This window comes from Parabacteroides sp. HGS0025 (assembly GCF_000969845.1).
Classification (GTDB): Bacteria; Bacteroidota; Bacteroidia; order Bacteroidales; family Tannerellaceae; genus Parabacteroides; species Parabacteroides gordonii.
In genome coordinates this window covers 3,732,084-3,789,754 of sequence record NZ_KQ033902.1, presented here as the reverse complement: position 1 = coordinate 3,789,754, position 57,671 = coordinate 3,732,084, and the positions used below count along the sequence as shown (strand labels likewise).

At 42.4% G+C, this 57,671-nt stretch carries 44 protein-coding genes (2 of these 44 cut by a window edge); 40 read left to right on the top strand and 4 right to left on the bottom strand.

Annotated features, from left to right (window positions below; translation table 11 throughout):
* From HMPREF1212_RS14790 to HMPREF1212_RS14760, 7 genes are all read left to right on the top strand, one after another.
* Positions 1-647, top strand: the 3' end of a protein-coding gene (locus tag HMPREF1212_RS14790) for a RagB/SusD family nutrient uptake outer membrane protein (RefSeq protein ID WP_028730501.1). Its footprint begins 946 nt before the window's first position; only the last 647 of its 1,593 coding nucleotides appear in the window; its start codon lies off the left edge, out of view; it ends in the stop codon at positions 645-647.
* A 312-nt stretch (positions 648-959) separates the two neighbouring features.
* A complete protein-coding gene (locus tag HMPREF1212_RS14785; protein ID WP_082099926.1) occupies positions 960-4,115 on the top strand; it encodes a SusC/RagA family TonB-linked outer membrane protein in 3,156 nt (1,051 codons plus the stop codon).
* 13 nt (positions 4,116-4,128) lie between these two features.
* Complete coding sequence (locus tag HMPREF1212_RS14780; RefSeq protein WP_232430106.1) at positions 4,129-5,820, top strand: RagB/SusD family nutrient uptake outer membrane protein; 1,692 nt, start codon at positions 4,129-4,131, stop codon at positions 5,818-5,820.
* Positions 5,821-5,840: 20 nt separating this feature from the next.
* Positions 5,841-7,202, top strand: a complete 1,362-nt coding sequence (locus HMPREF1212_RS14775; RefSeq protein ID WP_028730504.1) for a DUF6055 domain-containing protein — start codon at positions 5,841-5,843, stop codon at positions 7,200-7,202.
* Positions 7,203-7,306: 104 nt separating this feature from the next.
* Positions 7,307-9,292: a glycoside hydrolase family 97 protein gene (locus HMPREF1212_RS14770; protein ID WP_046149878.1), complete on the top strand. Its 1,986-nt coding sequence runs from the start codon at positions 7,307-7,309 to the stop codon at positions 9,290-9,292.
* Between the two features lie 143 nt (positions 9,293-9,435).
* Entirely contained in the window at positions 9,436-11,889 is a 2,454-nt protein-coding gene (locus HMPREF1212_RS14765) for a glycoside hydrolase family 127 protein (RefSeq protein ID WP_046149877.1), read from the top strand.
* A gap of 203 nt (positions 11,890-12,092) precedes the next feature.
* Positions 12,093-14,489: a glycoside hydrolase family 127 protein gene (locus HMPREF1212_RS14760; RefSeq protein WP_046149876.1), complete on the top strand. Its 2,397-nt coding sequence runs from the start codon at positions 12,093-12,095 to the stop codon at positions 14,487-14,489.
* A 61-nt stretch (positions 14,490-14,550) separates the two neighbouring features.
* On the opposite strand, the gene HMPREF1212_RS14755 is transcribed toward HMPREF1212_RS14760, so the two are convergent.
* Positions 14,551-15,621, bottom strand: a complete 1,071-nt coding sequence (locus HMPREF1212_RS14755) for an outer membrane beta-barrel protein (protein WP_046149875.1) — start codon at positions 15,619-15,621, stop codon at positions 14,551-14,553.
* Between the two features lie 12 nt (positions 15,622-15,633).
* The gene (locus tag HMPREF1212_RS26710; protein ID WP_082099891.1) at positions 15,634-19,977 is read right to left on the bottom strand and encodes a T9SS type A sorting domain-containing protein; all 4,344 of its coding nucleotides are present in this window, start codon (positions 19,975-19,977) and stop codon (positions 15,634-15,636) included.
* Positions 19,978-20,364: 387 nt separating this feature from the next.
* Between HMPREF1212_RS26710 and HMPREF1212_RS14745 the strand changes: the two genes are divergently transcribed.
* From HMPREF1212_RS14745 to HMPREF1212_RS26355, 6 genes are all read left to right on the top strand, one after another.
* The gene (locus tag HMPREF1212_RS14745; protein ID WP_028727945.1) at positions 20,365-20,853 is read left to right on the top strand and encodes a Dps family protein; all 489 of its coding nucleotides are present in this window, start codon (positions 20,365-20,367) and stop codon (positions 20,851-20,853) included.
* Positions 20,854-21,009: 156 nt separating this feature from the next.
* Positions 21,010-21,963 (top strand): site-specific integrase, encoded by a 954-nt coding sequence (locus tag HMPREF1212_RS14740; protein WP_046149874.1) that lies wholly within the window; start codon positions 21,010-21,012, stop codon positions 21,961-21,963.
* Positions 21,964-22,595: 632 nt separating this feature from the next.
* Positions 22,596-23,771 (top strand): glycosyltransferase family 4 protein, encoded by a 1,176-nt coding sequence (locus tag HMPREF1212_RS14730; protein ID WP_046149872.1) that lies wholly within the window; start codon positions 22,596-22,598, stop codon positions 23,769-23,771.
* Between the two features lie 310 nt (positions 23,772-24,081).
* Entirely contained in the window at positions 24,082-24,969 is an 888-nt protein-coding gene (locus HMPREF1212_RS14725) for an O-antigen ligase family protein (protein ID WP_157317026.1), read from the top strand.
* A complete protein-coding gene (locus tag HMPREF1212_RS14720; protein WP_046149870.1) occupies positions 24,966-26,693 on the top strand; it encodes an ABC transporter ATP-binding protein in 1,728 nt (575 codons plus the stop codon). Before HMPREF1212_RS14725 ends, HMPREF1212_RS14720 begins: the two co-directional genes overlap by 4 nt.
* A gap of 4 nt (positions 26,694-26,697) precedes the next feature.
* Positions 26,698-27,474 (top strand): glycosyltransferase family 25 protein, encoded by a 777-nt coding sequence (locus HMPREF1212_RS26355; RefSeq protein ID WP_028727950.1) that lies wholly within the window; start codon positions 26,698-26,700, stop codon positions 27,472-27,474.
* A gap of 330 nt (positions 27,475-27,804) precedes the next feature.
* Here HMPREF1212_RS26355 and HMPREF1212_RS14710 read toward each other — a convergent pair whose 3' ends face one another.
* Together HMPREF1212_RS14710 and HMPREF1212_RS14705 are read right to left on the bottom strand one after the other, a co-directional pair.
* Complete coding sequence (locus HMPREF1212_RS14710) at positions 27,805-28,266, bottom strand: glucosaminidase domain-containing protein (protein ID WP_046149869.1); 462 nt, start codon at positions 28,264-28,266, stop codon at positions 27,805-27,807.
* 8 nt (positions 28,267-28,274) lie between these two features.
* On the bottom strand, positions 28,275-28,724 hold the full coding sequence (locus HMPREF1212_RS14705; RefSeq protein ID WP_046149868.1) for an HU family DNA-binding protein: 450 nt from the start codon (positions 28,722-28,724) through the stop codon (positions 28,275-28,277).
* 224 nt (positions 28,725-28,948) lie between these two features.
* On the opposite strand from HMPREF1212_RS14705, the gene HMPREF1212_RS14700 reads away from it, so the two are divergent.
* The 27 genes from HMPREF1212_RS14700 to HMPREF1212_RS14570 all read left to right on the top strand — a co-directional run.
* Complete coding sequence (locus tag HMPREF1212_RS14700; RefSeq protein ID WP_028727953.1) at positions 28,949-29,191, top strand: DUF4248 domain-containing protein; 243 nt, start codon at positions 28,949-28,951, stop codon at positions 29,189-29,191.
* A gap of 107 nt (positions 29,192-29,298) precedes the next feature.
* The gene (locus HMPREF1212_RS14695; protein ID WP_046150412.1) at positions 29,299-31,041 is read left to right on the top strand and encodes an ATP-binding protein; all 1,743 of its coding nucleotides are present in this window, start codon (positions 29,299-29,301) and stop codon (positions 31,039-31,041) included.
* Positions 31,042-31,610: 569 nt separating this feature from the next.
* Positions 31,611-32,294, top strand: a complete 684-nt coding sequence (locus tag HMPREF1212_RS14690; protein WP_028727955.1) for an acylneuraminate cytidylyltransferase family protein — start codon at positions 31,611-31,613, stop codon at positions 32,292-32,294.
* 5 nt (positions 32,295-32,299) lie between these two features.
* Entirely contained in the window at positions 32,300-33,286 is a 987-nt protein-coding gene (locus HMPREF1212_RS14685; protein ID WP_052725009.1) for a glycosyltransferase family 52, read from the top strand.
* A 78-nt stretch (positions 33,287-33,364) separates the two neighbouring features.
* Positions 33,365-34,834: a sialate O-acetylesterase gene (locus tag HMPREF1212_RS14680; protein ID WP_198293269.1), complete on the top strand. Its 1,470-nt coding sequence runs from the start codon at positions 33,365-33,367 to the stop codon at positions 34,832-34,834.
* Between the two features lie 171 nt (positions 34,835-35,005).
* A complete protein-coding gene (locus HMPREF1212_RS14675; protein ID WP_157317022.1) occupies positions 35,006-35,794 on the top strand; it encodes an SGNH/GDSL hydrolase family protein in 789 nt (262 codons plus the stop codon).
* Positions 35,795-35,860: 66 nt separating this feature from the next.
* Complete coding sequence (locus HMPREF1212_RS14670; RefSeq protein ID WP_046149866.1) at positions 35,861-36,904, top strand: N-acetylneuraminate synthase family protein; 1,044 nt, start codon at positions 35,861-35,863, stop codon at positions 36,902-36,904.
* A 6-nt stretch (positions 36,905-36,910) separates the two neighbouring features.
* Positions 36,911-38,038, top strand: a complete 1,128-nt coding sequence (neuC, locus tag HMPREF1212_RS14665) for a UDP-N-acetylglucosamine 2-epimerase (protein ID WP_046149865.1) — start codon at positions 36,911-36,913, stop codon at positions 38,036-38,038.
* Positions 38,039-38,056: 18 nt separating this feature from the next.
* A complete protein-coding gene (locus HMPREF1212_RS14660) occupies positions 38,057-39,208 on the top strand; it encodes a hypothetical protein (protein ID WP_052349838.1) in 1,152 nt (383 codons plus the stop codon).
* 10 nt (positions 39,209-39,218) lie between these two features.
* Entirely contained in the window at positions 39,219-40,376 is a 1,158-nt protein-coding gene (locus HMPREF1212_RS14655; RefSeq protein ID WP_046149864.1) for a tetratricopeptide repeat protein, read from the top strand.
* A 10-nt stretch (positions 40,377-40,386) separates the two neighbouring features.
* Complete coding sequence (locus HMPREF1212_RS14650) at positions 40,387-41,337, top strand: hypothetical protein (protein ID WP_046149863.1); 951 nt, start codon at positions 40,387-40,389, stop codon at positions 41,335-41,337.
* 1 nt (position 41,338) lies between these two features.
* The gene (locus HMPREF1212_RS14645; protein WP_028727960.1) at positions 41,339-42,808 is read left to right on the top strand and encodes an MBOAT family O-acyltransferase; all 1,470 of its coding nucleotides are present in this window, start codon (positions 41,339-41,341) and stop codon (positions 42,806-42,808) included.
* 58 nt (positions 42,809-42,866) lie between these two features.
* On the top strand, positions 42,867-43,814 hold the full coding sequence (locus HMPREF1212_RS14640) for a glycosyltransferase family 10 domain-containing protein (RefSeq protein ID WP_046149862.1): 948 nt from the start codon (positions 42,867-42,869) through the stop codon (positions 43,812-43,814).
* A 143-nt stretch (positions 43,815-43,957) separates the two neighbouring features.
* Positions 43,958-44,407 (top strand): hypothetical protein, encoded by a 450-nt coding sequence (locus HMPREF1212_RS14635; RefSeq protein ID WP_046149861.1) that lies wholly within the window; start codon positions 43,958-43,960, stop codon positions 44,405-44,407.
* A gap of 317 nt (positions 44,408-44,724) precedes the next feature.
* Positions 44,725-45,219, top strand: a complete 495-nt coding sequence (locus HMPREF1212_RS14630) for a hypothetical protein (protein WP_028727962.1) — start codon at positions 44,725-44,727, stop codon at positions 45,217-45,219.
* Positions 45,219-46,607 carry a replicative DNA helicase gene (locus HMPREF1212_RS14625; protein WP_046149860.1) on the top strand — a complete coding sequence of 463 codons (1,389 nt, stop codon included), beginning with the start codon at positions 45,219-45,221 and terminating at the stop codon, positions 46,605-46,607. The genes HMPREF1212_RS14630 and HMPREF1212_RS14625 overlap by 1 nt, the downstream gene beginning before the upstream one ends.
* Positions 46,608-46,645: 38 nt before the next feature.
* Positions 46,646-47,860 (top strand): DNA primase, encoded by a 1,215-nt coding sequence (locus tag HMPREF1212_RS14620; RefSeq protein WP_046149859.1) that lies wholly within the window; start codon positions 46,646-46,648, stop codon positions 47,858-47,860.
* Between the two features lie 32 nt (positions 47,861-47,892).
* The gene (locus HMPREF1212_RS14615) at positions 47,893-48,633 is read left to right on the top strand and encodes a sulfotransferase family 2 domain-containing protein (protein ID WP_046149858.1); all 741 of its coding nucleotides are present in this window, start codon (positions 47,893-47,895) and stop codon (positions 48,631-48,633) included.
* Between the two features lie 8 nt (positions 48,634-48,641).
* A complete protein-coding gene (locus HMPREF1212_RS14610; protein WP_028727965.1) occupies positions 48,642-49,772 on the top strand; it encodes a glycosyltransferase in 1,131 nt (376 codons plus the stop codon).
* Between the two features lie 18 nt (positions 49,773-49,790).
* The gene (locus HMPREF1212_RS14605; RefSeq protein WP_028727966.1) at positions 49,791-50,069 is read left to right on the top strand and encodes an HU family DNA-binding protein; all 279 of its coding nucleotides are present in this window, start codon (positions 49,791-49,793) and stop codon (positions 50,067-50,069) included.
* A gap of 6 nt (positions 50,070-50,075) precedes the next feature.
* Positions 50,076-50,855, top strand: a complete 780-nt coding sequence (locus HMPREF1212_RS14600) for a polysaccharide biosynthesis/export family protein (protein WP_044192269.1) — start codon at positions 50,076-50,078, stop codon at positions 50,853-50,855.
* 6 nt (positions 50,856-50,861) lie between these two features.
* Entirely contained in the window at positions 50,862-53,192 is a 2,331-nt protein-coding gene (locus HMPREF1212_RS14595; RefSeq protein ID WP_046149857.1) for a GumC family protein, read from the top strand.
* The gene (locus HMPREF1212_RS14590) at positions 53,131-53,967 is read left to right on the top strand and encodes a glycosyltransferase family 25 protein (RefSeq protein WP_052349839.1); all 837 of its coding nucleotides are present in this window, start codon (positions 53,131-53,133) and stop codon (positions 53,965-53,967) included. The genes HMPREF1212_RS14595 and HMPREF1212_RS14590 overlap by 62 nt, the downstream gene beginning before the upstream one ends.
* Positions 53,968-53,982: 15 nt before the next feature.
* Positions 53,983-55,131, top strand: coding sequence for a glycosyltransferase family protein (locus HMPREF1212_RS14585; protein ID WP_046149856.1), 1,149 nt, complete (start codon positions 53,983-53,985; stop codon positions 55,129-55,131).
* The gene (locus HMPREF1212_RS14580; protein ID WP_046149855.1) at positions 55,128-56,063 is read left to right on the top strand and encodes a hypothetical protein; all 936 of its coding nucleotides are present in this window, start codon (positions 55,128-55,130) and stop codon (positions 56,061-56,063) included. Before HMPREF1212_RS14585 ends, HMPREF1212_RS14580 begins: the two co-directional genes overlap by 4 nt.
* A gap of 11 nt (positions 56,064-56,074) precedes the next feature.
* Positions 56,075-57,202: a glycosyltransferase family 4 protein gene (locus HMPREF1212_RS14575; protein ID WP_046149854.1), complete on the top strand. Its 1,128-nt coding sequence runs from the start codon at positions 56,075-56,077 to the stop codon at positions 57,200-57,202.
* A protein-coding gene (locus HMPREF1212_RS14570) for a DapH/DapD/GlmU-related protein (protein WP_052725007.1) crosses the window boundary here: on the top strand, positions 57,195-57,671 show its 5' portion. 90 nt of this gene lie beyond the right edge of the window; the window shows 477 of its 567 coding nt (coding positions 1-477); its start codon is at positions 57,195-57,197; its stop codon lies beyond the right edge, outside the window. The genes HMPREF1212_RS14575 and HMPREF1212_RS14570 overlap by 8 nt, the downstream gene beginning before the upstream one ends.

Here is a 57,671-nt window from a genome sequence, read left to right as displayed (position 1 = left end):
CCAACCCTCAGTTCATTAATAGTTATGATCCTGACGACCAGCGTATGCAGGATACCTGGTTACAAGGGCCGCAGAAAAATTCAGCCGGTGAAACCATCTTTGAATATACCAATAAACTACCTAGTTTATATAAATCGGAAGCATACGATGGTTATCGTGTAGGGAAGTATGAGATTGCCTATGGCGCTAAGTCTGCTCTGAGTAATGACTTTCCTTACTTCCGCTATGCAGAAGTCTTATTAATGAAAGCGGAATGTTTGCTTCGACTGGGACAGGACGAACAAGAGGCTGCCAATCTGGTCACTCAGATCCGTGAACGTAGTTTTAAGAATAATCCGGAGAAAGCCCGTGTAACAGTGGAAGAGCTGAAAGCAGATACGAAGATCCAATATGGTATCCTGGATGAAAACGGCAATATCACAGATCCGGGAGATCGTACTCCTGTCGAATTAGGCGGTTTGTACGATGAGTGGGGATGGGAGTTCGCCGCAGAAGCCAGACGTCGCACAGATATGATCCGCTTCGGTACATTCCAGACAAAGAGTTGGTTCAATCATAAACCGGTCGGTAATCATGCTATTTTGTTCCCGATCCACTTGGATGATCTGAATACAAATACGAATTTGAAACAGAATCCGGGGTATTAGAATCAATCATTTATTTAAGGGTCTTTGTGAAATGTAATTTTTATCCATATAAATAGAAAAATAATTCAAGTGTTGGTTTGAATCGTTTGATTATTAATGCTTGATGTCTTGCGAGTAAAGATGGCCGAATTGGACTATTTTGTGATCGTATTGTTTGATTCTTTTATAATAAATGTTACATATCCTTTTCCTTTGTATATAGCAAACGGATTATAAATCTAATAATCTATTAGTATGAAAAAAGTAAAAGAAAACAAATTGAAGAATTTGTATCCTGTGGAGAGCATTAATTGCTTAAGTAAGAACAGGACAATGTTGCTGGCAATAGGACTGTTAGGCCTATCTCCGGTATTTGTTGTAGCACGTGCTACAACATCAGATGTGTCACATCTGATGAATGATCGTATACCAGTTGTGGATATTGTACAACAAGACAGGAAGATAACCGGAACTGTCAACGATCAGCAAGGTATCTCAGTGCCGGGGGCAGCTGTACAGGTAAAGGGTACAACAATAGGTACGGTAACTGATATTGATGGTAAGTTCGAATTGGAAGTACCGTCGGGTGCCGTTTTGGTAGTTTCATATATAGGTATGCAACCACAGGAAATTACAGTTGGAAATAAAACCGTATTCAATGTGGTCTTATCAGAAAGTAATATAGGTTTGGATGAAGTGGTGGTAGTCGGATACGGAACACAAAAAAAGGCGACATTGACCGGTTCTATATCTTCTGTCGGCGGTGAAGAATTAAAGAAGGTGGCGGCTGTCAACTTGAGTAATACCCTGGCTGGTAAAACAGCTGGTGTAATTGCTAACACTCGTTCTGGTGAACCGGGAGAAGATGGAGCGACTATTCAGATCCGTGGTCAAGGAACATTTGGCAGTACCAGCCCACTGATTGTAGTTGACGGTATTGCCGATCGTAGTTTCAGCCGTTTGAATGCGGAAGATATCGAATCGATTTCTATTTTGAAAGATGCTTCTGCTGCTATTTATGGTTCACGTGCCGCGAACGGTGTTATCCTGGTTACAACCAAACGTGGTAAAGAAGGAAAGACCACTCTCTCTTATAGCGGACGTGTAGGTTTTTCACAGCCTACACGGGTTCCGGAAATGTTGAACTCTTATCAGTATATGACCTATGTTAATGAGTACCAGACAGGTCACGGACTGGAAACTACTTTCAAGGAAAATCAAATAAATTGGGCACAGAATGGCGAAAACCCCTATCAGTATCCGAGTACGAACTGGTGGGATACGGTATCTAAAAACTGGGCTACGCAAACGGAACACAGTGTGTCGGTGAACGGTGGTAATGATAAAATTTCTTTTTATACTTCTGCTCAGTATATGTGGCAGGATGCTATCTATAAGAAGGCTGCTCAGGATTACGGCCAGTATCAGTTAACTTCCAATATCGATGCAAAGGTCGGTAAATATATAAAAGTCGGATTAGATATTCAGGGGCGTCAGGAAAAACGTACACGCGGCGTGTTCTCGACAAACTACTTATTTGATTTCCTGATGAAGTGCAAGCCGATTTACGGAGCTTATTCTCCTGATGGTCAGTATCCGCTGGTCGGCATGGAATATGCATCGACAAACCCGGCTGTCATGGTAACGAAAGATCCGGGTGAAACTAAATATACATACAATTATCTGAATCTAAAGCCTATCATACGTGTCGATATGGATTTTATCACGAAGGGCTTGTATTTTGAAGGGTATGCAGCTATGGACTTTATGTTCCGTAATGGTAAGACACTTAACCATCCGTATGACGTGTACAAATATGTTTCTTCCGGACGGGAAAATGAAGGTGTATGGGGAGAATATGAAAATCAGCGTGATCAAACCGGAGCGATCAGTGTAAATCAATGGTCTGACAATTCTACCCGTATAACATTGAATGCCCGTTTAGGGTATAGCCGTACATTCAATGAGGATCATAAAGTAGATGCTTTTGTCGCTTACGAACAAAGTAAGTATGATTTTAGCAGTTTGGGGGCTTATCGTACGAACTACCTTTCGACAGAAATACCTGAAATCAATGCCGGTAGCGATGATCCGGAAGACCAGTCCAACAGCGGTTATTCCACAAAGACAGCCCGTCAGAATATTTTCGGACGTGTCAACTATGGCTATAAGGATAAATATCTGGCAGAAGTAACGCTGCGTTACGATGGCTCCATGAACTTTGCACCAGGGCATCGTTGGGGATTATTTCCCGGTTTCTCTGCGGGATGGGTCATGTCGGAAGAAGCCTTTTGGGAAAATTTAAAACCGACTGTCAATTTCTTCAAACTGAAAGGTTCCTGGGGTAAAATGGGTAATGATGATATTACGGCTTTCCAATATCTATCCCAGTATTTATTTAATGAAAGTAGTATACAGTTCGGTTCACAAAATAAAGGTCTGTATCTTTCCCGTACTGCGAACCCTCTGGTTACCTGGGAAACGGCACGTACTACTAACTTAGGTTTCTCTTCTCAATTCTTAAATGGTAAGTTTAGTTTGGATGTAGATTATTTCTTTTCTAAACGTAGTGATATTTTGATTACCCGTAATGCGTCTATCCCATTGTATTCCGGATTGAAATTGCCGGCTGAAAATATAGGTAAGATGAATAATAAAGGTATTGAGTTCATTGCTTCTTATCAGGATCGAAATGATGAATTTTCCTGGGGGGTAACCGGAAACTTTACATTTGCTAAAAATGAAGTGGTTTACTCCGATGAAGCAACAAATAAAGTCGAATGGCGGAGGGTGACAGGCCGTGCTTACGGAGGATTGGAGCTCTACAATGCATTGGGTATCTACCAGACACAGGAACAGATCGATAATTCCCCTCATTTGGCAGGAACTCAGGTTGGCGATTTGCAGTATGAAGATTTTAATAATGATGGTCAGATAACAGCAGATGATATGAGATATTATGATAATTATTCTGCTGTACCTAAAATTATTTATGGTTTCACTTTAAACGGAGGTTGGAAAGGACTGGATGTGAATGTCTTTTTCCAGGGACAAGCTATGGCTCATCAGTTGATTACACCGACCATGAATATGTTGACAGATTTTTATGAAGGACGTTGGATTGCAACCAATAGCGCAGAGGAAAATGCCGCAGCCCGCTGGCCACGTGCTTGTATCAATGACTCGGGTTATATGGATGATGTCAACGGAGTATCTTCTACCTGGTGGCTGAGGAATGCTGCATTCCTGCGTTTAAAATCAATTGAAATAGGATATACGTTACCTAAGACTCTTTTACAGAACGTAGGTATTGAACGGGCACGTGTTTATCTGAATGCAAATAATCTGTTTACATTAGATCACATTAAGGTTTCGGATCCGGAAGCGGCAAGTTATTATAACGACGATGGCTATTTGGTTTCTTCCGGTGGTATTTTGGGTTATCCGTTGCAACGGACAATCAATTTTGGAGTCAATGTAACCTTTTAATTAATTAGAGATTATGAAAATGAAAAAATATATATGCAGTGTCGCATTAATAACTGCGCTTTTCGGGATATCCTCTTGTGATGTATTGGATGTATCACCGACGGACTCATTTACGGATGAATCTGTATGGAACGATTTGGCATTAGCTGAAACATATATAAATAACAGCTATATTAAAATAGTGGCTGAAAACTCTTGTGGAAGCCGGTTTGCCAGTTTGACAGACGAGGTTCACCAGATGCATTCTTATTGGACGGAACATGCGTTGGATGGTACATTAGGAACTGACTACCCGTATTTTGCAATCGGTTATGATGCAAGTAAGTATCGGATGTGGGAATTTTATTACCTCGCAATTAAGGATGTGAACTATTTCATGGAGCATATTGATGATGTCCCTGCTGAAACGGAAGAAAATGAAGAATGGAAAGATCAGTTAAAGGGACAGGGATATTTTCTCCGTGCTTATTTCTATCATATGTTATATAGTTTATACGGACGTGTTGTTTTGATTAGTAATACGCATGAATTGAATTCGGAATTTACGGAGACACGTGCTGATCTGGATGATGTTGGTAACTATATTGTTTCACAATGCGATAGTGCAGCTATGTTATTACCTGCCATTTATAGTTCGGGAGATGACCTGGGACGTGCAACCAAAGGGGCTGCGTTGGCCTTGAAAGGACGCACTTTATTATATATGGCAAGTCCGTTGTTCGGAACTCCTTCTACAGATAAATGGCAAAAAGCGGCAGATGCCAATAAAGCTGTGATCGATCTGGGAGTATACAATCTGAAATCGGTTTCCGGATCGGATGATTATGCCGATTTGTTCCTGGATCAGAACAACCCTGAAGTAATTTTTGAAAAATTGTATGATACGCAGTCGAAAGTATCTGAAACTAATAATTCATTCCTGCATCAGTCACCTTGTGGTACGGGTAGTGGTTATGGTGGTTGGGGTACGATGCAACCGACATTGGAAATAGTCGATCGTTTCCAATGTGCTGATGGTACTGAATATAAAATTGAAGCAGAAGATGAATATCCGTGGGATAACCGGGATATTCGCTTGAAAGCAAATATTTTGGTTGATGGAGATGAATGGGGCTATGGTGCCGATAAGCGTGAAGTTGAGTATTTTATGCCTGGAGAGGATGGCGTTGTTGCCGGTCTGGACAGTCGTGGCGGCCCTTCTTACTGGAATGCTACAATAACAGGCTTTAGTATGCGTAAATTCTTGGATCCGAATTTTGATACGAGTGGAACATTATCGAATTCAACCCCCTGGTTTGTATTTCGTTTGGCTGAGGTTTATTTAAATTATGCGGAATGTCAGATTGAACTGGGTAATAATACGGAAGCTTTAAAGTATATCAATTTAGTCCGTGAGCGTGCTTTATTACCTCCAGCAACAGGTAAAGACATTCGTGCGGAATATGAATATGAACGTCAGATGGAGTTGCTTTTTGAAGGGCAGCGTTGGTTTGATCTGCGTCGCTGGAAAAAACTGGAGGAAGTGTATTCACATCCGCGATATAGCATGACAATTTATAAATATGCAAATGGTTCGAAGTTGTATGTGAGAAATCCTGACCCGATCCGCACTATGACTTTTAACGGAGAGAAGAATTATTGGATGCCGGTTATGCGCGAAGAATATGAAAAAGCTCCACTCATTGATCTGCTCCCGTATGAATAAATAGTATAAAGAAAATGAGAATGAAAACATATTTGAAATGCATTCCGGTTGCCGCCTTATTATTATTTGCCGCCTGTTCGTCGTGCAGTAAAGATAGCGAAGAAGGTGGTTCCGGTGAAACCGGGAAACTGCCTGAAGGTAAAGAACTCTATCGTCCCGAAGAATTTTCCGGGCAGAATTGGTGGTCGGATACTTGCGATTACAGTTATAACCGGATGGATTATACCGATAATCTGGTTATTTACTGGCAAAAAGGTTTTGGAGAAAACCTGGCGAACCCTCCGGAATTGGAAGGAAAGTCGATGAAAGTCGATCTTGACAACCTTAAAAAGAAGCTGGAAACATTCTATACCTATTTTCGTGATGAACTGCAATTCGTCAAACCGGGTTCTCTGAGTGAAAAATACCGGATGATGGTCATGATCATGTATTCATTGGAAGGAACAGCCTATGGCGGTACTTACGATAATAAGATCGGAGCATTCTGGGCAGCACCTAACCGGTTACAAGACGAAAAACTGAATGCCGTCGCTCACGAACTCGGTCATAGCTTTCAGTTACAGATCATTGCCGACGGACAAGGCGAAGCCTGGGGAGGAAACGGTATTTATGAAATGGCGTCTCAGTGGATGCTTTGGCAGGTAAATCCAGATTGGATGAAGGATGAAAACTATCACTGGGTTGCTTTCAAGGAGTTGACACATAAAGCATTCCTTCATGTTGATAATATTTATCATTCTCCTTACGTGCTGGAATATTGGGGTGTTAAACATGGGTTGCCGATTATCGCAGAGATGTTCCGACAGGGATTGAAAGGTGAAGATCCTGTCATTACCTATAAAAGGATGAATGAAATGACACAGGAGCAGTTTAATGATGAAATGATGGATGTTTATCTGCATTTGGTCAATCTCGATTACGACCGTGTCTATGATCTTACCCGACAATGGGCCAACTCGTTTGCCCCCTTTAAAGCAAATCTGAAAGAGGATGGAAGCGGTTGGTTACAGGTTGTAAAGGAGGCATGTCCGGAGAATTACGGATTTAATGCTATTAAACTTAAGGTACCGGAAGCAGGACAGGTTGTAGAAGTCTATTTCAAAGGCTTGTCAGAAGCTACAGGCTATAACATGATTAATGCGGATAAAGCCGGTTGGCGTTATGGTTTTGTAGGTGTTACGACTGAAGGGAAATCCGTTTTGGGAACCGTTGGCCGTGATGCGGAAGGGCAGATTTCCTTTACAACTCCTTCCGATGTAAAATTATCGTACTTGTGGTTGGTTGTAATGGGAGCTCCGACAGAACACTGGATGAATTCATCTACTGAAGTCGATGCTCAATGGCCCTATAAAATTAAAATTTCGGGTACCGATATAGAGTAATCAATACGAATTTTCTTTTAATTGTTCGGGAGATGTCTGAGTTTTATATCGCTTGTTTATCGGGCATCTCCCTTTTTTATTCCAAATTCTAATTATACATTGACATGAAAAGTTTTAAAATTGTATCTGTGTTTTTAATGTGTTGTATGGGAGCCTTTGCATACGGGAAAGATTATATATTAAAATCACCGGATGGAAAACTGGTCACAACGATCAATGTAGATAAACAAATTACTTACTCCCTTAACTTTGCTGGACAACAACTACTGAATAAAAGTTCAATTGCTTTAATATTGGAGGATCATGTACTAGGACAGGATCCACAGGTTGCTTCGAAGAAAATCAAGACAGTTTCGGAAAAGGTACATTCTCCGTTTTATCGTGTGCCCTCATTTATTACGGATTATAATGAGATAAACCTTTCATTCAAAGGAAAGTATAGTGTCACTTTTCGTGCATATAACGATGGTGTTGCATATCGCTTTAATACATCCTTCAAGGAGCCATTTATCCTGAAAAATGAGTTGGCTGAATTTAATTTCGATCAAGACTATACAACCTATATGGCTTATTCCACGGCAGCAAAGAATAAGGATCCATACGCTATGGCTTTCCAGAATCTTTATGTAAAAGCACCACTAACCTCTTTTGATACGGAAAATGTAGCCTTTCTTCCTGTGACGGTAGATTATGCCAACGGAGTCAAACTGACAATAACGGAATCCGATCTGGAAACTTATCCCGGAATGTTTGTAAAAGGAGATGGCAAAACGACCTCTTTGAAAGGAGAGTTTGCCTCTTATCCCTCTCGTATGGATTATCACCCGTGGCGGCACATGAGTTATGTGGTCGAACGCAATGATTATATAGCGAAATCGGAAGGTACACGCAGCTTCCCCTGGCGTATTCTTGCCGTATCTGAAAATGATACACAGATGCCTTTGAATAATTTGGTGTATGCTTTGGCTTCCCCGAATCGTATCGGAGATTATTCATGGGTAAAAGGGGGAAAGGTAGCCTGGGACTGGTGGAACGACTGGGGAATTTATGGCGTGGATTTTAAGGCTGGTATCAATATGGATACATATAAATATTATATTGACTTTGCGGCTGAGAACGGGATTGAGTTTATTGTACTGGATGAAGGATGGTACGATCCGAAATCCGGTGATATGCTGACGGTTATACCGGAACTGGATTTGCCCAAACTCGTTCATTATGCTAAAAGTAAAAATGTAGATATTATTTTGTGGACTGTTTTTAATGTACTCGATGAACAACTGGAAGCTGCCTGCAAAAAATACGCAGAACTTGGTATCAGCGGCTTCAAGGTCGATTTCCTTGACAGGGATGATCAGACAGCAGTAGATATGGTTTACCGGATTGCCGAAGCGACAGCAAAACATAAGTTGACATTGGATTTGCACGGCATCTATAAACCGACAGGACTTAACCGTACTTTCCCGAATATAATCAACTTCGAAAGTGTGTTCGGTATGGAAGAAATGAAATGGAGTACGGTTGAAAAAGATATGATGCAATATGATGTGATCATGCCTTATATCCGTATGATGGCCGGCCCAGTCGATTATACGCCGGGAGCGATGAGGAATGCCTCAAAGAAAGATTTCAAAGATATTTACTATAACCCGATGAGCCAGGGAACACGCTGCCATCAGCTGGCTGCCTATATTGTGCACGATTCACCGCTGACTATGCTGGCCGATAACCCCACCATCTACCGGAAGGAACAGGAATGTACCGACTTTATCGTTAGTATTCCCAATACGGGAATAGACGAGACACGTATTCTTCAGGGAAAAATGGGAGAATATATCGTATCGGCCCGCCGTGCAGGGACAGATTGGTATATCGGTGGAATGACAAACTGGGAGCCTCGCGAGGTGATACTGGATCTTTCTTTTCTTGATAGCGGTGACTATACGGCTACAATTTTTAAAGATGGGGCAAATGCGGCAAAGCAGGCTGCCGACTATAAAAAGGAAGAACAGGTTGTTACTTCACAAACCCGGTTGAAGTTGTTGATGGCCCCAGGCGGCGGTATTGCCATTTCCCTGAAAAAGCGATAAGAGTGTATTATTAGTCCGTAATAATGGTAGAATAGTCTAATCTGTTATTCTAATGGACAATATTTCTATATAAAGCGCTTCTTATTCTCTTTATTTGCATTTGTAATTTTCGATTAAGTAGTATAAAACAAAATATTCACACTATGCTGAAAAAACTTTTATTTGCATCAGTCTCCGTAGTAGGTTTGTTCGCGTGCCAGTCTAATCCGGATCGATATACGTCGAATGAACCGATCGTTGAAGTTCCGTTTACCGAAGTTCATCTGACAGATAATTTTTGGGCTCCCCGTATCGAAGTGAACCGGACAGTCTCTATCCCGTCTGCATTCAAACAATGCGAATTGAACGGACGTTTCGATAATTTCGCCTTAGCCGGCGGACTTATCAAAGGAGAACATAAAGGAGATTTTCCTTTCGATGATACCGATCCGTACAAGATTATAGAAGGGGCCTCTTATTCATTGGCCGTTAAATATGATCCGCAGTTGGATGCCTATCTGGATAGTGTTATCACGTTGATCGGTGCCGCCCAGGAACCGGATGGCTACCTGACTACCTGTGTAACCAATAAATGCGAAAGATTATCGCGCTGGTGGGGAAAAGAACGCTGGGAGAAACTGAATAGCCATGAACTCTATAATTGCGGACATTTATATGAAGCCGCAGTTGCCCATTTCCGGGCTACGGGTAAACGCTCGTTACTGGACGTTGCCATAAAAAATGCCGATCTGGTTTGCGAAGTCTTTGGCCCGAAAGAAGGACAAAAACATGTGCCGTCGGGGCATCCTATTGTAGAAATGGGACTGGCAAAGATGTATAAAGTGACAGGCGATCAGAAATATCTGGATATGGCTCGCTACTTCGTGGAAGAAACAGGACGTGGAACCGATGGTCATCGCCTGAATGCATACAGTCAGGATCACATGCCTATCCTGCAACAGGAGGAGATTGTCGGACATGCCGTACGTGCCGGTTATCTTTATTCCGGTGTGGCCGATGTGGCTGCATTGACAAAAGATTCTGCTTACTTCAATGCCATCTGCCGTATCTGGGACAATATGGCAACGAAGAAACTGTATATCACCGGCGGTATCGGTTCAAGAGCGCAGGGCGAAGGCTTCGGGCCGGAATATGAATTACATAATCACAGTGCCTATTGCGAAACATGCGCCTCTATCGCGAATGTTTACTGGAACCAACGTATGTTCTTGGCAACCGGTGATGCTAAATACGTGGATGTATTGGAACGCGCCTTGTATAATGGTGTGATCTCCGGTGTCTCTCTAAGCGGAGATAAATTTTTCTACGATAATCCGCTGGAGTCTATGGGACAGCACGAACGTGCTCCCTGGTTCGGTTGTGCCTGTTGTCCGGGTAATGTAACCCGTTTTATGGCTTCTGTTCCAATGTATATGTATGCAACACAGGAAAACAGTGTTTTCGTAAACTTGTATATTGCCAGCAATAGTGCTGTCAAACTCGGAGAAAATGAGATCGAACTGGATCAGGCTACAGAATATCCGTGGGAAGGGAAAGTGAAACTGACCGTTACTCCTCAGAAACCAGTCGACTTCGCATTAAAATTGCGTATCCCGGGATGGGCGGAAAACGAACCTGTCACAGGAAGCGACCTGTACACTTTTACTTCACAGGAAGCAGATAAATATACTGTTTCTGTAAATGGAAAAGCCGTTAAAAGTAAAGCTTACGAGGGATATATAGCTATCGACCGCCAGTGGAATGCAGGGGATATTGTCGAGCTGACTTTGCCGATGGATGTACGCCGTGTCAAAGCACATGAGAAAGTAAAAGCGGATGAAGGTTTGTTGGCTATTGAACGCGGCCCGGTTGTTTACTGTCTTGAAGGGGTGGATATGCCTGACAAACATGTGTTTAATAAGTATATTCCGGATAATAACTCTTTCTCTTATAAATATGTGGAAGATAAACTGAATGGAATCGTAGAACTCGAAGGAACTGCTAAAGAACTGGATCGTAATGCAGACGGAACGGTTGGAGAGAAAGATGTTCCGGTCAGATTGATCCCTTATTCAACCTGGAATAACCGGGGGAATGCTGAAATGGCTGTCTGGATCCCTGCATCCGCCGCTTATGCCAAGCCAACTCCGGAGCCGAGTATCGCCTCCCGTGCGAAATCATTTACTATTGTCAGTGCGCCGATCCAGAAAGACGGCTTGCCAATCGAACGTCGTGAATGGTGCTACGGTGTGAATGATCAGTGGGATCCGAAGAGTTCGGACGATATGTCGAAACCCTATCATTATTTCTGGTTGAAAACAGGTTCGGAAGAAGCGATCGAATATGTATTCGACCAACCGGAAACAGTGAAGAATGTCGAAGTCTACTGGCTCGAGTTCGACCATTACGATGGTAACTACCGTGTTCCGGCCAACTGGAAAGTACAATATAAGGAAGGAAACACCTGGAAAGACGTAAAAGCCAAAGGCGAATACGGCTGCAAGAAAGACTGTTACAACTCAGTCGATTTTGAACCGGTGACCACTTCCGGCCTGAAACTGGTGATCAACCTGCAGAAAGGCGAATCAGGCGGTGTTATCGAATGGAAAGTTAACTAAAACATCATAGACTGTTATACACTTTTTGTAGATTAAGTATTTGATTTGAGAAAAATGCAGGCTTGACGGGAGGTCAATGCCTGCATTAAATCTTTAGATATCTGCTTAATAACATGTCCGATGATACACTCATTTATTGATAAGGTGTTACTTTTACACCACGAATAAATAAGTATAATGATATACACTTAATGACTAATAACATGAAAAGTATTCTGGTAATAGCACTAACCGGTATATGCCTGGCCGGAAGTGCGCAGACACATGACGGAGGGTATCCGATCACTCCCGTACCATTCACTTCTGTAAAAGTAACCGACAGCTTTTGGGGACAACGCCTGAAAGCCAGTCGTGAAGTGACAATACCCCTGGCATTCAGCAAATGTGAAGAAACCGGCCGTTATGAAAATTTCTGTAAAGCTGCTCATCCCAGTAGCGAGTATAAGGTGGGTGGTCTTGCTTTTGATGATACCGATGTCTATAAAACGATTGAAGGTGCCAGCTATTCCATGCAGACTTATCCGGACAAGAAACTGGCTAAATATATCGATAGCGTACTGACGATAGTCGCTGCCGCACAGGAACCCGACGGGTATCTGTATACTTCTCGTACCATGAATCCGGAGAATCCGCATGAATGGGCCGGAAGCAAACGCTGGGAAAAGGTAGAAGACCTGAGCCATGAATTTTATAATTTAGGACATATGATAGAGGGCGCCATCGCTCATTATCAGGCCACCGGAAAAAAGAACTTCCTTAACATCGCCATTAAGTATGCCGATTGTGTGGAACGGGAGATAGGGGATAAGCCCGGACAGCTCGTTCGCGTTCCCGGCCATCAGATCGCAGAGATGGCGCTAGCTAAACTATATCTTGTAACCGGTCAACAGAAATATCTCGACCTGGCTAAATTCTTTCTCGATAAACGTGGTTATACTTCCCGTACGGATGCGTACAGCCAGGCTCATAAACCTGTTCTGGAACAGGATGAGGCAGTTGGCCATGCCGTTCGTGCGGCTTATATGTATTCAGGCATGGCGGATGTCGCAGCCCTGACCGGTGATACCGGATATGTACATGCTATCGATAAGATATGGGATAATGTGGTAACGAAGAAATTGTATGTTACCGGAGGTATCGGTGCCACAAGTAATGGTGAGGCATTCGGGGAAAATTATGAATTACCCAATATGTCAGCTTATTGTGAAACCTGTGCTGCGATCGGTAATGTTTATTGGAACTATCGTTTGTTTCTCCTGCATGGAGAATCGAAGTATTACGATGTACTGGAACGTTCGTTATATAACGGGCTGATCTCCGGTGTCTCTCTGGACGGTGGCGGTTTCTTCTATCCGAACCCGTTGGAGTCTATCGGCCAGCATCAACGTCAGCCCTGGTTCGGTTGTGCTTGCTGTCCGTCTAATATCTGCCGTTTTATTCCGTCTTTACCCGGATATGTTTATGCGGTACATAATAAGGATGTATATGTCAATCTGTTTATGAGTAATACGTCAGAACTGAATGTAGAGGGAAAGAAAGTAACGTTGGCGCAGACTACCGAATATCCCTGGAACGGTGATATCCGTGTGGCTGTGACTCCGAAAGGCAAACAGGATTTCACTCTGAAAATCCGTATTCCTGGTTGGGTACAGGGAGAAGTTGTCCCAAGTAACCTATATACATTCACCGACAATAAGCAATTAGCTTATGCAGTGAAAGTAAACGGAGAACCGGTTGAAAGCAAACTTGATAAAGGATATTTTTCTATTGACCGTCAATGGAAAAAAGGGGATGTCGTAGATGTTCATTTCGATATGGAACCACGTACGGTAAAAGCCAATTCAAAGGTGGAAGCCGACCGTGGAAAGATCTCTGTGGAACGTGGCCCGCTTGTATATTGCGCCGAATGGCCGGATAATGACTTCAGCGTACTGAGTGTCTTTATGAATCGTAAGCCGGAATTTACCGTAGAACGTAAACCGGAACTGCTATATGGTATCGACGAACTGAAAACACAGGCGCAAACCCTGGGTTACGACGAAACCGGCCGTCTGGTGACTAAAGATGTCACTTTGACTCTGATCCCTTATTATGCCTGGGCACATCGTGGTACCGGTGAAATGGCTGTCTGGCTGCCACAGGACGTGAGTGCCACCCGTCCGGTAATGCCACCAACGATCGCTTCCAAAGCAAAGATCACAGCTTCCCACATGGCAAAATCAATCTCAGCCATCAACGACGGCTTGACCCCAAAGGATGAAAATGACCGTACGGCTCCTTATTATCATTGGTGGCCACAGGAAGGAACAACCGAATGGATCGCTTATGAGTTTGAACAGCCGGAAGAAATTTCCAGCACCACTATCTACTGGTATGACGATGCTCCCTGGGGAGGTTGCCGTATCCCGCAAAGCTGGAAAATCTATTATAAAGACGCTTCCGGTAACTGGCAACCCGTAGCGAACACTTCTTCTTATGGCATTGCCAAAGGAGAACCTAATACCGTTCGTTTCACTCCGGTAAAAACTTCTGCCGTCAAGTTGGAAGTGGTTCAACCGGAGAAAAATTCAGCCGGTCTTTTTGAGTGGGCGGTGGAATAGTCAAAAAGGGGAGAACCTCACGGCCCTCCCCTTTCTCTTTAAAGGATTTATACTAGTAGTTTTAATTTAGTTTAAACCTAACTCCTAGCTTTACGCCAAAGGACATTACCTTGACTTTATCAGTAATATTTGAGTTAAGCATGCCATTGTAAGGTATTCCCTGGCCAACGGTTTTGTTTCCTTCCGGATGGTATGAAGCCGGAGAGGATAAAAGGCCCTGGTCTTTTTTCTTTTTCATGTCCGTGAACCCGTAGTCGATATACCCGCCCAAAAGCAGGTCGGTGTCTTCACCCAGGGCGACGAGGAAGCCCAGTTCGGCTGTTCCCGCCACACCCAGTTTCAATTTGTTCTTGCCCTTCCAGCCCAGCTCCCGGCCGGGGTCGCTGATCGTGCCGAAGCCGTGGTGAGGGACAGGCGATTCCGATGGCGAACCCACGTCCGAAGGGATATGCGGGTAGTAACCCGATATGTTCAGTTCGCTGGCCGGATTGCCCTGCACCTTGTATTTCGTCTGCACGGGTATCTGGAGCTTGACGCCCAGGCCGGCGTACATGCCCCATTTTTCTTCCTCGCCGAAGCGTGTCTGGTACATGGCCATCAGGGGGATATCGAGCAGGAAAGCGGTCTGTTTCTCTTCCAGGTTTTTCAGGCGGGCACGCAGTTCAAACTCGCGCGGGTGGCCGGAGAAATCGTCGTCGTCGATCATGTTGCCCAGTTTCATGTACTTGTCGTCCGACATATCACCTTTCAACTTGCCTACGGTGGCGTAACGGGAGATACCTACCCCCGTTGCGAAGCCCCAGTGCGGGTTGAAGAAGTAACTGTAACGGATATCGATCTCGTAGCCCAACTTGCTGTTACGGTTGCCTTTTTCCTGGAAACCTTCAATCTGGTAATTCAGGTCGTAACGGAAGGAAGAGGAGCCCACCCCGCCCGAAACGGTGAGGTAGGAAGTCTTCCTTTTCGTGGTGTCCTGCTCCGACTCGCGGTACTCACGCGGCTGTTGGCGGCGGTCGCCGTACTGGCTGCGTTCGCGGCTGCCCGTTCCCTGCTGCGCGGAAACGGTCGTTACAAGGCAGCCGGCAGCCAGCGATAATACGATGCTTCTTATGTTGGATATCATGTGTGTCATATTTGGATTCGTTTATTTGATGATGATTTTATGGGTTGTTGTCTTGCCTTCTTCGGTCGTTACCTTCACGATGTAACTGCCTGAAGCCATGTCGGTCGGGATCGTTGTCTCCCAGGTGTTCATCTCCTGGCGGTTGACAAGCTGGCCGTTGAGGTTGTACACCTCCACGACGGCCGATCCGGGTGCGTCGCCGGGCGTTCCCGTCTGCACCGTGATCGGGGTGCTCTTGCTCACCATAGCCGGGAAGACGCGGGTGACGGGGAACTGGGTCAGCGTCTCGAACGTGATCGGGCAACTGTCTATATAGGTCTCGTCGGCACGGAAGGCGCGGATCCAGTAAGTTCCCAGCAGGCCTTCAGGCACGGAATAGTAGATCGAGTTGGCATGCTTTTCGATCATCTGACCGTCTTTGTACCACTGGAAGCGGACATATTCGTTGTCCGGGTTGGTGATGTACATGAAGTCGTTCCATTTGATCTGGATGCGCAGGCCGTTCTTGGCGACGGTTACCTTGCGGCTGGTTTCCAGTCCGCAGTCACCGTAGACGTCGACGTAGTAGATGCCTTCGTTCTGCGGGGTCAGCGGTGCCTCGTAGGTGTCGGCCGTTGCTCCCGGGATGGCTTCCTCGTTGAAGAACCACTGGTAGCTGAGGTTGATGCCGATGGCTTCCACTTTCAGCACGAAGTTGTCGCCGTCGCAGACTTTCACCGACTGCGGCTGCTTGGTGATCGTGGTGGTTTGCAGCACTTCGATCTCGAAAGGATGCACTTCCACCAGTCCCGGATCGCTCTTCTTACGTACGTAAACGCTGCCGGAGTAGATGCCTTTGGCGATGATGTTGCTGACGGGGACGGTCAGGTAGTTCGCCGTCACGTCCTTGTAGTCCGTATCCCTGAAGCCGGCCTGCTGCGCTTCATCGGAGAAGCGGACGGCGTATTCGAGGATATTGTCCGGGTCGAGCAACTGGATGGGGATACGGAACTCGCTTTCCGTCCCGCAATACGGGGCGATGTCGCCCAGGCCGATCAGGCCGCCGTCGCGGATAATGACGGTGTGGACGTAGGCCGGCTCGGTATAGTAGTGCTCGGTGGCGATGCTTTCACCGTTGTAAAGGGTCAGCTTGTAGACGGTGTAGACGTAAGTGCCTACGAGCGTGTGGGCTTCCCCTTTGTTGAAGGTGTAGCGTTCGGTCTTGGCAACGGCCTCATCCAGCGGATAATGGTAGTCGGCGGGCGTGGCCGTGTACTCGATCTCCCAGCGGTCGTAGGTGACGTTGCTGAAACCTACCGGACGGATCTGGACGTAGACGGGCGTGCCTTTGTTCACCGCCGTCGTGGTCAGGTTGTCCACGTCGCGGAAATCTTCGAGTTGGTTCGAAGTTGTGGAGACAGACCATTGCAGGCCTCCTCCGGGGCCCGGGCCGGGGCCTTCACCGTCTTTGATAATGATGGTGTGACGGTACGGGGAAGTAGCGTAGTCGTATGTTTCGACCACCTGGTTGCCGTAGAGGTCATACAGCGTCAGTTTGGTGACAGTATATATGTAAGTCCCGATTTCGGTATGCGCTTCCCGGTTGTTGAAGTTGTGACGTTCGGTTTTGAGCGTCGGGTTCATGCCGTAATAGTGCTCTGCCGGGGTCACGGTGTATTCAACATCCCAGCGTTCGAAGTTGAGGCCTTCGTGTCCTACCGGGCGGATCTGGACGAAGACGGGGGTTCCGTAATTCACGGAAGTGGTCGCCTGGTCGTTCACATCTTTGAAGTAGGGCTGCTCGTAGGTGACGGTCGAAACCGACCATTGCAGGGCGGGAACCGGTTTGACGGGGTTGTCCTCGATGATGACCTTATGCGTGCAGCTTGCGTTACGGTACAGGTAGGTGGCTACTTCGGCACCTGCTTTGTAGAGGATCAACTTGGTGACATTATAATAATAGGTACCCTCCAGCGTGTGGGCGTCTCCCTTGTTGAAGTCGTAGCGCACCGTTTTAGCGATTGGGGCATCCACCGGATAGTGGTAATCCGCAGGCGTGGCCGCATATTCGATTGACCACGTGTCGTAATCGATATTATTAAGATTGACAGGCCTGATCTGCACATAAACAGGCGTTCCCACCATTACTGAAGTGGTGGAATTATTTTCTACATCGTTGTATTCATACGATTCATTGGTCGTTTTGGATACCGACCATTGAAGTTTTTCAACATCTCCTTCTACTGTCAGCGGATCACCGGGCTTTGGAGCTTTGAACTTACAATTATAGAAGCTTCCGTAACGGGAGTTGGCCACATTGTTTCCATCGTCCTTGATCGCATCATAAATAGAGTATTCTTCTGAAAAGTCGATGTTATGTAGTTTGATATATTCCGGATCGGTAGTCGGCAAACCGATTGCGGTGCCGCTAAAAGGTATTAGCCCTGTTTCACTAACCTGTGTTAATGGATCTGCTAATGAATTTACAGTCACTATATTGGTTTGCTTTTTTCCGAAATAAGACGGAATTGTGAAGTTTCCGACAGTATTACTGCTATTGCTTATTAGCCTGACCAGATTAGGTTCGGGTAACGTACATATCGCACTTACAGGGCTTGATGTACTGGTGTGTAAAGTGTAAAGTGTATTAAACGTCGATGCATTCAACGAATTGAATACAATGTATGAACTGTTGGATACATCCAGATAAGCTTTGCTGGAAGATGGAGATGTTATATCTCTATGGACATACATATCATAGGTATAATCCAAAGTACTGCTGTATCCGGTAGAGGTTGTTTTTAGTTCCAGATATTTGTACTCTTCCGGAAAAGAAATACCCCGGCTTGTGTATCTCCATATACGTATTCTTTTTCCCGTTGGCATGGTCAGTTTTCCATCAAAAACAATATTCCTACATCCCGGTTCTCTAACTGCATGATTGTTTTGTCCGGTAATCGAAATATAGTCAGCTCCTGTACTGGCGAAATTTTCTCCGAAAACAATATCTTTGAAATAATGTCCATCGGTCGCATTAATATTGATGGGGGCATAAGTACCGCTTGTTTTTCCACTTTCAAAAAGAATATTTATGTAATATCTTTTTCTGTCAGGATCTCTATCAGCTGTTCCTTCTACCAAATTGAGTACGGAGCGAACATTAGTCATACTGGAATTTCCGATATTTCTAAAGGTTATATCTCTTAAAATAACGTTTGGAGCAGATCCGATAGTTATAAAATAATAGTTGTTTTTTTGATTGGATCCTCCGCTTGATACTTGACCGTAAAATTTCATATTACCTCCGTCATATACGATATTTTCAATAACCATGTTGTTGAAAATACGATATACAACGTGTCCTTCATAGTTTGAACCTGCCCATTTCCCGTAATTCGGTCCGATAATGGAGGGATTTTCTTTACTTCCGGTTCCAATTATTTTTAAGCCGTCTTTATAGAAAGGTGCCTGGCCGGCTGTTTCTTGAGGTATATATATACCGGAGTCAAAGAATAGTGTATTATTATTGTCGATAAATGAACCTGTGACGCGTGATGCGGAGGTTATTGTCGAGCTAAGATAAGCATAGGGAGTAGGTTCAATCACTTTAACAGTACACACATAGTTTTTCCCTTTGTAATTAACTGTATGAGACTGTCCGTCGCTGTAAGTTATAGCATCTTGTGTTATAAAAAAGTTTGTTCCTCCATTAGTTGGTCCGTCATATTCAACAGTTGGATCAGTAAACGTTTGTCCGACTGTTACCGGGAATATCGTATTATCCGTTTTCTTACCAGCCGGTAACGCCGGATTCTTATCCGTCACCATCGTCCCATCGAACGTTACGCCTACGGATGCTTCGGTAGCTTCAGTAAACTCGGCAGCTTTGATAGCGACCTTGATCGTTTTGCCATGATCAGCTTTTTTGAATGTATAATTCAATGTTGCGCTTGTTTGACCGGCTATCTCTTCACTACCGATATACCATTTGTAGGTATGCCCTGTCGATCCGTTAGCCTTGAATGCGACTGTTAATGTTACCGGGTCCCCTTCATTCAGAATACCGGTCGGCATTCCTGTTAAACTGGTTACGGTCGGTTTTCCGACAACTTTAACGGGAACCAGATTACTCGTATCCGAAGCGGACATACATTGTAATAACTTCCCATCGTCTTTATAAGATAAGGAAACACTGCTTAAAGTAATCTCTTTGCCATCTAGAGTCCATTTGGTAGGCGTGCCTCCGGAGGCACTGAAATGGCTTCCCAGATTAATGTTACTACCTTCAGGTATTGAAGGTGAATTTGTTGGTGAAATAGTTAATTGCGCAAAAAGTACCCCAGTAAAATGAAGTAATAGCAATAAAATAAAGTTTTTTCGTATCATCTTGAAACTATTAGTGGTAATTGTTCTCTCAGTCAAATGTAAATTAAACTATTTTAGACTACAAATGTTAACGGTGTGGATTAACTCTGATTATGATTTTTTATTTTATATACCTTGAAAATCGGTGAAAATGTAAAGATTGATGGCTGAAATGTAAAATCTAATTACTTTACTTCTTGTTTAAAAAATAATGTATATATGTTTTGATGTGTATAGTATATCTTTTTCTCTATATAACTATGTAATAGTAATAAACGAGGTGAGACTGTGTTGATAGATTTTATCTATGTTATGATAGTAATTATCTGTTTGACAGGTGTTTATATCTGCTGTATCTTTGCAGTACAAGAAAAACAAAAACGTATAACAATTAAAAAACAAAAGAATATGAAAACATTAGATTATTTGCATTTAGATGCATCAGCAGCAAACAAAGTAGTAGAATCATTACAGCAGTTATTAGCCGATTATCAGGTGTTTTATACAAACCTTCGCGGTTTCCACTGGAATATTAAAGGACACGGTTTCTTCGTTCTTCACAGTAAATTTGAAGATATGTATAACGATGCAGCCGAAAAGGTGGACGAACTGGCAGAACGTATCCTGATGTTGGGTGGTGTACCTGTAAACAAATTCAGCGAATATCTGAAAGTGGCAAAAGTGAAAGAAGTATCAGGCGTATCCTGCGGCGACGAAGCCCTGGAAAATATTCTGAGCACTTACGGCCAGTTTATCGCTGAAGAACGTAAACTACTCTCCCTGGCTTCTGAAGCCGGAGACGAAGCTACGGTTGCGCTGATGAGCGATTATCTGAAAGAACAGGAAAAATTAGTTTGGATGTTAGTAGCTTATTCCACTTGCGATTGCAAGAAGTAAGAAGAATTAAGTATAAGTATTAATAATTCATTCGTTGCGTTAGGAGAGGATACCGTGAGGTATTCTCTCTTTTTGTCTTTCAACAGCTTTCGGGTAAGAAGAAACCAAATATCGCTTATATTTGTTTTTTTATTTCTAATTCAAAAATAAGATTTTATGGTAAAGACACAAAACAAAGAAAAGATAGCTCATGGAAATTTGTTGAGCTATATGGTTTATCTTGAAAAAGATAAATGTGCATCGGGAAAGAATGGAACTGCTGCTATTTATAAAGCAACACGTAACAAGTTATCTTTATTTGTCGGTAAGGATAAATTGAATCTGAAACGTATAAATACTCAATTGGTAAACAGCTTTGTCGATTATTTGCAATCGATCTCTTTAAGCCATAACTCAGTCAGTAATTACGCCAGTGCATTTCGGAGTGTATATAATAGTGCCGTTTCAGAGAATTTGGTTACTCCCAAAGAGAATCCTTTTCAGAAACTTCATTTACGTCCTATGCCATCATATAAACGTTCGGTAGGAATAAATGTAATAAAGGAAATGATGCAAATGGATTTGGGAGGGAATAAACGGTTGGATTTTGCCCGCGATCTTTTTCTCTTCAGTTTTATGGCATGTGGTATGACCTTTGTGGATCTGGCGCATTTAACCCGGAAGAATCTGCATGGGAATGTACTGGTTTATTATCGTATAAAGACCAAAACGGAAATACGTGTTACCATCACTCCGGGTATGCGTTATTTACTGGAAAAGTATTCAGAAGCGGAGTCTGAGTTATTGTTTCCTATATTGAAATCAGTGGATGCTTCTTATGAGACTTATAAGGTGGCTTTGAGAACCTATAACCGCCGTTTGGGTAAAATAGGAAATCTGTTGAATAGCCCTGTAAAACTAACCTCCTATGTGGCGCGCCATTCCTGGGCAATGTGTGCAAAAGAGAACTCTGCATCGGTGGCAGTAATCGGTCAGGCATTGGGGCATACTTCTGAACGAACAACAAAATTTTATCTGAGTGATCTGGATCAATCGGAGATAGATCGTGTTAATCTGAAAATCATTGGCTTTGTGGAAAAGTGGATGAATAAACGGAAGTCTAAAAGTTGACGCTTATTTATGGAATAAGGGTCATTGCCAATAAATAGGTAGCGAAAAATAACGATTATTCTATACCCTATACTACCAAATGGCTTGAAATTCCTATTGGGTGCAAAAGTAAAAAAAATTAATTGATAAAATTCTATCAGAAAGATATTTTGTGCTTTAAAAAATACTAATATTAAAAGAAAGCTATTGATTTTTACATAAAAGCAGGTATAAAACTGCTAGAAATGAAACTGTTATGAAAAACAATATCTGCCGCTAAAATTCTTTTAACTGAATTTAGCGCGAACATAAACATCGTAGGAAATTCTATTTTGACATTTATTTAAGAAATCTCCGGGTTTGCAAGACTATTTTACTAAATAAATTATTATTCTCTCCTTTCTCAGTACTTCACGATACATTATTTCCGAATCAGAGTTGTCCTGTACTTATTTTAAATTATGCATACTGTGTGAAGCAATTACTTTTTGCCTTCTTTTTTATTATAATATCTAGTATAATGCTGAAATATAGTGATTTAAACCCAATGACCCTTATTCCATAAATAAGGGTCAAAAACAAAAGCACTAGTATGTCGCCCGTAGGAATGGGACTGACCACCTTTGTTATATAGACACTTAAACAATAAATACATGTTAATATCCTCATTTTTAGCTGTTTTGAGTATTATTTACGGCGAGCCGTTGAAAAGTAGAATCTCGATATTTCTTTGTCTGATTTTGTCATTTATATTTTCGTCAATCTTTCTACCGCAGATACTGAAGGTCTCCAAGCGAAAACGGTTGTATGATATTCCTAATAGCCGGAAAAGTCATGAAGAGAAAATACCCCGTTTAGGTGGCATCGCTTTTTTTCCATCCATTGTTCTGGCAATGTCGTTGGTCGTAGGTTATCGTCATCTGATTGGTTTCCCGATGAATGAACAATTAACAGGACATATCTTATTGGAGTTTTTATTTTTGTCGGCAGGCTGTCTATTCCTGTTCATGGTAGGCGTCGAGGACGACCTGATCGGTGTTCGATATCGCAAAAAGTTTATTACCCAGTTTCTTGTCGCTTCCTTACTTCCCATATCCGGTTTTTATCTGACTAATTTATATGGTTTATTCGGTTTATACGAATTGCCGGCTTATGTTGGCGTTCCGTTGACTATTCTGCTGATTGTATTTATTACAAATGCGGTGAACCTGATAGATGGCATAGACGGTTTGGCAGGCGGAGGGAGTACCTTTTCTTTTGTTGTGATAGGCTGGATGTTTTTTCAGAAAGGATTATGGTTGTATTCGATGCTGGCTTTTTCGGCAGCCGGATGCCTGATTCCATTTCTTTATTTCAATATATGGGGGCGTGCTTCCAAAGGAACAAAAATGTTTATGGGGGATGCCGGTTCTTTATCGTTGGGGTTTTTGTTATCATTTTTAATAATTAAGTTTCCCGCTTATATCTCAGAAACAGAGCCTGACGTAAAGAACTTGGTTATCCCCTTTACCTTATTATTTATTCCGATGTTCGACGCTTGCCGGGTGATGGTCGTGCGTGCGATACATCATCGCCCGCTATTTCTGGCCGACCGGAACCATTTGCACCATAAATGCCTGGCAGCGGGCCTGACACATCTTCAGGCAACAGAACTGGTGCTGGTATTTACGATCGGTTTATTGCTCCTGAATAACTGGTTGGCAGATATCTGTAATATAAATGTATTGCTGGTAGTCGATTTACTTTTGGGGATAGGGTTGAGTAAATCATTGAATGTATGGATACGGCATTCCCAAAAGGAATCGTTGTCTGAGAACAAACCTTGTTGATTATATATACGGAATGGAGAAGATACTTTTCTGGCTTGTTTTTTTGACCTCTTTAACCAAATGTGTCAATCGTTTTCTGGTTTTACCCGATGTAATCTATTATGGTATTTATCTGGGGTGTTTCATTTGGTTGCTGTTCCGAGGTGGGATAATTGTTAATAAGAAATATCTTTTTTTTATTTCGGCGGTTTTTTTCTCTATTTGGCTGAATGATATACCGGCTTTATTTAAGGTCTCAGCCCGTACGTTTGCCTTTTTTAGTCTGGTTTTTATGGTAGGCCCTTTTTTTGTAAATAACCGGTTAATTCGTATGCGACGGCTTTTATTCATCCAGACTTTACTTGTCCTTCGTTGGATTGTATTGCTTTCATTCCTGTTGAAATTTATAGCTCCCGACCAGGTTACCAATGATTCGGGATTTTGCGGACTGACTGCCCATTCGATGGTGTTATCTCCTTTAGCCGGTATTTGTATTTTATACAGTCTCTACCGGTTTCATTTCTCGGAAACTCGTCGGGAGCTTTATAAAGAATCTGCCTATATAGGCATTAGTTTTCTGGTTTTATTGTTAAGCGGTTCCCGGGGAGCTTTAGCTGCGACAGTAGTCGGTGTGGCTTTCTTTTATATCCGTTTATACAGGCGCCAAATGGGCAAAATGCTTCAAGCGGTTTTGTTTATTCTTCTTTTGGCTGTATCCACATCAGCTCTCTGGTGGCCTTATACGGAAAGGCTTCGTCAGAAAACAGAAACGAGTAGGAAGAATGGGGGAACTGTAGCCTCCCGTGAAGGTATCTGGCAGGACCGGATAGACGAATTTACCGCCTACCCATTGTTTGGTGTGGGATTTTCCAGTTTTAACCTGGATTATATTCAGAGCGAACATACGATAAACCGACATACTGGTACGATAGAGCCGGGAACCAGTTGGCTTTTTCTTTTATCATCTATGGGACTGTATGGCTTTCTTTCATTTTTTTTACCCTTTGCTTATGGTATATATATACTTTTCAAAGAGTTGGATACAGGACTGAAAGGAGGATTGTTAAGTTCTATGATGATTTTGTTTTCTGTACATATGCTTATTGAAGGGTATATCACTGCTTCCGGAGCTTATCTCTGCTTTTTATTATGGCTTAGTTTATCCGAAAGCGAACAAGTTTTACAACCAACTACTAACAAAAAACTTTTATCAGCATGATATTTTTTATTCCTTCGGTTATAATCCGTTTATACAAACTGTTACCCCGGATATATAGAATGCGTATCTGGATGACAGGAATGACTATTTTTCTTATGTCTGTTTTTGATCTGCTGGGTACAGGGGCATTACTTCCCATCCTATTATTGGTGTTGGATGAAAAAACGATCGATAAGAATGAATATTTATCCGGGATATACCAATGGGGGGAGTTTACTGATTTTTCATCCTTTGTGTTTTTTATTTGTGCTTCTATCCTGTCGTTTACAATTGTCCGGGTAGTGTTCTGCACATGGCTGTTATACATGCAGAACAAGCGTTTGTTTACTATCTCCAGCTATTTGTCCCTGCATTTGTATAACTATTATTATCAAAAAGGTTTTTTGTATATCAAGCGACATAACAGTCTAACTTTGATCAATAAGGTCAATGGTATCTCAGATAATCTGATACTCGGATATTTGGTTCCTTATACCCAATTGATTTGTGAATGTGTGGTTATGTTGTCTATTCTGGTAGGTTTGATACTGTTCAATGTCTATGTTTTTCTATTAGTTTTGTTAACCTTTATTCCAATTACCTCAATATATTATCGTTTTTCCCGTTCCCGTATGGAGGTTTACGGAAACATGTTATTCCGGTTAATTCCTTTGAAAGGAAAATTGTTACAGCAAACCTTTGTCGGCTATACGGATATGGAAATGAGCCATTCTTTTTCGAAAAGTTTCGGCGGTTTTCAGGATTTAATGATCAAACAAAATCGGATTAATGTACGGCGTTTATTATTGAATGGATCTTTACAAAAAGCATTGGAGATTGCAATTGTTTGTTCGTTGGTTGTATTGATTCTGGCCACCCGGTTTTTTGAATTACCCTCTTTGGGACTGATAATAGGTTTGTTTGCGATAGCTGTTTATCGTGTCCTTCCCGGCTTGGTTCGCAGTTCCGGATTTATATTCCAAATGAAAGGAAATTCATTTGCTTCCGAATTATTGAGTGACCTGGAAGCAGAGCAAAAAGAAATACATGTATTGGATCAACAGCTACTAGATTTTCAAGATGTCATATCGATTCGCTCTCTTTCGTTTTCTTATGATAAAGAGGTGCAGGTGTTAAAAGATATATCCCTGGATATTCATAAAGGCGACTTTATCGGTTTTCGTGGAGAATCGGGTTCTGGAAAATCGACTTTATTCCACCTGTTACTGGGTTTTCTTCAACCGGATGCAGGAGGTATTTATGTGGATGATGTTCCCCTGTCGGCAGATAGATTGGAATCGTGGAGGCGTAAGATAGGTTATGTTTCCCAACAATTATTTATGGTTGAAGGTACTTTGTTGGAAAATATAGCGATGGGAGTGGATGGAGTGGAAATCGACAGGGATCGAGTCGGGGAGGCAATCCGTTTGGCATCGTTGGATAGTTTTATTAAAACCTTACCGCATGGTCTGGATACCCCGATAGGAGAAGGAGGATGTATGCTTTCGGGCGGACAACGCCAACGGCTCGGTATTGCACGCGCTTTGTATAAACAGGCAGAAATATTGATGTTCGACGAAGCAACCTCTTCTCTGGATGAAACGACGGAGCATGCCATCAATGATGCGATTGTCCGGTTGTCGGAAGAATGCCCCGGATTAACTCTGTTGGTCATTTCCCATCGTTCGGAGTCATTGGCTGTTTGTCGTAAAATAGTAGATCTGAAGGACTTGAATAAAATATAGCGGGATGGAGCAGACATATATAAAAACATACGTAATCAACCTTCCGAAAGATACAGAGCGTCGGATTTACATCACTAAAGAAATAAGTAAAATAGCTTATCTTGATATTGAGTTTGTAGATGCGGTAGATGGTAGAGAGCTCGGAAAAGAAAAACTCAGTGAAAATTTTGATTTCAAAAAAAGTAAGAATTATCAGTCTTATGATTTATTATTGGGTGAGGTTGGCTGTACTTTGAGTCATTTAGAGTGTTATAAAAAATTACTTGCATCAGATCAGGAGTTTGCTCTGATTGTTGAAGATGATATAGGTTTTAAATGGAATGAGCCGTATGATGATATATTGAAAATAAGTGCTCGTTATATTAGGAGTAAAAAACCTTTAGTTTTATTGAATTTCGCTTTTTTCGATTATATGGGAAAAGGTATTTCAGTTAAAGATAATTATAAAATATATAAGACATATAAGGCGGCATCTGCAACAATTTATTTTATTAACAGACAAGCTGCAAATATGATTGTATCAGCCGGACCTCCTTTTTGGGTTGCAGACGATTGGAGTTTATTTCGTAGGAAAGGAATTCGCATTGATGCTCTGTATCCCTCGTTTGTTTATCATAATGATAACTCTTGTTCTTCGATCGGTTCTGAAAGAAAAAAACGGACGCTAAGATTTCCTCGTTCGTGGATGGAGTTTCGTGTTCTGGCAGATGAAGGTTTCCGGATACTACTAAAGAAATTGGGTATAATGAAACATAAGGAATTTATCCGTTATCGTGAATAGAAAACAAGGAAGATATGTCGTTGTCCGCATGCCTTCCCTGTTTAAATACTCTATGCCAGGAGTTTCATCAGATACCCGCTTGCTGCGCAGACGATTAATGCCCATCCCATCATATTTTCGGGGGAGGGGGAGTTTTCCGGTAAAGCGAGAGTATCGTTCCGATGGCAGCCAGGGCCACTTCCGTGTTGCGGAGAAAGAGTGCCAGTGTGGCTACTATCGCCAGGCTCAGGCTGATGGCATTGATGCCTCCCTTTTCCCCGAAAGATCAGACGAGTCACGGATAACAAAAAGTCGAAGATAACTTTTAAAGTGTTCATAATAAAGAATAGTTTAATGTGTAATATCAGGCATTATACCGGTGATATAGGTACTGATGCTAACCAGCATCTTTTGATAGTCAGTCCGATTGTCGCCGTTCATTTCACTGATGTAGTGGCTGTATGAAATCTCTTTGGCATACGCTTCAGGATGATAACTCATAGCGGCTGCGAACGGATAAGCCGTAGTAATCAACCGGGCAAAATCGAAGAAACTCTGCTGCGGCATTGGGTAAATACGAAACTGGAGATGCGACTTTTCTCCCGGTTCTGTTTTACCGCCATTCCAATAAATATTGGATTTGCCATAGCCGGTAATACCGAAGTAGTTGTGATACACTTTGCAGAGATCGCTTTCGCCCCAGCCGCTTTCAACAGCCGCCTGGGCAAGGATAACGACCGGATTCAGTTTGTAATGTTCTCCGGCTGCTTGTGCAGCCGGAAGAAACTGTTGGATAAATTCTTTTTTATGCATAATATGGATTATTCGATCACCGGTCTGTCATCGTCCGGAGTAGAAGGTGATGACTTTTCGGTAGATAACGGTTTAATTTCTTCATACGTAGCACTCTTGCGAATGTCGTTCAACATGGTTCCCGGAACATACACGATACGTGCATTCTTGAAAAGAGAAGTGTCGAAATCATCGACAGTGGCAGCTCCTTTGCTGCCGGCTACCATGCGGAAATTACCCAGGCGGCCCATCTGGATGATATCGCCTTCTTCCAGACGCTCCTGCATGACAGACAGAAGGCCTTCGACTACCAGCATGACATCACCGATAAAAGCAGTGCTTCGCATGGCGATCATGTCGCAAAGCTTTTGAAAACTGACTTTTTTCAACGAACGGATCTGTCCATAATACAATTTATCTCCCTTAGCAGCATCTTTGCTCATATCGGGACGTTCTACTACATGAAAATTTAATGACATAACTTTGATAATTAATGATGAATAACTAATAATGAATAATTGTTGGTTATCGATAACAATTCAAAGGTACGACAGGCGGGAAGGGGCAAAATGGGATGTGATAGGATAGGATGGAATACGGGAAAATATAATGAAATATCGTTGAATTTAATGGGATAAGATGTTGTTTATATGGCGTTTATTTTGTAAATTTAAAACATAAAACCAATAAAATAATATCTGATATGAACACCGACAATTATCCCGAAGAAAAGAAATTTGAGATCAGAACGTATGGCTTTACAGAGCTCGCCATGTTGTATAACCCGACATTGCAACCGGCTTCAGCCGCCAATGCCCTGAGACGATGGATCAATTATAATCCCAAACTATCTGCCGCCCTGGAAGAAGCCGGTTGGATAAAAGGACAGCGCAAACTCACCCCGCTGCAAACCGAACAGATGCGGCGCTTTCTGGGGGAACCCTGAGAATTGAAATTAAGAATTTAAAATTAGACAGTACATACGGTTTAATTATTTATCTTTGTGTGACTACTACCCGAAAGAGTAGGTGAAATTATAGAATGAAGAAAGATATGGCAAAGAAAATACCTTATGGATTGACGGATTATGTTCGTGTTCTTACGGAAAATTATTATTATGTAGATAAGACACGATATATTGACGATTTGGAAAAGACGGCAGCTTTCCTGTTTTTGATCCGTCCGCGTCGCTTTGGAAAGTCTTTATTCCTGAGTATGCTTTACTGTTACTATGATGTGAGATATGCTGATAAATTTGACGAGTTATTCGGCAATCAGTACATCGGTAAACATCCTACCGGTGAGCAAGGAAAATATCTGGTGCTATATTTCAATTTCAGTGCCGTTCGTGGTACGGGACAAGCGTTGGAAGATAATTTCAATGGTTATGCTAAAATTCAGATGGAGGGTTTTGCCGATCAATATGCTTCGTATTTTGAACCGGGTTTCCCAAAAGAAATCAGGGAACTGAAGACGGCAGCCGATCAGTTGAACTTTATTGGTAAACGTGCCGCTATGCTAGGGGTATCTATTTATCTGTTGATCGATGAATATGATAATTTCACCAATACGATATTATCCAGTGAGGGTAATAATGTGTATCGTGCCCTGACACATGATTCAGGTTTTTATCGCGGATTTTTCAATATTGTCAAAGCAATTACTACCGGGCCGGATGCACCTGTTAAGCGAATGTTCATTACCGGTGTGTCGCCTGTAACGTTGGACGATGTTACGAGTGGGTTCAATATCGGGACGAATATAACGACTGATGAGCAATTTAATTCGATGGTAGGTTTCAGCGAATCGGAACTATTCGATATGCTATCTTATTATCAATCGGAAGGAATGCTGGCTGATCCTATCGATGATATTGTCCGGATGATAAAGCCCTGGTACGACAATTATTGTTTTGCCAAAGAATGCATTGGTCAGACGATGTATAATTCGGACATGGTTCTCTATTTTCTGAATAATTATCTGCAGAAAAAACGTCCTCCTTCCGATATGCTGGATCGTAATATTCGTACGGATTATAGTAAATTGCGTCATTTTATCCGTATCGACAAGATGCAGGAAGAAGGTCGTTCGGTTATAACCCGCCTGATCGATACCGGCGAGGTGAACGGGAATGTGATTAAAGATAGTTTTCCCGCAGAGAATCTAGCTGATCCGGGTAATTTTGTTTCTTTATTATACTATTTCGGTCTACTGACTTATGACCGGGTGGAGTATGGAGAAACAATAATGAAAGTTCCCAACCTGGCTGTTCGCGAACAGATTTACAGTTACCTGGTAGAAGCGATGAAAGAACGTGAATCGGTCGTTTTTCCGTTTATGGAATTATCCGATCGTATGCGTCGTATGGCCTATTTCGGAGAATGGGAAGCAGCCTTGGAATTTTTTGCCAAACAAGTAGATAAGAAAGCTGTCCTTCGCGATGCGATCTATCAGGAAACGACCATTAAGACATTAATGGTGGCTTATATGGGGTTGACGGATTATTTTATCATCTGGCCGGAATTTGAAGCGGGTCGCGGTTTTTCTGATCTTTATTTAATGCCTAATCTGGCTAATTATCCGGATATGCAGTATTCATACCTTATAGAGTTGAAGTTTCTGAAACGGGACGATACGACAACGAAGGTAGAGTCGTTGATACAAGAGGCAGAAACACAATTACGTCGTTATGCCTCCGATGAAAAGGTACTTGCCAGTACCGGTAATACCCGCCTGCGTCTGCTTGCTGCAGTTTACAGAGGTTGGCAGCCGGAGGCTTTACGCGAATTTGAATAGTCGATTAACATCTGAATTAGAAAATATTGAACCTACTTTTGGCTTGATCCAAAAGTAGTCAAAAGATCAAGGCTGCACCTGGTTCGCTACTCCGCATCCTACGTTCGCTGTCGCCTCCGAACTCGCTTCGCTCAGACAGCGGATGCTCCGACCGCTCACTCCGGCTGCTACGCTTTACGCTCGCCAGCTGATGCCTTTCCAAGGAAGCTCCGCTTCCTCTAAGGATTGCCGATACAGCCTGTTATAAAGGTGTCGGTATCGGCCATCCCCAAAGAACGTTTCGCGTTCTCCGAAAGGCCTTCGGCGGGTGAGCGTCCGCGAAGGGGAAAGACGAAGCGTCAGGAGGCTGCGCTGTTTGAGCGAAGCGAGTTCGCAGACGACAGCGTAGTCTTTCACCGTAGCAGCGAAGCCGGTGTAGCCTTGAACTTTTGGTTACTTTTCTTTCAAGAGAAAAGTAACATTCACATCTGTCAATAATTGAACCATTGCTATCTACTAAAGATTAAACCAAATCTTGAACTACCGACTACTTCCTTCCGCTACGAAGGAAAGACAAACTCTGAATTAATATGAAATATGTTACAGTAATCCCCGCTCGCGGCGGGTCGAAACGTTTTCCTGGGAAAAATATATATCCCCTGGGAGGAATCCCTTTATTGGCTCATTCCATCCTTTATTCCCGAAAGGTTCTACCCGATACGGAAGTATATGTATCGACAGACAATGAGGAAATCGCAGAAGTGGCCCGTCGCTATGGGGCAGGAGTTATCGAACGGCCGGAAGAACTATCGGGCGATCGGTGTTCGACCGATTCGGCTTTGCAGCATGCTGCAATCGAACTCCTTTCCTACCAGAAGGAGTTCGATTATATGATCTTATTGCAAGCTACGAATCCTCTTCGCCCGGATGGAATGATGGAAGAAGCATTACAAACGATAGAGACTGGTATATACGACAGCCTGTTTACGGTATCTCCTTTAGTTCGTAAGCTGGGGCGTTTGACAGATGGCCGGTTTATTCCCTGGAACTTTACATTCGGACAACGCAGTCAGGATATGGAACCGCTTTATTTTGAGAACGGATTATTATATATCAGTCATAGGGAATTGATCCTGAAAAGTCGTATCCGGGGGGAATCGTTATATTCATTGATTGTCGATCATTCGTTCGGCTATCTGGATATCGATACGCAGGAAGATTTTGAAATGGTAGCCTATTATAGTCATAAATATAATAAAGAAAAAATCAAATAAATAAGATGAATCTGTTAGATCGTTATAAGACAATAGTTTATCTCCCCAATCCCTATGCATTGTTGCAATATTATTTACTTGCTCCCTGTAAGGAAGAGGAAACTTTATTTTTCTTTCATGAAAAGTTTCCGGTATCTATCGTACAACGTATATCCGGGGCAAAGATATTATCTGAAAAAAGGAAATTCCGCTGTGCTTCCTTGCTGACAATCTATTGGTTTGCATTACGGAATCGCAATCTGCCTGTTTATTTGGGGGGGTGGTTACATTTCACCAATTTATTTATAAGGCTGTTTAAACATCTATTTTATTTGGAAGATGGAACACTTTCTTACGAAGCCGTAACGGAGCCGGAGTATCAGGTTACAAAAAAAGAAAAAGTGCGGTGGAGAAGATGGATGTATGGCGATACATATCCTCCTTTCGGATTAGCGGATGGTGTTGAATGTATTTATTTAACCGGTATTTTACCCATACCGGATATTATCCTTCCCAAAACAAAAGTAATCGACTTAAAATCATTGTGGCAACGAAAAAGCCCGACAAAGAAAAAAAAGATACTGGATGTTTTTATGTTTGAAGAAAACACTCTTGAATTAATGAAAGCATGCGATACACTTCTGTTGACTCAACCCTTTAGTGAATATTCATTAGTTTTTACCGAATCGGATAAGATAGAGGTTTATCGCAGGTTGCTTGCCGGTCAGGATGAATCGAAAGTGTTGATCAAAGTTCATCCGTATGAAAAAACGGATTATTCCGTTTATTTTCCTTCGGCACAAATCCTAAATACACCTTGTCCGTTGGAATTACTCCTGTTGCAGGAGATTACTTTACATAAAGTGATTACGGTAAATTCAACAGCTGTGTTCAGTCTGGGAGATGGAATTGAAAAGGTTATTTCCGGATATGACGTTACTCCTGCCTTGATAGAGGAAGCGAAAAGGCGTAATATTTACAATGGCATCTCAAATAAACAAGTAACAAGATAGTCAATAACCGATATGCTCAGGCGAGTGTTAAGCATAATAAAGAGAACGCTTTATCCATTTTATTTCAACCTGAAGTGTGTGAATAAAGAACGTGTGCGAGGTCTAAAAATGTCACCGTTATATGCCGACGGGATGATCTTGCAATGCAATAAACCCCTTCGGATACAGGGACAGGCTTGTTCCGGAGAATGGGTAACAGTCCGTATAGCCGGACACATGCAACAAACCTGTTGTCGGTCTGACGGCAGATGGGAGGTCGTATTGGAGGCTATTCTTCCCGGCGGTCCTTTCCGGATGGAAGTAAGTACCCCTAAAAAGCAACTGGTTTATAAAGATGTGTATGCCGGAGAAGTCTGGCTTTGTTCGGGACAAAGTAATATGGTCGTAACTATGCGGAATTATCTACCTGAAAATAGAGATCCGAATAATCGGGTTCCATACCGTTACTTCAGTTTGTATCCATTTGCTCCCACTTATCCGGGTAAATGGGCCTGGGGAGTGAACCGTTGTATAAACCGGTACCGTTATATATCGTATACAGGTTGGCGGGAATGTCGTAGTCCTTTTTTAGGAGATTTGTCTGCTATTGCCTATTATTATGGGGAAGAATTATCTTCCCGTTTGGGTATTCCGGTCGGTCTGATTGTCAATCCGGTGGGAGGAACAGCTGAATATTGTTGGATTGAACGGCACGTTTTACAACAGGAGTTTCCCGAAATATTGAGTAACTGGTATGAAAACAGTCGGGTAACAGAATGGATGAAAGAGCGGGCAATAGAGAATATAGGGAAAAGTGTACCGGAACAGGAACAATTGCATCCGTATCATCCCGGCTATTGCTATGAGGTATGTATCCGTCCGATAAAAGGGTATCCGATCCGCGGATGTATCTGGTTTGCCGGTGAAAGTAGCGCCCAGTTGAACGATTCAGTTCAGTTTGAACGTTTACAAGAACTGTTGATTCGTAGTTGGCGGACAGATTGGGGAGAATGTTTTCCTTTTAATTATGTGCAATTACATGGCGTGAATTATGAGAATGCATTTGGAAAAGGGACAAAGTATTATTATTCTGAAATCCGGGAGGCGCAGCGTAAATTGCTGAAGAAAATACCTTATGTCGGTATGGCTGTCTCTTACGACTTATCGGTTGAAGATAATGTTCATTTTAAAAATCGTCGACCTATGGGTGAACGCCTCGCTCGTCTGGCATTGCATTATACATACGGACAGAAAGATGTTGTACCATGCGGCCCTCTGCCTCGTGAAGCATGGCTTCACGAGAACTTAATACGTATTAAGTTCGATTTTGCTTCAGGGTTGCAAACCTCGGACGGAGCTTCAGTACAGACGATGAAGGTGGCAGGAGCAGATGGTAAATTTTATCCTGCCGACGGAAGAATAGAGGAGGAGCAATTGCTTGTCGCCTGTCCGGAAGTGCAGTCTCCCTGCCGGGTTCATTATGCATTCGACGCATATCCCTGTCAAGCCAATCTGGTCAACGGCGACGGTTTACCTGCAGTAGCATTTGAAATAGAAATAACTCAGTAAAAATATCAGGAAACTTATATGAAAAACGAGCTCTGTATATTATTTTTATTAAGTGGAATTCCTGTTTTATTAATTTTACTTTACCTATTGTCATATATGGCGGATAAAGGTTTAAGAAATTGCAAATTGCTGGTATACCAGCAATGGAATCGATTCGGTGAAATCGATTCCATGAGTAATCTGCTAGTTATGGGAAATTCGCGTGCCTCTTGTCATATCGATCCGGAAATCCTCGATACTTATTTGCCGTTCCATTCTTATAATCTGGGTTTAAACGATGGGGGAATGGATGCAGTTTTACATGCGTGGCATCTTTACCGAATGCATATAAAAAAGGTACCTTGTGTAATCTTGTTGAGTATGGACTGGACGACTTTGGATATATCCAATATTCCGTCTATACGGATAACTGAATACCTGCCTTGGTGTAGTGATCCTGCCTGGCGAACTATAATATCAAAAACCGGTTTTACTTTTGCCGACAAAGTGGTCCCTTTATGGAAATATCGGCATCACAGACATTTTTTATCGAAAGGCCTCAAGGAATATACGGGAATTCAACGAAGCGGTTATGGGCGCGATATAATGTCTTACGAGCGAGGTTATATTTGTCTGGACGATAAAGTTCCTATGAGAGAGGTGAAACCGTTGGATGAAATTGTTTTGGATTTCAGTTCGCTTGACTTGTTTTTTCAGATGTGCCGACAGGAAAATATAATAGTAATTTGTTTTTATAGTCCGGTATATAGTTCTTATCGTAGCCAATGGGAAATATCTACCCGTACTTTAATTTCTGATCATATCCGGCATTTTGACATACCTTTTCTGGATTATTCGGAAAGAGAGGAGAATTCCGATTCTTCTTATTTTAAGGATAATATTCATCTGAACCGTAAAGGGGCTGCCTGGTTTACCCGATTATTGGCACAGGATGTAGCTTCTGTATTGAAAATAGCATAATCAGAGCTTTAGTACAAAAAAGAAAGCTTGTAGGGATTATTGATAAAAAACAAATCAATATATAATATGGAAAACGAATTGCTCATAGCCGGTCGGCCTGTTGGACCGGCATATCCTCCTTTGATCGTAGCCGAATTGGGTATCAATCATGAAGGCTCGTTGCAGACCGCATTCGAGATGGTGGATGCAGCAGCACGTGCAGGCGTGGAAGTGTTGAAACATCAGACGCATATCGTAGAGGATGAAATGTGCGGAGTGGCAAAACAGGTAGTGCCCGGCAATGCGGATGTATCCATCTATGAAATAATGAATCGTTGCGCACTTTCGGAAGAAGATGAAACCGCGTTGCAGAAATACGTACAGTCGAAAGGCATGATCTTTATCAGTACCCCCTTTTCACGTGCGGCAGCCGATCGCTTGCAACGGATGGATGTACCGGCGTTCAAGATAGGTTCGGGAGAATGCAATAATTATCCTTTGCTGGAGCATATCGCCCGGTTCCATAAACCGGTGATATTGTCTACCGGAATGAATACGATCGACAGTATTCGTAAAGCGGTAGATATTTTTAAAGAATATCATGTACCTGTAGCTCTTTTGCATACAACGAATCTTTATCCGACTCCGGCCAATCTGGTTCGTTTGGGAGCCATGCAGGAAATGGCGGAGGCTTTTCCCGGTTATGTATACGGCTTGTCCGACCATACGACAAGCAACCTGGCCTGTCTCTCTGCCGTTGCCCTGGGTGCCTCGATTGTAGAACGTCATTTTACCGACCGGATGGATCGTCGTGGGCCGGATATCTGTTGTTCGATGGATGAACAGGCAACACGCGAACTGATAGAGCAAAGCCGTATGATCTATTCGATGCGTGGCGGACATAAAGGACCTTTACCGGAAGAACAGATAACGATCGATTTTGCTTACGCAACAGTCGTTACGATCCGTCCCGTAAAAAAAGGCGAATGTTTTACTCGGGAGAACCTTTGGGTGAAGCGTCCCGGCGTGGATGGTATCCTGGCCGATTCGTATGAAAGTATATTGGGGAAGAAAGCAACTGTGGATATCGATGAAGATGTTCAGTTACTGTATGATATGATTGAGAAATAAAAAAGTATGAAACGTATCTTGTTTGTAACCGGAACGCGTGCCGATTTCGGAAAGTTGAAGTCGTTGATAAAGATACTGGATAGCCATCCGGATTTTGAAGTTTCGATTTTTGTTACCGGTATGCATATGCAGAGTTTGTATGGATCGACTTATCTGGAGGTAGAGCGTTGTGGTTGTAAAAGAATTTTTAAGTATCTGAACCACACATCCGAAGCAACAATGGATCTGACCCTGAGTAAAACCATCGATGGGCTGTCTACTTATCTGAAAGAAAATCGGGCCGACCTGATTGTCGTTCACGGTGACAGGGTGGAAGCTCTGGCGGGAGCTATCACCGGTAGTTTAAATAATATCCTGGTTGCCCATATCGAAGGAGGAGAATTGTCAGGCACGATCGATGAATTGATCCGTCATGCGGTCAGCAAACTGAGTCATATCCATTTTGTGGCTAACGACAAAGCCCGGTGTCGTTTGATACAGATGGGAGAACAGGAAGAGTCTGTTTTTGTGATCGGTTCTCCTGATATGGATGTCATGTTTTCCGATGAACTACCGGCTCTGACTACAGTAAAGGAATACTACGAAATACTTTATGATAACTATGCTATCGTGATGTACCACCCGGTAACTACGGAGTACGATCGAACTGCCTTGCATGTCAATCGGCTGGTAGAGGCTTTATTGAAGGATACACATAATTATGTTGTGATCTATCCAAATAACGACTTGGGATCGCATCTAATACTGGATACCTATGAACGGTTAAAAAAACATCCTCGTTTCCGCCTGATCCCTTCGATGCGCTTTGAATATTTTTTATCGTTGCTGAAGAATGCGGAGTTTATTGTCGGCAATTCGAGTGCCGGTGTCCGTGAAGCTCCGGCTTACGGGGTTCCCTGTATCAATATCGGCAGCCGTCAACAGAATCGGGCCAGTTCTTCTTTTATCTGTAATGTTCCCGAAGATCCGGAGCATATACTGACGGCTATCTCCGGTATCGGGCCGATAGCGGTAAAACCGGAATATACTTTTGGCAAAGGTAGTAGTGCGGAGAAGTTTCTGGAACTGTTGAGTTCTCCTGCTTTTTGGGGTATTTCCCGGCAAAAGCAATTCAGGGATCTAGATAAAATTTAATACACTAAGTATAGTAATATGAAAAAGGCTCCGTGTACATGTCCTTTATGTGTAAAAGGGGATTATAATCCGGTCGACTATATGGTCGATTTGTCCGAATTGGAGAGAGAGCGTCTTTGTGGTGTAAGTGGTTTGATGCGTGTAAAAGATGAAGCCCGTTGGGTGGCTCAAAGTATCGATAGCTGTATAGCTGCATTGGATGAACTGATCATTTGCTATCAGGAAAGTACGGATGGAACAGAGGAAATAGTAGAACAAAAAAGGTTGCAATATCCGGATAAAATACGTACTTTTTTCTATGCACCTCCGGTATATACCCATAATCTTTCAAAAGAGGACTTTCAATATGCGGTGGGGCTTCCAGAAGATTCTGTTCATTTGTTAAGTAATTATTATAATTATACCTTATTGAAGGCCCGCTACCGGTATGCCGTGAAAATAGATGCCGACCAGATTTATTTTTCAGACCGGTTGAAGCGACTTTGCGATGCTTATCGGAATGAGTTGCAACAGAAGATTACTTTGGGTGAATATATGGCAGATAAATATCTGGAAATATTCAGAATCATATTGGGTATGTCTTTCAATATGTTTTTTTTGCGGTTAATTGATTTTCTTCCATTTCAAAAAACAGTGTTCAGACAATATAACGCATACCTGTTTAAACAGGTATGCCGGATAAAATGTATGACCATTTTATCCGGCATAAATTTGTCTAAGAAAAATGGTAAATGGGGCATAGCAGGATTCAAGGAAAATATAGGTACCTCTTTAGCTTTTAATGGTTCTGGAGATACTTTTATATTTCAGATATCCGATCATACCTTTTTTTCCCCTATGTATCAAACGTATGACCCGAAAGAAGTAACGTATAAAATCGTATATAATGATTATTATAAAAAATATCGGATCATTGAAAGGTTTCATCATAATAATTGCTTATCCCTGTATGGCGGATTTTGTTGGTATCATATGAAATTTGCAGATTGTGAAGAAAGTGAAGGCCATTTGATAGACCAAAAAGTTGAATTGGTTGATTTTTTTAAGATGTCTCTATACGATCTGATAAAAGGCAATATACTGGATATAAGGAAATATCATTTTAAATATCATTTGTTTTCATTTGTTTATGATAAAAATATACCACCTGTTAACCAAATAATAAAATAAATAACAAATCATGAGAAAAAGAATTTTAGAAGGAATAGCCGGCTTTGGTTTGCTGGCCGTTCTGCCGGCTTGTCATACACAGGAACAAGCAGTGACAAACGACATTTATGAAGTAGCAAGTCAGGTGCAAGCAGCTTCGGGAGAAGATAGTAATATTACTGATCCGGCCGGACTGCCGGCTAGAAGCATCCTGATCCCCCAATTGCAAATCGATGCCCAGTCTGTTTACAACCGGATGATCAATTATATCACTCCGGATGAAGAACTGGCTCCGAAGGTGGTTTCCCAACTTCTTTCTGTGTATATCGATTATCCGGCAGGAGGCGTATCGGTCAATCCCAAATACGGCAATAACCGGGCTGAACTGACAAAACTGGAAGAACATCTGAAACCCCTTTTACAATCGGGTAACGGTGGTGTAACGAGAATCCGTATTACCGGATATGCTTCTCCCGACGGTAGTACGAAGGAAAATGAACGCCTGGCCGGAAACCGTTCCATCCTGTTCAAGGCCTATTTGCAGAAACAATACAACTTGCCTGATAATGGCCTGGTTACAGTCGATTGGGTTGGTGAGGATTGGGACGGTTTAAAAGAACTCATTGCTAAATCGGATAAGAAATATAGCGGCCGTGTTCTAGCTATATTTCAGCTGACCGACGATCCTGATAACCGCCGTAAACAAATTAAAGCAATGGATAACGGAGCTGTATATAAAGACATTGAAAAAAGTTTTTTCGGCCGCTTGCGGCGTATGGAACTGGCTGTGGAGACAGAGTCGCAGACTGTTCCGGTTAACAATCCTGACCTGATAGAACAAATTTACAGCCAACCGGAAAAGGTTGCTTTGACTGACTTTATCCGTGCCGCTTCCCTGTACCGTCCGGGGACAGATCAATATCGTGAAGTATACGAGTTGGCTGCTTACACCTATCCATCGTGTGCTGTAATCCAATTGAATGCCGCTGCTGCTGCTTTATCGCAGGGGGATAAAGAGTCTGCCCGTTACTTCTTCAATCAGGCCGGTAGAGATCGACGCGCTTATAATAATCTGGGTGTATTGTCATTGATGGATGGCAATAAAGAAACGGCAACAGCTTATTTTCGTAAATCACTTCCGCAGAATCCGAGGCTGGCTCGTGAGAATCTGAGGATAGTAAATGAATAAAAAAAGGTAAATGAAAAAATTTTTGTTACATAGTTTGCTTTTTCTTTTTCCTTTGGTTATCGTTACTTGTTTATACGACTTTTTAGTCGGTCAATATTTGAAAAAGAGCGATGCTATACTTTACAAAAGATGGAACATGCTGTATAATCCTATAGAAGCGGATGTTCTGGTTGTCGGTAATTCACGTGCCGGATGCCATGTCGATCCATTGTTAATAGACAGTATTCTGCATGTGAAATCTTATAATTTAGGGGTATCAGGGGGGCCGATTGAAATATCGGATGTGGCATGGAAACTTTATCGTTCTCATAATAATAAAAAACCCCGGTTGATTCTGTGTAATATCGATTTTCTATGGCTGGGAGCATATCATATGTCTTACTCTTCCATAAAAGAAGATTATCTGATTTTTTTGAATGACCCCTACTTTTCTGAACTGACAGAAGAAATGGATATTTCTTTTTTCGATTTATATGTTCCCGGTATGAAATATAGGGGAAATAGCAAGCTTGTGCTGAATTTTTTGAAAGATAAAATCGATTCGCCAAAAAATGAATATGTTATTTTTAGAAAAGGTGCAGTCTTGCTGAAACAGGAAATGATGGAACTAGGGCTTTTATCAGAGAGTCGTGTTTTTGAAAGGGGAGTAAAACGTATAGATATGTTTTATCGTTTTTTGGATGAATGTCAGGGAGAAGGGATACAGGTCGTTTTGTTCAAAAGTCCGATACAGCAGATTGCCTATAAGGATTTATCGAATATAGAAGATTCGTTTTTGTTGATAGACAGCGTCTCTTCTGTTCGTCGACTACCCTTGTTGGATTATACTGATTTTATGATCGAAGATAATTCTTGTTTCTATGACCCTGTTCATTTGAATTATAAAGGTGCAGAACTTTTTTCTGTCCGTTTGGCGCATGACGTTGATTCTTTACTAACTGAGATGAAAATAAGATTGTAATATGCTGTTCAATTCCATGGAGTTCGGGGTCTTTCTTCCGATTGTGTTTTTACTGTATTGGTTTGTCTTCGGCAGGAACCTTAAATTACAGAATTTGTTTATTGTCGCTGTCAGTTATCTGTTTTACGGATGGTGGGACGTTCGTTTTTTGTTCCTGATCGCACTGACTACACTGGTGAGTTTTATATCCGGCCGGCTGATCGCTTATTTCCGGAAAAAAGATTCCGGAAAAGCGGATCGTTGGTTTAACAACCGTGCGTGGCTGGTTAGCGTCGGCAATATTATATTTAATCTGGGTATCCTGGGCTATTTCAAATATTATGATTTCTTTGTAACGAGTTTTGTGGAGGCTTCCCATTTGCTGGGAATATCCTTGCAGGTCCGTACGCTCGGTCTGGTCTTGCCGGTAGGCATCAGTTTTTATACATTCCAGGCATTGAGTTATACGATCGATGTATATAAGGGAAAAATGGAAGCAACGAATGATATTGTTTCGTTTTTTGCTTATGTCAGTTTCTTCCCTCAATTGGTAGCCGGTCCTATCGAAAGAGCAACACAGTTGTTGCCACAATTCTATAAAGAGCGGATCTTCTCTTATCCGGCAGCTGTTGATGGTTTGCGGCAGATTTTATGGGGATTGTTTAAGAAAGTGGTAGTAGCCGATAGTTGTGCGGCTTTTGTAGATCAGATTTATGCGGACTATATCACAAAGCCGTCTCTTAGCTTGATTCTGGCCGCTGTTTGCTTCTCTATTCAGATTTATTGTGATTTTTCCGGCTATTCGGACATAGCGATCGGTACGGCCCGGCTGTTCGGTATTCGCCTGATGAAAAACTTTAATGTGCCTTATTTCTCACGTGATATAGCAGAGTTCTGGCGGCGTTGGCATATTTCGCTCACTACCTGGTTCAGGGATTATGTTTATATACCTTTGGGCGGTAGCCGAGGCAATCGTTGGCAGAGTGTTCGTAATACATTGATCATATTTACGCTTAGCGGGTTCTGGCATGGGGCAAACCTTACATTTTTGTTTTGGGGGTTTTTTAATGGTTTGTTGTTCCTGCCTCTATTGTTGGGAAAGAAAAATCGCAGGCATATCGATATGCCTGGCGAAGGCAAAGTTTTGCCTTCGCCAGGCGAGGCCGTATCCATATTTTGGACTTTTATACTGGTGACGGTCGGTTGGATATTCTTTCGTTCGGAGACGATCACTCAAGCGTTTGATTACTTGTCGAAGATATGTAGTTTCTCATCTGTGGCAGACTGGTCTTTGGCTTTAATCCCTAAAAAAATATATTTTTTTATCCTGGTGCTATTCTTGTGCGAATGGTTTCAGCGTGATAAGGATCATGTATTACAAATAGATATGTTTCCCCGTTGGGGGCGGTATATGGTTTATTACAGCATTGTAATGGCCCTTTTCTTTTTAACGAAGCTGGAGGATGTACCCTTTATTTATTTCCAGTTTTGAATCTGCATTAGCACATTATTATACGTCAAATTGTGAAACTCTATTATTTTGAAATATAATGAAGAAAAAGATTCGTTGTTATTTTATTGACTTTTGGCCGGGATTTGATTACAAATACCATTTGAATTTTTTATTATCTGAATACGATATAATAATCGACAAAGAAAATCCGGATTACCTTTTTTATTCTTGTTTCGGATATGAACATTTACGATATAATCGTTGTATAAAGATATTTTATTGTGGTGAGAATCTGATCCCTGATTTGAACCTCTGCGATTATGCTGTAAGCTTATCTGAAATTCAGTGTGGCGACCGTACGTTTACGAATCGGTTATTCGGCTGCCAGAATAATTATTCTCCGGATTTGAATATGGAGGAATTACTCAATCGTAAATTCTGCAATTTTGTTTATTCGAATAATAGGAATGCAGATCCTTTTCGTGAAAAGATATTCAATGCCCTGTCAAAATATAAACGGGTCGATGCGGGAGGGACTTTCCTGAATAATATGGGAGAAAAGGTAAAGGATAAATATTTGTTCCTGAAAGAATATAAATTTACTTTGGCGATCGAAAATTCAACTCAACCGGGTTATGTGACGGAGAAGATTTTTGATCCGTTTAAGGCACAGTCATTGCCGATATACTGGGGGAGCCCCAGTATCAGTTCGAACATTCGTTCGAACTCGTTTGTCAATCTAATGGATTTTTCGACTATAGAAGAGATGGTGGAAGAAATAATCCGCTTGGACAACGATGATGCCGCCTACCTGAAAAAAATAACTACTCCTTTCTGGCCATATGGAAATAGTTTCATGGATTATTATAATGGCGAAAGAGAAAAGCAACTGGTCTTTTTCCGAAATATATTCGATCAATCTTTATGTGAAGCTTACAGACGGACAGAATATGGATATGTACAAAATATGATTAAAGAATTGATTATAGAAAAAAAAATATGGAGTTATTTAAAAAAGTTTGCAAAGAAAATAATCCGTAAATGAAATAGGTATGTTTTGAAATGTTAAGACTAGACTTTTGAATTCAAAAGTACCTTATTTTAAAGTCAAAAGTACATACATTTTTAGCAGGTAAAGCATTCTCTTCCGGGCATAAATGATCTGTTTATGCAAAAATTTTTTATCAAATGTCGGGAGGAGGGGATCAGCTGTCTTTTCCTGCCTTTAGAATTAATATTCAAAAACAATCCGACCCGGTCGGGAAGATTGTCGAATGCGCCGTTTTCCTGCGTACTACCCATCTGGTGAAAGAGAAAAAGACATGGCAAAAGTTTTCAAAACGTTTCTTTGAAGTGTATCGACCTACGATACTCGAATATTTCGGGTACCGGCCGGATGTGCTGGAGGTAAAGAAGGTGAAAGTAAACGACTCCCGGTTATTTATGGCTGTCATGACAGCCCTGTTAAAGACGGGGCGGTTCGATTGCCAGGCAAAAGAACTGGCGGTAGCGATCGATTCTGTATTCGATCCGGATCTCAAATATTCCAGCATATTGCAGGGTTTGTATGACAACTTGCTGGAATATGAGTCTGTTTTAAGTTTTTTTACCGATTATAAGAAGAATGATTTCAAGTAATAATTAGTTAACACGCTTGGAATGAGGATGCTTTATTCTGCTTTCCTTGTATTTTTATAAAAACCGCAGCCGGTATATGGAATGTACCTTTGCTTGTAATCGGATAGTTAACCGGCTGGTCTTTAAAATTTTTTGATGGTCCCCTTTGTATTTATTATAAATAATATTTCTTCTATATTAAAGAGAGCTGTAACAAGGGGTGTAATCGTTACGGATCGTAAGCGGTTTGATGATTATGAAAATCAAAAACTTTCAGATGTGCCTTTGCCGGGACTTTTGCCGGGACATTTCAAATATTAAACAAAAAGGGTAGAATTATGAGGAAATGTAAGGAAAGCATGACACCGGGTTACCGTAAATGCGGTTATCTGAAGGTAGGAAGAAATGTGCTGAAAGCTTTTTTCAGCGGCGACGGCGAACAAAGCCGTCTGGCAGCCGTGTGGCTGTGTGTACAAACTTTTGCGTATTTCAGTGAAGGAGTGGTTTGTCTGAATGACTTCTCGTATGTGTGCCGTCCGGGAGAATGGGTGACTTCGTTTACGGAAATTGCCGGTTTGACCGGTTTGTGCCGTAAATCGGTTAAGCGATGCCTGGAGCGATTGGAGAAAAATCTGTTTTTGCAGGTAAAAGATCTGGATAGCTATAAGCTGATCGTCCTGATGAACTACGAACAGCAAGTCGTGATTAAGAGAGATACGGCAAACAATCCGACGGATCTTCCTCCTGCCGGAACGGAAGGAGGCGATGGCTTCTTTGATGCGATCAATAATTTTTATACTCATCAAAACGGGCAGAAAGGAGCGGTGAACTGATGAATGCGAATACAAACAACAATCCCGGGCAGGTACATGTCTGTCAGGATATCGAAAAAGCAGTGATTGCCGGTTTGCTGAGTAGTCCGGATGCCATCTTCGACGTAATGGGCCGTTTACGTCCTGAAATGTTCTACCATCCCGGACTCCGGTTTGTTTATACTTCGATCCTGTCGTTGGTGGATGCCGGCAAAGGGGTGGATATGCTGACGGTCGAACAGGAAATGATACGGTTGGATCTGTCGCAGTACGAACGGTTGAACGGGTTGTCTTTCCTTTCGGATATGTTGCTCGACGTGCGCAGCGATCACCATATCCGTTATCATGCGGACGAACTGGTCGATAATTATATACTGCGCCGAATGCAGGAGGAATTGAAGAAGAAAGAAACGGAAGTGGCCCGGCCGTCGGCGGATGTGACGGAACTGTTGAACGGGCTGGATCATGTGGTCGATTCGTTGCGCAGCGAGCAGATGCATGTCTCGACCTTGGAAGAGGCAGCCAAGGTGGCTACCCGTGTGTTGACCCATTCATACCGGGAACAGGCAGAGCGTGAGACCGGAACGGACATGCATATCCGTACCGGTTTCGGCGAACTTGACCGGTTGACCGGCGGCCTGTACAAAGGCGAACTGGTGGTGATCCCTGCCCGTCCTTCGATGGGTAAATCGGCTGTTGCGCTGTGGATGGCTTTGTCGGCAGCCCGGCAAGGAAAAGCGGTTGCTTTTTTCAGTGTGGAAATGAGCAAGGAACAGTTGGTGATGCGTCTGCTTTCGATGCTGAGCGGGATCGATACCGACCGTCTGCGTTTCAAAGGAACTACCCGGTCGGAGCGCGAACGCCTGGAGAAAGCGCAACAGGAGTTGGAACAGCTTCCGATCATCCTCGAATATTGCGGTTCGGATACGATCGAGGAGATGCGTGCCAAGGCACAGGCGTTGCATAAGCAGGGGAAATTGGCTGTTTTGTTTATCGATTACCTGAATCTTATCAATATCGTCGTGTCGAAGAGTAACCTGCAGGAAACGACCGACCTGGCTATGGGGAATGTAGCCCGCAAAATCAAGCTGATGGCGGAAGAGATGGAGATCCCTGTCGTGTTGCTGGCACAGATGAACCGTGAAAGCGAACGCCGTCCGGCTCCGCACCTGCCTGTATTGAGCGATTTGCGTAACTCGGGAGCGATCGAACAGATAGCCGATGTGGTGGTTTTTGTCTACCGTGCCGAGAAATACAATATTTATTATGATCCGAAAACAAAGGAAGACTTGCGCGGAGTCGGTTTGCTACTGGTTGCCAAGAATCGTAACGGAGCGACTGGTACTGCTAAATTTCGCTACAATCCCGCTATGACCTGTTTGACGGATTATGATCCGAAAGTGATTTAGACGCAGATGACGCGAATAAGAACTCACAGCTGTTAATCATGAATCTGAAAGATCGAATAAAACAAGTAGCCCGTTTGGAGGAGGTAGTGGAACGCTACCTTCCTCTGAAACGCGGAGGAAGCTCAGCAAAGACCCTGGTGGGGCTTTGTCCGTTCCATTCCGACCGGCATCCGTCGCTCTATGTGAATGCGAAGGAACAATATTACAAATGCTTTGCCTGTGGCGAAGGAGGCGATCTGTTCAAATTCGTACAGCGAATGGAAGGCTGCGACTTCCGTACGGCATTGCATAAGCTGGCAGCCTGGTATGGTTTACCGGATACGGAAAACGATTACCAGCCGGTGAAATACCCTCCGGTACGATCGAAACAACAACCGGTACCGATAGAACCGGTCAGTCAGCTTTATATAGACAATCTGCTCCGTAACCACCGGATGGTACTGGATCTGCTGGAAGAATATGTCCCGGAAGAAGAAATCTTGTGGGAGACATACAGTAGGTTCGAGGTGGGTATCGCCTCTTATTTTTTACCACCCGACTATGATGCATTCTGTAACCGCCTGATCTTCCCGATCCGTAACGAACGGGGTGAGTTGGTTGCTTTTGCCGGGCGTTATCGGGGAGAAACCGAAGGGACGGGTATTCGTAAATATATCAACTCATCGACCAGTCCGGTCTATCATAAAAGTGAGATATTGTATGGTTTGTATCAGGCTCAGGACGAAATACGTAAGCACAAATTCGTCTATATCACTGAAGGTTATAAGGATGTATTAGCCATGCACGCAGCCGGATTTCAAAACACGGTAGCATTATGTGGTACGGCACTGACCGAAGATCATGTCGCACAACTCAGTCGATATACACGGTGTGCCATCGTCATGCTGGATGGTGATGAAGCTGGACAAACAAATGGGTTCAGATCCGCCCGGCTATTATCAGCAAAAGGTTTTTCTGTCGGCCGGATCATCCTCGAACCGGAACAGGATCCTGATTCACAGCTTCGCAAGATGGGAGATACGGAATTTACCGGATATATCAGAAAAGCAACCCGTTTTAGTCGTTTGGAAATATATGAAACCGATTTATTGAAACAGATCAAACAACTGTTGTCTGACTTGCAACTGGCTTTGACTGCAACAGAGCGTGCAGATCTGTTTGCCCGTATGATTCCTTTGCATAAACGGTTGGGAAAAGTGACGACTTTATTGGCGCATTCTCCGGTGTTGAAAGCGGACTGGCTATTGACTTAAACAATGAATAATAACTTTTAAGTAATACAAAAATGATTGTAGACAAAGAACGTAAGGTGATATTCTTACATAATCCGAAATGTGGCGGAACTTTTCTCAGAGATATTTATATTGAAAAGTATGGAGAAACAGAGGGAACAAAATGGTGGGGATCTTTTACACCGGAGTATAATACGGATTTAGGCCATATTACTTATAATGATTTATCTCGTTTTATTCCTGATTGGAGAGAGTATCGGATCGTTGTGATGGTACGTAATCCGTATCATCGTTTTTATTCTGCAATTAAGGAGGTAAAGAGTCGGTTAATCGGTATTAAAAAAATTGGCTTCATTAAAATTTATTATGTATTTGTTACAAAAGAAGGATTGAGATTAAAAGGAAAAACTGCCTTGTTTCGAAGGGTATGTTCCGGAACATACCCTTATTCTCTGCAGAAACTCTTTACGGTTTCTGCAGAGAATTGTTGTAAAAGGATTTTTTCTTTAAAACGTTCAAAACAAGATTTATTCATTCGAAATAAAAGTATTCCCTGGTTGAACCCTCAAAGTTATTTTTGGGGTAAAGAGGTAGAAGTTTTCTATTATGAGTCGGAGAGCGACTGGATAAAGTTATTGGATATATTCGGATTATCAGAATATCAAAGCCGTTTGTCTATTGCAAAAGATTATGTCATACCTAATTACATGCATGCGATGATTGAAAAGCTGTATCCGGAAGATATGGAATTATTCCTGAGGTATGCGACCCCAAAGATCACAATCAAAAAATAAATACTAAAATGAAAATTATTCATGTCATTAATTCCATGAGTACGTCTCATGGTGGACCTACACGTACCGCATTATTGACGATGCAAGGGATGAGATCGCTTGGAATGGATGTAGAGATAGTAACAAACCAACCGGCTCCGGGTGAAGAGGCAGTATCGGACGATCCCTCCATCCGTTATCTGCCCCGTCTTGGTTTTCATGATAAGCGTTGGGGATATTCGAAGGCGATCCCGCAGGAACTTGCAAAGATAAAAAATGTCGATATCTATCATATTCAGGGTATATGGTTGTATTCGGGATATACTACGGCCCGGTATGCCCGGAAGCAGGGATGTCCTTACCTGGTTACTCTTCACGGAACGCTGTATCCGGAGGCGCTGGCACAATCTTCCCGGATAAAAAAGATGGCTTTGAATTTATTTCAGCGCCGGCAGTTGCAACAAGCTGCCTGTATCCATGCTACCTGCCGGGAAGAGATGGAACATTACCGTGCATTAGGGTTTACCAATCCGGTAGCCGTATTACCTTATCCGATGGAGTGCGACGATCAGGCGGAGCCGTTGTATTCGAGAGATATAAAACGCATCGGTTACCTGGGGCGCGTGCATCCCCGTAAACGGGTGGAACGGTTGTTGGAAATTTGGCATCGTCTGGGAGAACCGGGCGAACTGCTGGTGATGGGCAACGGAGATCCTGCGTATATGCAGTTTCTCAGAAATGAAACGGAACGGCTGAAGTTGCGAAGGGTGAAGTTCGAGGGTTTTGTCATAGGAGAGAAGAAGAGCCGCCTGCTCGCTTCCTTGACTTGCCTTGTGGTTCCCAGCGATTTTGAAAATTGCGGTATTATTACACCTGAAGCACTGCTGCAGGAAGTTCCGGTTATCGCTTCGACTGGTTCCCCGTGGCAGGACTTGGATACTTACCGGTGCGGCCGTTGGGTGAATAATGATGTCGATACGCTGACCGAAGCAGTACAGGATGTTTTGTCGCTTAATGAAGATGAATTACAGGCAATGGGGAAACGTGGCCGTCGGTTGGTGCTGGATAAATATTCGGTCGATGTCGTTTCCCGACAGATGAAGGAGTTGTATGCCTGGGTAGCCGATCGGGGGGATAAACCTGAATTTGTATATGACTAAACAAATAATAATATACTTATGAACAAGATTAAATTAGCTAAGGAAGTGGCAAGCCGTATGTCTACGACTGTTACGCAAGCCCTGTGTTTTATAGACACTATGAGCGATGTGATATGTGAGTCGATAACGCATGACGAGTCCGTTCTCATACAGAATTTCGGGCATTATATGCCCTGGCAACAGACAGAACGTATAGGGCGTAATCCCAGAAGCGGTCAGGAGTGTAAGATACCGAAGCGTGTGAGTGTGAAATTCAAACCGGGAAAAGGATTGATTGAAAAAATAAATGAAAAATAATTTAATATGGGAAAAGACTGGGGGCTGTTTTGGGGTTATATCGTAGTTTGTCTGTTAACTTCTTGCGGATCGGTAAAGGATATTGCCTATTTGCAGGGGGAGGATCTACTGAATAAAACGACTGTGATCGATACGGTCACTCTGAAGATACAGAAAGATGATTTGCTGGATATAAATGTGAGTTGCCCGGATCAAGAGTTACTGCGTCCATTCTTGCGGTATGGTAGCCAATACGATGGTAATGGGAATATGGGTGGGGGAAGTAGTGCCGGGTATCTGGTAGAAGCAGATGGGACGATTAATTTCCCCTTACTGGGAGAAATAAAAGTAGTCGGTTTGGACCGTCGTCAGTTAATCAACCTGATTCAGGGCAGGCTGGAGAAAGAAGGGTATATAAAAAATCCGGTCGTTACGGTTCGTTTTCTGAACTTTCGTATCTCGATACTTGGCGAAGTGAGTAAACCGGGAACTTTTAACATAAATACCGAACGTATTACCTTGTTTGAAGCATTGAGCCTGGCGGGCGATTTAACGATTCACGGACGTCGTAACCGGGTGGCAGTTGTCCGGGAAACGAATGGGGTACGTACGATTTTGTATCATGATTTGCGTTCGAGAGACGTTTTCCAGTCTCCCGATTATTATCTGAAACAGAATGATATGGTGTATGTGGAACCGAACCGGGTCCGGGCGGAAACGAGTGTGCAGAACCAGTTTACGAATGTGGGAACCTGGATATCGCTTATATCTTTCCTTACCACTATGAGTATTTTGATATTTAAATAAAAGAAGATGAAAGAACAGAATCCTTATACAGACAGCTTCAAGTTGATGGATGAATTTAATCTCCGTACGATTTTGGATGTGTTGCTGACGAAATGGCATTGGTTTGTTTTGTCCGTTTTTCTTTGTGTGGGAGGCGCTTATGTTTATACAAGGATTGTTCCGGTGGTCTATAAACGGGAAGCGATCGTGCAGCTAAAAAACAAAGTGAAAACGGAGGAGGCATTTAATGAAAAGCAGATGTTTGACGATAGTAATAATAATAATATCGATGGAGAAGCTCTGATTTTTAAGTCTCGTTTGTTGATGGGTGAAGTGATCTGGCGATTAGGACTGGAAATAGAGTATGCGGCAGATGACGGATTTAAAAAAAGAGAGATGTATACGGATATGCCGGTCCGAATTTCTTTTCCGGATTCCACATTCAGTGAGCCTGCTTTTTTTTCGATCATTCCACTGTCGGAAAGTCGTTACAAAATACAAGGTCTGGCTGATGATCCGGATGGTGTGATGGAATATAATTTCGGTGCGGAAGTAATCACACCGATCGGAAAGATAGTTGTGAACCGGAGTTCTTCTTTCAATAAGGATTGGTTAAATATGCCGGTGTTTATTACCTGTCATGAACATAAATCGCTTGTTTCTTCCCTACTGGGCAAACTGAATGTGGAACGTTCCATTAAAGAGGCTAATTTATTGACTCTGACTTATCAGGACACAGATCCGGATAGAGCGGACGATATTCTGAACACGTTGGTTCGTGTATATGTAGATGAGTCGATGAAGGATAAAAATCAGATCATGCAAAGCACAGCGGTCTTTATAGACGAACGGTTAAAACTGATCAATGAAGAGTTGGGAAATGTAGAGAGTGATATCGAGGATTACCGGAAACAAAACCGATCGGCAGATTTGGGTATAGAAGCAAAGGTCGCTCTGGAAAACCGAAGCCGGTATGATCGGGATGTGATCGATCTGACCGGACAAAAAGATCTGATTGACCTGATTCAGCAGTATTTGCATGATCCTTTGAAGAATGAGTCTCTTTTGCCAGCTAATACAGGCATACTGAGTGCAGGGCAGGAAGAATTGTTCAGTAAATATAACTCTGCCATACTGGAACGGGAGAAATTGCGGGAAAGTGGTGGAGACGAGAGTCCTGTGGTTAAGTCGCTGACGAATGAAATAGCCTCCCTGCGTAGGGTAATCAGCCAGAGCCTGAAAAATGCCAAAAGAGAGATCGATATGAAACTGGATTATGCCGGAAGGATGCGATTGCTGGAAATCGGCAGGATCAGTAATATACCGACGCAACAGCGATATGTGCTTTCGATAGAACGGCAGCAGAAAATCAAGGAGGAGTTATTCCTTTACCTGTTGAATAAGCGGGAGGAGAATGCTTTGTCATCGGCTACAGCTGAAAGTAATCTTCATATAGTCGATTCCGCTTACGGAGCAGGTATGGCAGGTACCGCTTCCTGGGTGATTTTATTTGGAGCATTGCTTGCCGGTTTGTTTATACCGGGATTATTCTTCTATCTGGGACCGATGCTGGATGTAACTGTGCGCGGACGGAAAGATATTGAAGATAATCTGACTATTCCTTTCCTGGGAGAAATACCGCATAAACGTCAAAAAGAGCTGATGGTGGTAAGCAGGGAAAAGAGGGATGGGGTATCGGAAGCGTTCCGTATTGTACGGACCAATATGAACTTTATACTGAATGAACAGAAAAAATCGCAGGTACTGATGTTGACTTCCTTTAATCCGTCTTCCGGAAAATCATTTGTTTCGCACAATCTGGCGGCTTCTCTGGTTTTGGCAGGAAAACGAACTGTTTTGCTGGAAATGGATATTCGTAAGAGGTCGTCAAAGGATGATGAGGGAAATGTATTACCGGGACTGACTCATTATTTATCGGGAAGAGTAAACAACCCGGATGAGTTGATCCGTCCCTATACAGGTTTTGAAGGATTGGATGTCATATCTTCCGGGCCTCTTCCTCCAAACCCGTCGGAGTTGTTGTTAGGACAGTTGCTTGACGAGTTGATCGGGCTATTGAAAGAGCGTTATGAATATATCATTATCGATACAGTTCCTTATGGAATGGTGGCTGATGCTCAGATAATCAGCCGGTGTGTCGATATGTGTATTTATGTCATACGGGAAGGAATGATGGATCGCCGGCGGTTGCCGGATATTGAAGCTTTGTATACTAACGGTAAGTTGCCTTGTATGTCAGTCTTGTTGAATGATGTCCGTTATAAACATGCCGGATATGGCTATGGTTACGGATATTATGGCTACGGATATGGTAAAAGTTATTATGGTTATCAATGAATCGAATATGAAAATAAAAACGTATGTAATCAACCTGAAAGATTCGGTTGATCGTCGAAAAGCCATACTGGCTGAAACTGCAAAATATCCTTTTATGGATGTCGAATTGGTGGAAGCTGTTGATGGTAGAAAGTTGAAACAGGAAGAAATCAAGGCCTGTTTCGATTTAAAAAAGTTTGTTAATCATTATTATCGTACTCCTAAAGGGGGAGAGATCGGTTGTACCTTAAGTCATAGGATCTGTTACAGGAAACTTTTGGAATCGGAGGAAGAATTTGCTTTGGTTCTGGAAGACGATGTTTGTTTTATATATCCGGAATATGTTGAAACAATATTAAACGATATACTGAATGAATATAAGGATAATAAGCCTTATGTCATTACGTTGGGGTATCATGATCTATATTATCCGAAGAAATATCGTACGTTGGGTAAATTTACTTTTTATAAAATTTATCGAGCATACGGAACTTGTGGCTATTTGGTCAATCGTCAGGCTGCGAAACGTCTGCTGTCGGACTGTTCTTTTATAGTTGCAGACGATTTTTCTTTTATGAGAGAAAAAGGAATACAGGTAGAGGGGATTTATCCGTATTTCGCAGCAGATGAATCTACAAGAGGAACAATCCCAAGTGAAATTCAGCAAGAGAAGGTGACTCGTAAAAATTTTATTAATAGATGTATATCAAGATGTTGTAGGCTGATTTCTTGTCGGATGTTGTTGAAGTTTGGTAGATTGTCAAAACAACATTATTCACGTGGTATTGATGAATAAAATTATTCAATAGACATGCGAAAAAGAGTCGTAATCATCAATAAATACGGCGCACTTCATCCTTCGGCAACCGGACGTCCGGTTCGTAAACTGGCTGATTATTTATGGGAAAACGGAGTCGATGTGATCGTACTTTCCATTCATGCTTCTTACAAAGGGCAGGTTTCACAACGTGAGGAGAAATTACCCTATCAAACCATCGAATTACCTGATTTTTATAGTGGTAAAAATAAATGGCTTCGTCTTATAGGTAATTTGATAGATGGCTTTCGGTTGGTGGTTTATTCCATGTTGTTACCACAGCATCAATTGAAAGTCGTATTGACCGATCCTTCTTTGATCAATGCCTGGGCTGTCTTATTCCGTCCGTTTTACCGAAGCAAGCTGGTGTTCTGGACGATGGATCTGTATCCGGAAGCATTCGCTTCGGCGGGGTTGGTGTCATGCAATCATCCTGCGTACCGGATAATCTCTTCTTTTGTTTATCGTCATGTACCGGATTTCCTGATCGCGTTAGGCGAACAGCAGTATCGTTATCTGTGCCGACAATATAAACAATCCTATATTCCTCATATCGTGTTGCCTTGCGGGATATGTCCGAAAGAAGAAGCAGCCGAACCGCTTTGGCGGAAAGCCAATCGGGATAAGATCATTTTCTGTTATGCGGGAAATATCGGCGAGGCCCATAACGATGTATTCTTGTTGGAGTTGATTAGGCAATTGGATCCCGAGAAACATTTGATATTACTTAGATTATATGGAGCAAAAGCGCAACAGGTACTAAAGGAGGTGAGTGCATTTGAAACGGTGGTCTTGCTGGATTATATTGTTCCGGCAGAGATGCAATATGTAGACATCTGTGTGGCTTCTCTATTACCGGCATGGAATCATGTTTGCGTACCGTCGAAAGTGGTCAGTGCGATTTGCCGGGGAATACCTGTATTATACAATGCCAATAAGGAGTCGGAAGGTGCCTGTATGTTTCCGGAAGCAATCTGGTTGATACCGGATTTTACGGAATTATCGGACTCGATTCTTACTTTTCTGAATGCACTTTCAGCAAAGGATATTCTTGTGAGAAAGGAAGCGGCAGAAAGATATTCGCAGGAATTTGTAGGTATGGAGTATACAAATCAGATGAATTTATTAAAAATGATCAAATGAAAAGGATGGTAAAAAAGTACCTGCTGATAGCGGGTGGGAGTCTGTTGGTTTTACTGGTGGCAGGTGAGGTGTACCTCCGTCGGGAGTGGGGATTCTGTGATTCGGTATTGATGCAGTCCGATCCGGATTTTGAGTATATAGCTCAGCCGGATCAGAACCGTTATCGTTTTAAAAGACACATCGTATACAATGCGTATTCACAACGGAATACTCCGGTCGATTCTTCAGCTTTTATTGTGCTGGGATTAGGCGATTCCGTGCTGAATGGAGGGGCATTGACTGATCAGGATAGTCTCGCTACATCCCGTTTAAGCAATGATCTTTCCACATTTATGGGAAAAGATGTACAAGTGCTGAATATTTCAGCCGGTAGTTGGGGTCCGGATAATTGCGAGGCTTACCTGAAGCGTTATGGAATGTTTAGCGGTAAAGTAGCATTTCTGGTTTGTAGTTCGCACGATGCGCATGATAATATAAATCATCAGTCGGTTATCGATGTATTACCGGGTTTTTCCAGCCGGCAGTATTTGTCTGCCTGGATCGAACTGTTCGATCGTTATTTGATACCTCGTTATTTGCTCTCCTATTTGGGGTGTCCTGATTCAGATAAGGGTGTATCTGAAATATCTAAGGATGGAAAGGTTTTTAATACCGGTTTTGAGGCTTTGGCTTCTCGTTTCCGTCATGCCGGTATTCCGTTTTTTATATGGCTTCATCCGGAGAAAACAGAATTGGAGCGTGGAACGTATAACAGGGAAGGCAAAGAAATTCTGGAATTTTGTGTACGGGATACCGTACCGGTAATAGAGGGGTTGAAATATATGTCTTTTGATGATTACCGGGATAATATTCATCTGAATGAGCATGGACAACAAAAACTGGCTGAACATCTGAGTCTTTTTTCAGAAAGAATATTGACGATGTATGAATAAGATAAACGACTATGCAGATCGTAATTATTATGGGACCCTTTGGATATATACCGCCCAAGGGAATCGGAGCGATAGAGAAACTTTGGTATGATCTTGCTCTTGAATTTATTAAAAAAGGGCACGGCGTTGAAATTATATCCAAAAAGCCGGTCGGTTTTCAGGTCTCGGATACGGGAAATGAGGATATCGAACATATTTATATTCCCGGTTATCGTAGAGGTGCACATTTGGCAAAGGATTTGTTTTTTGATTTTATATATTCATTCAATGCTTTACGTAAAGTAAAAAAGACTGATATATTGATCATGAATACTTTCTGGTCACCATTGCTATGCCGGTTGTTTCGGTATAAATATTCGGTATCAGTCTATAACGTGGCTCGTTACCCGAAAGGACAATACCGGTATTATTGCTGGACGGATATGTTTTGTTGTGTATCGACAGCAGTAGAAAGGGCGTTGAAAAAGCAATTGCCGGATAAAAAGGATAAAATAAGAACGATTAATAATCCGATAGATACAAACATTTATACGTATAGGAAAAAAGAAACGACTGATGATCTGATAATCATGTATCATGGCCGTATTCACCCGGAAAAAGGATTGAATATACTTGTGCTGGCAGTTGAAACTTTACGGGTTAAGTATCCCGGGATAAATCTGGTGTTTGTCGGTGCTAGGGATATTGCATCCGGAGGTGGAGGAGAGCAATATGTCCGGCAATTGGAAAAGATGGCAAAAGGAAGGATTACGTGGGCAGATCCTATATCAAATCCGTCGTTATTAGCTGAAAAAATAGCTTCTTGCGATATCTATTGTTATCCGTCTGTTGCCGAGAAAGGCGAGACGTTTGGTGTGTCTCCTCTGGAAGCTATGGGGATAGGACGGCCGGTTATCGTTTCCGCATTGGAGTGTTTCAATGATTTTATAGAGGATGGAGTCAATGGTTTTGTTTTTGACCATCGGAGTCCGAATGCTGTGGAGGAGTTGGCATCGATCATAGAGCAGTTGATGGAGCATCCGGATTGGCGTAAAGAGATAGGGGTGGAAGCCTTTCGATCTTCCCGTAGATTTTCGAACAGTCATATAGCCGATCAGTATTTATCTGAATTTAAAATATTATTGAATAATCATGGCTAAAGTATGGTTGAAAGCTATATATCAAAAGGATATTAGTACATCTTCATGGTCTGTTAAAGAGGCGTTGGGTATTCGTTTCTGGCATATAGTCTGGTTGCTCTTTTTTCGCTGGACACCCAAAAAACTTAATTTTTGGCGGTTGTTTCTGCTTCGATTGTTTGGAGCTCGTTTAGAGAAAGTGTTCATCTTTTCTTCCTGCCGTATTTTTATTCCTTGGTTGTTGGAAATGAAAGAAGGTGCTTGTTTGGGCCCTTATTCCGAAGTTTATAATCTTGGGGTGGTTCGTTTTGGAAAACGTTCGGTTTTGTCTCAATATTCTTATGTGTGTAATGGAACACATGATTTATCAACATTAAGACTTCCCTTGATGATCGGTGAAATAAATATCGGAGCAAATGTTTTCATCGGTGCAAAAGCATTGATTTTGCCTGGTGTGGATATAGGAGAAGGGGCTGTAGTGGGGGCAGGG

Coding starts and splice junctions, on each gene's coding strand:
- HMPREF1212_RS14635 (WP_046149861.1), top strand. CDS start 43,958: ATGTCGGGAGGAGGGGATCAGCTGTCTTTTCCTGCCTTTAGAATTAAT.
- HMPREF1212_RS14785 (WP_082099926.1), top strand. CDS start 960: ATGTTGCTGGCAATAGGACTGTTAGGCCTATCTCCGGTATTTGTTGTA.
- HMPREF1212_RS14705 (WP_046149868.1), bottom strand. CDS start 28,724: ATGTCATTAAATTTTCATGTAGTAGAACGTCCCGATATGAGCAAAGAT.
- HMPREF1212_RS14775 (WP_028730504.1), top strand. CDS start 5,841: ATGAAAACATATTTGAAATGCATTCCGGTTGCCGCCTTATTATTATTT.
- HMPREF1212_RS14720 (WP_046149870.1), top strand. CDS start 24,966: ATGATATTTTTTATTCCTTCGGTTATAATCCGTTTATACAAACTGTTA.
- HMPREF1212_RS14620 (WP_046149859.1), top strand. CDS start 46,646: ATGAATCTGAAAGATCGAATAAAACAAGTAGCCCGTTTGGAGGAGGTA.
- HMPREF1212_RS14600 (WP_044192269.1), top strand. CDS start 50,076: ATGGGAAAAGACTGGGGGCTGTTTTGGGGTTATATCGTAGTTTGTCTG.
- HMPREF1212_RS14675 (WP_157317022.1), top strand. CDS start 35,006: ATGAGTAATCTGCTAGTTATGGGAAATTCGCGTGCCTCTTGTCATATC.
- HMPREF1212_RS14590 (WP_052349839.1), top strand. CDS start 53,131: ATGGCTATGGTTACGGATATTATGGCTACGGATATGGTAAAAGTTATT.
- HMPREF1212_RS14645 (WP_028727960.1), top strand. CDS start 41,339: ATGCTGTTCAATTCCATGGAGTTCGGGGTCTTTCTTCCGATTGTGTTT.
- HMPREF1212_RS14700 (WP_028727953.1), top strand. CDS start 28,949: ATGAACACCGACAATTATCCCGAAGAAAAGAAATTTGAGATCAGAACG.
- HMPREF1212_RS14605 (WP_028727966.1), top strand. CDS start 49,791: ATGAACAAGATTAAATTAGCTAAGGAAGTGGCAAGCCGTATGTCTACG.
- HMPREF1212_RS14660 (WP_052349838.1), top strand. CDS start 38,057: ATGAAAAAGGCTCCGTGTACATGTCCTTTATGTGTAAAAGGGGATTAT.
- HMPREF1212_RS14695 (WP_046150412.1), top strand. CDS start 29,299: ATGGCAAAGAAAATACCTTATGGATTGACGGATTATGTTCGTGTTCTT.
- neuC (WP_046149865.1), top strand. CDS start 36,911: ATGAAACGTATCTTGTTTGTAACCGGAACGCGTGCCGATTTCGGAAAG.
- HMPREF1212_RS26710 (WP_082099891.1), bottom strand. CDS start 19,977: ATGATACGAAAAAACTTTATTTTATTGCTATTACTTCATTTTACTGGG.
- HMPREF1212_RS14630 (WP_028727962.1), top strand. CDS start 44,725: ATGAGGAAATGTAAGGAAAGCATGACACCGGGTTACCGTAAATGCGGT.
- HMPREF1212_RS14685 (WP_052725009.1), top strand. CDS start 32,300: ATGAATCTGTTAGATCGTTATAAGACAATAGTTTATCTCCCCAATCCC.
- HMPREF1212_RS14760 (WP_046149876.1), top strand. CDS start 12,093: ATGAAAAGTATTCTGGTAATAGCACTAACCGGTATATGCCTGGCCGGA.
- HMPREF1212_RS14745 (WP_028727945.1), top strand. CDS start 20,365: ATGAAAACATTAGATTATTTGCATTTAGATGCATCAGCAGCAAACAAA.
- HMPREF1212_RS14730 (WP_046149872.1), top strand. CDS start 22,596: ATGTTAATATCCTCATTTTTAGCTGTTTTGAGTATTATTTACGGCGAG.
- HMPREF1212_RS14770 (WP_046149878.1), top strand. CDS start 7,307: ATGAAAAGTTTTAAAATTGTATCTGTGTTTTTAATGTGTTGTATGGGA.
- HMPREF1212_RS14780 (WP_232430106.1), top strand. CDS start 4,129: ATGAAAATGAAAAAATATATATGCAGTGTCGCATTAATAACTGCGCTT.
- HMPREF1212_RS14690 (WP_028727955.1), top strand. CDS start 31,611: ATGAAATATGTTACAGTAATCCCCGCTCGCGGCGGGTCGAAACGTTTT.
- HMPREF1212_RS14580 (WP_046149855.1), top strand. CDS start 55,128: ATGAAAAGGATGGTAAAAAAGTACCTGCTGATAGCGGGTGGGAGTCTG.
- HMPREF1212_RS14615 (WP_046149858.1), top strand. CDS start 47,893: ATGATTGTAGACAAAGAACGTAAGGTGATATTCTTACATAATCCGAAA.
- HMPREF1212_RS14670 (WP_046149866.1), top strand. CDS start 35,861: ATGGAAAACGAATTGCTCATAGCCGGTCGGCCTGTTGGACCGGCATAT.
- HMPREF1212_RS14625 (WP_046149860.1), top strand. CDS start 45,219: ATGAATGCGAATACAAACAACAATCCCGGGCAGGTACATGTCTGTCAG.
- HMPREF1212_RS14710 (WP_046149869.1), bottom strand. CDS start 28,266: ATGCATAAAAAAGAATTTATCCAACAGTTTCTTCCGGCTGCACAAGCA.
- HMPREF1212_RS14755 (WP_046149875.1), bottom strand. CDS start 15,621: ATGACACACATGATATCCAACATAAGAAGCATCGTATTATCGCTGGCT.
- HMPREF1212_RS14595 (WP_046149857.1), top strand. CDS start 50,862: ATGAAAGAACAGAATCCTTATACAGACAGCTTCAAGTTGATGGATGAA.
- HMPREF1212_RS14575 (WP_046149854.1), top strand. CDS start 56,075: ATGCAGATCGTAATTATTATGGGACCCTTTGGATATATACCGCCCAAG.
- HMPREF1212_RS14765 (WP_046149877.1), top strand. CDS start 9,436: ATGCTGAAAAAACTTTTATTTGCATCAGTCTCCGTAGTAGGTTTGTTC.
- HMPREF1212_RS26355 (WP_028727950.1), top strand. CDS start 26,698: ATGGAGCAGACATATATAAAAACATACGTAATCAACCTTCCGAAAGAT.
- HMPREF1212_RS14655 (WP_046149864.1), top strand. CDS start 39,219: ATGAGAAAAAGAATTTTAGAAGGAATAGCCGGCTTTGGTTTGCTGGCC.
- HMPREF1212_RS14725 (WP_157317026.1), top strand. CDS start 24,082: ATGCGACGGCTTTTATTCATCCAGACTTTACTTGTCCTTCGTTGGATT.
- HMPREF1212_RS14585 (WP_046149856.1), top strand. CDS start 53,983: ATGCGAAAAAGAGTCGTAATCATCAATAAATACGGCGCACTTCATCCT.
- HMPREF1212_RS14740 (WP_046149874.1), top strand. CDS start 21,010: ATGGTAAAGACACAAAACAAAGAAAAGATAGCTCATGGAAATTTGTTG.
- HMPREF1212_RS14610 (WP_028727965.1), top strand. CDS start 48,642: ATGAAAATTATTCATGTCATTAATTCCATGAGTACGTCTCATGGTGGA.
- HMPREF1212_RS14650 (WP_046149863.1), top strand. CDS start 40,387: ATGAAAAAATTTTTGTTACATAGTTTGCTTTTTCTTTTTCCTTTGGTT.
- HMPREF1212_RS14640 (WP_046149862.1), top strand. CDS start 42,867: ATGAAGAAAAAGATTCGTTGTTATTTTATTGACTTTTGGCCGGGATTT.